This window comes from Pseudoxanthomonas daejeonensis, from assembly GCF_010093205.1.
GTDB lineage: Bacteria > Pseudomonadota > Gammaproteobacteria > Xanthomonadales > Xanthomonadaceae > Pseudoxanthomonas > Pseudoxanthomonas daejeonensis.
Genome location: NZ_PDWN01000008.1, coordinates 1 through 57,671, shown reverse-complemented (window position 1 = coordinate 57,671; position 57,671 = coordinate 1). Strand labels below are relative to the sequence as shown.

Genomic DNA, 57,671 nt, shown 5'->3' with positions numbered 1-57,671 from the left:
GCGGCCTGCACGCTGGACCGCAACGGCCTGCGTCCGTCGCGCTGGCTGCTGACCTCCGACCGCCACTTCATCGTCGCCAGCGAAGCCGGCGTCTGGGAAGTGCCGACGGAACGCATCGTGCGCAAGGGCAAGCTTGGCCCCGGCGAGATGATCGCGATCGACCTCAAGCGCGGCGACCTGCTCGACTCCGAGGCGGTGGACCGGATCAACCGCGGCCGCGCGCCGTACAAGCAGTGGCTGCACCAGGGCGTCACCTACCTGCAGACCGAGCTGATCGATCCGTCGCTGGCCGAAGAACCCTTCGACGAGAAGACGCTGCGCAGCTACCACAAGCTGTTCCAGCTCAGCACCGAGGAAGTGGAACTGGTGCTGCGGCCGATGGCCGAGACCGAGCAGGAAGCGACCGGCTCGATGGGCGACGACACGCCGATGGCGGTGCTGAGCCAACGCAACCGGCCGCTGTACGACTACTTCCGCCAGGCGTTCGCGCAGGTCACCAACCCGCCGATCGATCCGCTGCGCGAAGACTGCGTGATGTCGCTGGCCACCCAGCTGGGCCGGGAGACCAACATCTTCCACGCCGGCCCGGAGACGGTGAACCACATCATCCTCAACTCGCCGGTGCTCAGCCAACGCAAGCTGCGCCAGCTGATGGTGATGCCGCAGTACAAGGACAAGAACCGGCTGATCGACCTGTCGTACGGGCTCGAAGAAGGCCTCAAGGCGGGCATCGAGAGGATCTGCCGCGAAGCCGAGCAGGCCGTGCGCGACGGCATCGTGCTGCTGCTGCTGTCCGACCGCTACCCGGTACCGGAGCGTCCGATGGTGCACGCTTTGCTGGCCACCGGCGCCGTCCACCACCACCTGTGCAAGGTCGGCCTGCGCTGCGACGCCAACCTGGTCATCGAGACCGGCACCGCGCGCGATGCGCACCACATGGCCTGCCTGCTCGGCAACGGCGCCACTGCGGTGTATCCGTACCTGTCGTACCAGACCCTGTTCGACATGGGCCGGCGCGGCATCCTGCAGCTGAAGAAGGGCGGCGAGACCGCCCAGGTCGGCCGCAGCTACCGCAAGGGCGTCTACAAGGGCCTGTCCAAGATCATCTCGAAGATGGGGATCGCGACGATCGCCAGCTATCGCGGCGCGCAGCTGTTCGAGATCGTCGGCCTGGAGGACGAGGTCGTCGAGCTGTGCTTCGGCGGCACGCCGTCGCGCGTGGGCGGCGCCGGCTTCGAGCGCCTGGACCGCGATGCCCGCGAGCTGCAGGCGGCGGCCTGGAACGACCTGAAGAAGCCCGAGGTCGGGGGGCTGATCAAGTACGTCCACGGCGGCGAGTACCACATGTACAACCCGGACGTGGTCATGACCCTGCAGCGCGCCACGCGCACGGGCGAGACCTCCGACTGGAACGCCTATGCGGACGCGGTGCATGCGCGCCCGCCGTCGGCGCTGCGCGACCTGCTGCAGCTGCGCAAGGCGGACACGCCGACGCCGCTCGAGGAGGTCGCCCCGGCATCGGACCTGCTGCGTCGCTTCGACACCGCCGCGATTTCGCTGGGCGCGCTTTCGCCGGAAGCCCACGAGGCGCTGGCCATCGCCATGAACCGGCTGGGCGGGCGTAGCAACTCCGGTGAAGGTGGCGAAGATCCAATCCGCTACGGCACCGAGAAGCGCTCGAAGATCAAGCAGGTCGCCTCCGGCCGGTTCGGCGTGACGCCCGAGTACCTGGTCAACGCCGAAGTGCTGCAGATCAAGGTCGCGCAGGGCGCCAAGCCGGGCGAGGGCGGGCAGCTGCCCGGGCACAAGGTCAACGAACTGATCGCGCGCCTGCGTTACGCGCGGCCGGGCATCGGCCTGATCAGCCCGCCGCCGCACCACGACATCTATTCGATCGAAGACCTGGCCCAGCTGATCTACGACCTCAAGCAGGTCAATCCGCAGGCGCTGGTGTCGGTGAAGCTGGTCTCGCATGCGGGCGTGGGCACCATTGCCGCGGGCGTGGTCAAGGCCGGCGCCGACCTGATCACCGTGTCCGGCCACGACGGCGGCACCGGCGCCAGCCCGATCAGCTCGATCCGCTACGCGGGCGGTCCGTGGGAACTGGGCGTGGCCGAGTCGCACCAGGCACTGGTCGCCAACGACCTGCGCGACCGCACCATCCTGCAGACCGACGGCGGCCTCAAGACCGGCCTGGACGTGGTCAAGGCGGCCCTGCTCGGTGCCGACAGCTTCGGCTTCGGCACCGGCCCGATGATCGTGCTGGGCTGCAAGTACCTGCGCATCTGCCACCTCAACAACTGCGCCACCGGCGTGGCCACGCAGGACGAGCGCCTGCGCGCCGAGCACTTCACCGGCCTGCCCGAGCGCGTGGAGAACTTCTTCCGCCTGCTGTCGGAGGAAGTGCGGCAGTGGCTGTCGTACCTGGGCGTGCGCTCGCTGGACGAGATCGTCGGCCGCACCGACCTGCTGCGGCAGATCGATGTCGCGCCGCGCGAAGGCGTGCGCGTGGACCTGTCGCGGCTGCTGCATCCGGCGCCGCGCGACGAGGACCGCTGTACCGCCGCGCGCCTGTACGAATCGCCGGACAGCCTGGCGACCCAGCTCGACATCCAGCTGGCCGACGCGATCGCCCACAAGACCGGCGGCGAGCACCGCTACCTGATCCACAACACCGATCGCAGCATCGGCTCGCGCCTGTCGGGCGCGATCGCCAAGGCGCACGGCAACCACGGCATGGACGCTTCGCCGATCACCCTGCACTTCCGCGGCACGTCCGGGCAGAGCTTCGGCGCATTCAACGCCGGCGGCCTACACCTGGAGCTGGAGGGCGAAGCCAACGACTACGTCGGCAAGGGCATGGCCGGCGGCCGCCTGGTGGTGCGCCCGCCGCGCGCGGCGCGCTACGAGGCGCGCAGCACGCCGATCCTCGGCAACACCTGCCTGTACGGCGCCACCGGTGGGGAACTCTATGCGGCCGGCCGCGCCGGCGAGCGCTTCGCGGTGCGCAATTCCGGCGCGCTGGCGGTGATCGAAGGCGCCGGCGACCACTGCTGCGAGTACATGACCGGCGGCGTGGTGCTGGTGCTGGGCCGCGTGGGCCTCAACTTCGGTGCCGGCTTCACCGGTGGCCTGGCCTACGTGCTCGACCAGGACCGCGATTTCGTCGACCGCTACAACCACGAGCTGATCGACATCCACCGGATCAGCCCGGAGGGTTTCGAGAACTACCGCCAGCACCTGCACCGCCTGGTCAGCCGCCACCGCGAACTGACCGGTAGCATCTGGGCGCAGCAGGTCCTGGACGAGTTCCGCGATTACGTCGGCAAGTTCTGGCTGGTGAAGCCCAAGGCCGCCAGCATCGAATCGCTGGCCGACACGCTGCGGAGAGCGGCATGACGGGCGCCGCTTCCATGCTCCGCATAGAAGCTCCCGCAGTTTGCGTCGCAAACTGCGGGCCCCACTTCGCTCTTCCGATCCCCGCCCCTTCGGGGCGCCCCCTTACCAAGGCGGCTTTCCTCCAGTCGGGTCTACGAATTATCAGGTCGCTCCCGCGCAGGCGGGAGCCTAGTGACTTCAGCCGCCACGCACGAAAACACGTGGCCTCCTGAAGCCAACGACAAGCCAAGTCACTGGGTGCCCGCCTACGCGGGGACGACGAGCGAGATTCCCATGAGCCGCAAGCAAGTTTTCCAGTTCCTCGACCTGCCGCGCGAGATGCCGCGCAGGATCCCGCTCGAGTTGCGCACGTCCGGCGACTGGGGGGAGCTGTACGGCAAGTTCGGCCTGGCCGAAGCGCAGCACCAGTCGGGACGCTGCCTGGATTGCGGCAACCCGTACTGCAGCTGGAAGTGCCCGGTGCACAACGCCATCCCGCAGTGGCTGCAGCTGGTCCAGGAGAACCGCATCCTCGAGGCGGCCGAGCTGTGCCACTCGACCAACCCGCTGCCGGAAGTGTGTGGCCGCGTCTGCCCGCAGGACCGCCTGTGCGAAGGCAGCTGCACGCTCAACGACGGCTTCGGCGCGGTCACCATCGGCGCGGTCGAGAAGTACATCGTCGACACCGCCTTCGCCCAGGGCTGGCGCCCGGACCTGTCCGAGGTCGTGCCGACCGGCAGGCGCGTGGCGGTGATCGGCGCCGGTCCGGCCGGGATCGGCTGCGCCGACAGGCTCGCGCGGGCCGGCATCCAGGCGGTGGTCTACGACCGTTATGAACAGATCGGCGGCCTGCTCCAGTTCGGGATTCCCACCTTCAAGCTGGACAAGGCGGTGATCGCCAAGCGCCGCGAGGTGCTGGAGGGCATGGGCATCGAGTTCCGCCTTGGCGTTGAGATCGGGCGCGACGTGAGCATCGAGCAGCTGCTGGAGGAATACGACGCGGTGTTCCTCGGGACCGGCGCATACCGCTATACCGACGGCGGCCTGCCCGGACAGGACGGCGAAGGCGTGCTGCCGGCGCTGCCGTTCCTGGTGCAGAACGGGCGCATCGTCGCCGGCAATGATCCGTGGGGCCGGCCGATCGCCGGCTGGGAAGACAAGATCCAGCTACCCGACCTGGCCGGCAAGCGCGTGGTCGTGCTTGGTGGCGGCGATACCGGCATGGACTGCGTGCGCAGCGCGATCCGCCTGGGTGCAGGCAAGGTCACCTGCGCCTACCGTCGCGACGAGGCGTCGATGCCCGGCTCGGCGCGCGAAGTCGGCAACGCGCGCGAGGAAGGCGTGCGCTTCCTGTTCAACCGCCAGCCGCTGGCGGTGGAGACCGACGCGGACAACCGCGTCACCGGCGTGCGCATGGTCGAGACCCGGCTGGGCGAACCGGATGCGCGCGGCCGCCGCAACGCGGTCGCGATCGAGGGTAGCGAGTCGGTGATCGCCGCCGACGTGGTCGTCATCGCGTTCGGCTTCTCGCCGGAAGTGCCCGAGTGGATGTCGACGCTGGGCATCGAGGGCACGCCGAACGGGCGGATCGTGGCAGGCGGCAGCGATCGCCTGCCGTACCAGACCAGCCATCCGCGCGTGTTCGCCGGCGGCGATGCGGTGCGCGGCGCCGACCTGGTGGTCACTGCGGTAGCCGAGGGGCGCGATGCGGCGCAGGCCATCGTCGAGTTGCTGGCCCAGGTGGCCACGCCTGCCGGACCGGTCGCGGCCTGAGCGGTTGCGGGGCGCGGAGTCCGACGAGGCCGCGGAAACCGCGGCCTTTCTTTTGCGCTTTCCGGCGTCCGGGACGACGTCCCGCCGCTCCGGACGCCGGAGGAGACAGGTATGCCTGAGTGGGGAGAAACTCCGGTCAGGCCGCCATGTCCAGGACGATGCGGCCTTCGATCTCGCCCCGGTGCATGCGAGCGAAAATTTCGTTGATGTTCTCCAGCCGGTCGGCGGCCACGGTCGCGGCGACCTTGCCCTGCGCGGCGAACTCCAGCGACTCCTGCAGGTCCAGGCGGGTGCCGACGATCGAGCCACGCACCGTGATCCCGTTGAGCACCATGCCGAAGATGTCGAGCGGGAAGCTGCCCGGTGGCAGCCCGACCAGCGACACCGTGCCGCCGCGGCGCATCATTCCCATGGCCTGCTCGAAGGCCCTGGGCGACACCGCGGTGACCAGCGCCCCATGCGCACCGCCGATCTCCTTTTTCAGGAACGCCGCCGGATCGGTGGTGCGCGCGTTGACCACCGCGGTCGCGCCCAGCCGTCGTGCCAGCGCGAGCTTGTCGTCGTCCACATCCACGGCGGCCACGTTCAGGCCCATGGCCCTGGCGTACTGCACGGCCATGTGGCCCAGGCCGCCGATGCCGGAGATGACCACCCACTCGCCGGGGCGTGCGTCGGTCATCTTCAGGCCCTTGTAGACGGTGACGCCCGCGCACAGTACCGGCGCGATCTCGAGGAAACCGACTTCGGCGGGCAGGTGGCCCACGTAGCCGGCATTGGCCAGTGCGTACTGGGCGAAGCCGCCGTTGACCGAGTAACCCGTGTTCTGCTGCGTCTCGCACAGCGTTTCCCAGCCGCCGAGGCAGTGCTCGCAGTGGCCACAGGCCGAGTAAAGCCAGGGAATGCCGACCCGGTCGCCTTCGCGCACGTGGCTGACGCCCGCGCCGACCGCGACCACGTGGCCCACGCCTTCGTGGCCGGGGATGAACGGCGGATTCGGCTTGACCGGCCAGTCGCCCTCGGCGGCGTGCAGGTCGGTATGGCACACACCGCAGGCGGCGATCTCCACCAGCACTTCGCCCGGACCCGGGCGCGGCACGACGACTTCCTCGATCACCAGCGGCTGGCCGAAGCCGCGCACCACGGCGGCCTTCATCGTCCTGTCCATGCGCGATCCTCGCGGGAGGTTGTGGGGGATTCCACCCTATACCTGCGGGGTTACCGTTGCGTTGATCAGGCTCAAGCCGGCTGCCAGCGCGGCCCCGGTGCCGCAGGACAACTCTGCTACGATCCAGGCGCATCCACCCGAGCGGGAGTTCTGCGATGGACCATACGTTCCTCTGGGGCGTCATCGCCCTGGCTTGCGGCACGGTAATGATCGTCTACGGCTCCACCATGTTCCGGGTGGTACTTGCCTTCGCCGGCTTCTACATCGGCTTTGGCGTGGTGTCGGCCGTGCTCGGCACGATCGGCGGCGGACCCACTCCGGCGATCCAGACCATCATCGCGATCATCCTGGGCGCGGCGCTGGGTGGCGTGCTGTATTCGTTCGCCTCCCTGGCCATCTATGCCGCCGGCGCGATCCTCGGCCTGGTCGTGGCGTTGTTCTTCGCTTCGCTGGTCGGCATCGGCGGCAGCTGGCTGCTGACCGTGCTCGCGCTGGCCGGCGTGGGTGCAGGCGCATTCGGCGGCCGCTACCTCGGCCAATGGCTCACGATCCTGTCGTCGGCGGTCGCGGGCGCCTACTTCAGCGTCACCGGCCTGGCCCTGATCTTCGGCGCGCAGGCCGCCAACGGGATGATGCCGGTGAACTCGCGCACGCTGGTGGTGTTCGCGCTGCTGGCGGTGATCAGCTTCCTGGCCCAGGCGCGCACCCGTAACCTGCGTCGCAGCGGCGCGTTCATCCGCTGACGGCAGGCCCGGTCGCATGCCGGGCCGATCGCAGCCCCCACGCGTGCATGCCGCCACGCACGCGGCTGGTTCCGCGCGTCGCGCGCGCACGCCACAATCGCGGCAATGAGCGAATCCACCCTCCGTCGCCTGCTGCGCGACCAGTCCCTGTCCGCCATCGCCGCGGGTTTCGTGACCGTACTGGTGGGCTTCGCCAGCTCGGTGGCGATCGTGTTCCAGGCGGCGCAATCGCTGGGTGCCACGCCCGCGCAGACCGCCTCGTGGATGTGGGCGCTGGGCATCGGCATGGGCCTGAGCTGCGTGCTCCTGTCGCTGCGCTGGAAGATGCCGGTGGTCACCGCCTGGTCGACGCCCGGCGCGGCGATGCTGGTGGCGAGCGCATCGGGCGTGCCGATGGAACAGGCGGTCGCCGGCTTCCTGCTCGCCGCGCTGCTGGTCGTGATAGCGGGCTTCTCCGGGATCTTCGAACGCATGCTCGGCCGGATCCCGCTGTCGCTGGCCTCCGGGATGCTCGCCGGCGTACTGCTGCGCTTCGGCCTGGATGCGTTCGGCGCGATCCAAGGCCAACCTCTGCTGGTGCTGGCGATGCTGGCCACCTGGCTCGCGGCGCGGCGCTGGTGGCCGCGTTACGCGGTGATCCTAACCTTGCTGGTCGGCGTGGCCATCGCCTGGGGATCGGGCCTGATGCAGGACGGCAGGCTCGCACTGGAACTGGCGCGACCGGTATGGACTACGCCGCATTTCAGCGCGGCCGCGGTATTGAGCGTGGCGCTGCCGCTGTTCGTGGTGACCATGGCCTCGCAGAACGTGCCCGGCATCGCCGTGATCCGTGCCTCTGGCTATGCGGTGCCGGTTTCGTCGGCGATCGGCTGGACCGGAGTGGCGACGCTGGTGCTGGCACCATTCGGTGCGTTCTCGCTGAACCTGGCGGCGATCACCGCGGCGATCTGCATGGGCCCGGAAGCGCACCCGGACCCGGCGCGCCGGTACATGGCCGCGGTCTGGGCCGGCCTGTTCTACCTGCTCATCGGCGTGTTCGGTGCGACCGTCGCCGCGTTGCTTGCCGCGTTCCCGTACGAGCTGGTGGTGGCGATCGCCGGCATCGCGCTGCTGGGCACGCTCGGTGGCAGCCTCGCCACCGCGTTGCGCGAGGACGACGAGCGCGAGGCGGCGCTGGTCACCTTCCTTGTTACCGCATCGGGCCTGGCCATGCTCGGCATCGGCGCCGCGTTCTGGGGGCTGGTGGCCGGCGTGATCGTGCGCCTGGGGCTGAAGCGCGGCCCGTCCCGGAGCTGACACGCGCGGCGCGGCGGCGCAGGTCATCGCATCGTCCTGCGTGGCGGGCATGGCGAAGTGCGATGGACGATGACGCGGCCGGGTGCGCCTGCTGGCCCCGCGCAGCACCCGGTTAGACTGGCTCTCCCCACCTCACTCGGAACGCCGTCCATGCGCCTGGGCCTCGCCGCCAACCGCCTGCACCACGCCACCGAGGACGCCGCGCTGTTCCGCTGGCTGCGCGCCAGCGCGGCTGGCATCCGCGAGCTGGACATCGAGCTGCATGCGGTGGGCCGCACCCACGACGCGATTGCCGCCGCCGGCATGCTCGCCGGGCATGGCGGGCTGAAGCGCTATCCCTATGGACGCGAAGGCGGGCTGATGAAGCTGGTCGCCGAAGTCGTGGGCATGGAGGGCGATGCGCGCACGCTGGATGGCGCGATCTACCTGATCGATCCGGTCGATCCATCCTCGATCTTCCCCGAAGCGGTGGCGCTCAAGCGCCAGTGCGTGATCCACGGCAAGCCCTTCATCTCCACCGTGGCCAGCGCGCGCGACTGGATCGAGAACGAACGTATCCATGCCGGCCTGGTGCCGGATCCCGGCGCCGAACGCTTCCATGCCTTCGAGTCGCAGACGCTGGCGCTGATCGCCCACGATGCGATGAAGCCGCAGATGCTGGCGTTTGCGTCGGAAAACTACGACGTACTGTCACGCTTCGCCCGGCGCGTGGCCACCGGCACCACCGGCCAGCGCCTCAATGAAATGGCCTGGAGCCGCGGCTGGCCGCAGGACACGCCCTGGGTGCACCGCTTCCTCAGCGGTCCCATGGGTGGCGACGCACAGATCGCCGACCTGGTCCTGGCGCACCAGTGCCAGCGCGCGGTGTTCTTCGAGGATCCACACGTCGCGCGCCAGCACGAGGCCGACATCCAGTTGCTCGAGCGCGCCGTGACCACGGTGACCGACGAGGCGGTGTGCATCACCTCGCCCGCGGTCGCCGCGCGCTGGGTCGCCGCCGCACGCACGCACGCTTCGCGCGCCGCCTGAAGCCGCTGCCATGTGCGTGGTCGCCTTCGCCATCGACGCCCATCCGCGCTGGCGCCTGGTGCTGGCCGGCAACCGCGACGAATTCCATGCGCGGCCGACGGCGGCACTGGCGCGCTGGGACGACGGATCCGGGATCGTCGCGGGCCGCGATCTGGAAGCCGGCGGCACCTGGCTGGGCGTGGATGCCCGCGGCCGCTGTGCACTGGTGACCAACGTGCGCGATTTCCGCCAGCCGCAGACCGGACTTTCGCGCGGCCTGCTGGCCAGCGACTACCTGCGCGGCCGCGGCGATGCGCGCGACCACGCGCAGGCATTGCTCGGCGATGCTGGCCGCTACCGGCCATTCAACCTGCTGCTGGTCGATCCACGCGGATGCGCGTGGGTGGGCAACCGGCCGCGGGTGCGTACGACCGCGCCCTCCAGCGGCGTGCACGTGCTTTCCAATGCCGAACTGGACACGCCGTGGCCCAAGGCGACGGCGCTGGGCCAGCGCCTGCGCGCCTGGCTGGACGAAGGCGGCGACACGGACTTCGCGACGCTGTTCGATGCACTCGCCGATGACACGACCCATGCCGACGCACAGCTGCCCGATACCGGCATCGGCCTGGAACGCGAGCGCTGGCTGTCGGCCGCCTTCATCCACGGCGAGGACTACGGCACCCGCGCGAGCACGGTGGTTGCGCTCGACCACGACGGCAACGGAACGATCATCGAACGCCGCTGGGGGCCGATGGGTGTGGCCTTGGGCGAGACGCGGCTGGCGGTAGGTCCCGCGGCCGGCTGAGTCTGGCGATGCACGCAGGTCTGGCACCCGCGATTTCGCGCGTGGATGCGACGTTCACCGCGCTGAACCGCAACCGCGCGTGCGTCGCCGCATTCACTTCCAGGTGAAGTCGCACGCGGCAAGGTGGCGTCCCGACACGATCAGGAGAGCCATCGATGAAGCTTCGTTCCCTTTCCCTCGCGCTGCTTGCCACGTTCGTTGCCGCCCCCGCGTTCGCCGCCGACAAGGCGACCGCGCTGGCCGAGCCGCAGGTCCGCGAACTGCTCACGAAACAGGGCTACACCCGCATCGACGACCTGGAGTTCGAGGACGGCATGTGGGAGACCGACGCCACCAGCGCCGACGGCAACCGCGTCGACGTGCGCGTGGATCCGGCCAGCGGCAAGATCTTCGCCGAAGACGTGGTCGCCACTTTCAGCGAGGAAGACATCAAGGCGAAGGTCACCGCGGCCGGGTACTCCAAGGTGCACGACGTCGACTACGACGACGGTGTCTGGAAGGCCGATGCCGAGCGCGAAGACGGCAAGAACGTCGAAGTGCGCGTGGATGCCAAGGACGGCCGCATCCTGGCCGTCGAGAACGACTGACCGTCAGTGACCCGGGCCACCGGTGGCTGCGCCTTCGTGCGTGGCCGCCGGTGCCGGGCGCGCATAGCGCCAGCCCACGACCCACGCGCCGGCCAGCAGCAGCGCCGCCAGGAACCACGGCGCCCCCGGAAGCTGCGCCGGTGCGCTGGCACTGACGAACAGCGCGAACACGTTGGCGAACAACAGTGGCCCGATGATGCCGGCCAGGCTGGTCAGGCTCATCAGCGCGCCCTGGATGCGGCCCTGCACTTCGGGTCCGACCTGGCGGGTGATCAACGCCTGCGTTGCCGGCGAGGCCAGCGCCCATAGCGCACTCACCGGCAGACCGACCATGAACAGCCAGCCGCTGTCGGCCAGCCCGTAGATGAAGAAGCCGGCGACACCGCAGGCCAGCCCGAACAGCAGCGTGCGGCGTTCGCCCAGCGCTTTCACCGTCCGTCCCACCAGGCCGACGTTGACCACGATGCTGAACACGCCCACCAGCGCCAGCATCCAGCTCACTTCGCGCGGACCCCACTGGAAGCGGTAGTCGGCGAACAGCACGAAGATGCTCGGGTACACGTAGTGGGCCAGATTGGCCAGGAACACCACCGCGGCCAGGCCGAACACCTGCGGGTAGCTGCGCAGCAGCGCCAGCGCACCGAACGGATTGGCATGCGAGGCATCGAAGCGCGGCGCGCGGCGCTCGGGCGGCAGCGACTCGGGCAGCACGAACCAGCCGTACAGGAAATTCAGCAGGGCCAGTCCGGCGGCGAACCAGAACGGCAGGCGCAGGTCGATTCCGCCCAGCCAGCCGCCGATCAGCGGACCGATGACGAAGCCCAGGCCGAACGCCGCGCCGATCATGCCGAAGCTCTTCGCCCGCTTCTCCGGCGCGGTGACGTCGGCGATGTAGGCGTTGGCGGTGGTGAAGCTGGCCGAGGCGACCCCCGAGATGATCCGGCCGACCAGCAGCATGGGCAGCGACGTGGCCAGCGCCATGAACACGAAATCCAGGCCCAGTCCCAGGCAGGAGAACAGGATCACCGGGCGCCGACCGAAACGGTCCGAAAGCGCGCCCTGCACCGGCGTGGACACGAACTGCACCGCGGCGAAGACCATGCCGAACACGCCGACCCAGCGCGCGGCGCTGACGATGTCGCCGCCGGTGAATTCCTCCACCAGGTGCGGCAGCACCGGGATGATCACGCCGAACGACAGCACGTCGATCAGCACCGTGATGAAGATGAAGACCAGCGCCGCGCGCCGCGCGCCGGGCCTGTGCTGCAAAGGATGATCCACGCACGCGCCTCGGGAATGGGAGCCCGGGACTGCCGGCCGTACGCTGTTTCAGCGCGTGCCGGCGATGCAACCGGAAGGGGCGCAGTTTAGCGGGTGCGACGGCGACGGGCTGCGCGGATCGGGAATGGCGGCTGCGCGCGCCCTGTCGGGGCGGTCACGAAGGCGGCGCGGGCGCCGCAATCACGGAGGACTTGGCCGAGGGCGTCGGTGTCGCGGTCGTGCCCGCTCCTACAACAGCGGTGCGACCGAAATCGTCTGCACCAGCGTATGCGTCGCGCCCGGCGCCAGCTCGACCACGTCAGGGCCGGCGTTGCCCGCCTCCAGGCACACGAACTGGCGCCAGTGCGGCCCGACGTCGGCCATGCGCGCGGCGCCGGCCTCGCCCGGGTTCCACACGATCGCGGTGCGGCCGTCGCTCACTTGCAGGTCGATGCGCCGGCGCAGGCCCGGGTCGAACAGCCGGTAGCTGCCACCCGCTCCCGGGAACAGGCGGTCGGCACGGCCCGGGTCACGCGGATCGTGCAGGTTCCATTCGCCCTGCTGGACGTGGCGGTTGCCACCATCGTTCTTGTCCAGGAAGGGCTGGCCCTCGAGGCCTTCGATGCGCACCTGCTCCACGTCGGCGACGCGGAAGTAATTGTGCAGGGCCTCGGTGAAGCGCACGGGCTGGCCACTGGTGTTCTGCGTCACCAGACGCTGCTCCAGGGTGCGACCGATGCGCAGCTGCATGCGCAGGCGCAGCGACAGGTCCTGCAGCGGGGGGGGTTCCAGTTCCAGTTCCAGGGTGCCATCGGCTTCGCGACGCGCGGCCACAAGCTGCCAGGACAGGGTGCGGACGAAGCCGTGCGCCGGCACGTCGTTGGCCTGGCCCTGGCGGCTGAAGTAGGGCCAGCACACGGGGGTGCCGCCACGGATCGGCGTAGGCAGCGCGGCGCGCAGCGGCGACAGCCAGAACACGTCCTCCTGGCCGCTCGGCACGAACGACACCACCTGCCCGCCGAACAGCGACACCGCCGCCTTCGCCAGCGGCGTATCCACCAGCAAAGCATCCAGTCCCTGGAACTTGCCCAGGGCCAGGCCGGGAACCTCGTGCATTTTCTTCAGCGCCTTGCGGGTGGTGGGTGAGGGCGAATGCAGCAATGCAGGATACGCGGCGGGCAACGCGAACGCCGTGCTCGCCGGCAGTGGCGCCGGCCCGGCAGCCGCGCGCAATGCGTCGAGGATGCGTTGTCCGGCGCGGCCGTCGACCGGTTGCATGCCCAGCCGCTGCTGCTCGACCGCGATCGCCTGGCGGGTGGCGATGCCGACCATGCCGTCGGCCTGGCCGATGGGGTGGCCGCGCGCGAGCAGCAGGGACTGCAGATCCTTGCGCTGCGCGCGCGACAGGCCCGGATCGGCCGTCGGCCACGCGGTAACAATCCCGCTGCCGCCGCGCAGGCGGTCAGCAAGGGTCGCGATCGCCAGCGCGTAGCTCTCGGCCGCGTTGTAGGCGTAGATCGCGTCGTAGTTGCCGAAGACCAGGAACGCCGGTCCTTCTCGACCGGCCGGCAGCAGCAGGGCCGAAGGCGTCGACGAGGAGGCCAGTGCGGTGCCATCGACCCGGGTGACGCCGCGCGCGATCCAGTCTGCCAGCGGTCGGCGCTGGGTGCGGCCGGCCAGCGACGCATCGACGCCGGCGGGCAGCTTCACTTCGTAGCCCCACGGCTGGTCGGCGGTCCAGCCGGCGCGCACGAGGTAGTTCGCGGTCGACGCCAGCGCATCGGGAATGCTCGCGACCAGGTCGCGACGTCCATCGCCGTCGCCATCGACGGCGATGCGCGCATAGGTGGTCGGAATGAACTGGGTCTGCCCGAACGCGCCGGCCCACGAGCCGGTGAGTTGCGGATCGGCGAGGTCGCCCGCCTGCAGCAGCGACAGCAGGGCCAGGAACTCGCCGCGGAAGAATGCCTGGCGCCGGCCCTCGCAGGCCAGCGTGGCCAGCGATACGCGCAGCGGACGCTTGCCGGTGACCCGGCCGTAGTCGCTTTCCACGCCCCACACCGCCACTACGGTGGCCGGATCGACGCCGTACTCGCCCTGCAGCCGCGCCAGCAGGTCGCGGTGGGTCGCCAGCATGGCGCGGCCGTCGGCCACGCGCTGGTCGTCGACCAGCCCGGCGAGGTAGTCCCAGATCGGCGTGGTGAACTCCGGCTGCGCGTCGAGCAGCGGCAATACGGTCGGGTCGGGCTGCAGGTCGGCGGTGTAGCGGGCGAAGCTGGCCGCATCGATCCCGCGCGCGGCGGCCTGCGGCTGCATCGCCGCCAGGCAACGCTGGAAGGCGGCGTCCTGCGCCCACGCCGGGAACGGCAGCGCCAGCAGCAGCGCAAGCACCGGGGCGGGAACGCGTATTGGAAGAGTGGGGGCGTGCACGGCTGCCGTCTCCATGGCCTGCCATCGCATTCTAGGGCGCGCGGCGTGGCCCGCGTTCACGACGCTCGCCACGACGCGCGCCGCACTCAGTCCGCGCCGGGAGTTGCTTCCACTTTCGCCGGCACCTGCAGCAGCTCCTGCGCCAGCACCAGGGCGGTGTCCTGCACCTGCGCACGGCCACTGATGGAGTTGGCCATCACTGCCACCGCCAGCCCCTGTTCGGGCACCAGCAGCAGGAAGGCGGCGGCGCCGGCCTGGGTGCCGCCGTGGTGGACCACCTGCAACGGCCGGCCGTCGACGAACAGCCGCGTCGACTGGTCCACCCGCCAGCCCAGCGCGTAGTTCTGCGGGTTGGCGCTGCCATCGGCCAGCGGCTGCGCGGTCCACATCGCCCGGATGCCTTCGGCCGACAGCAGCCGGCCGTCCTGCAAGGCCACGCCCAGGCGCGCCAGGTCGGCGGGCGTGGAGACCATGCCGCCGCCGGCGATGCGGAAGCTCGAATCGACCGGTCGCGCGGCGGTATAGCGGCCGCCCTCGCCCACGTAGAAGGCGACCCGGTCGGGCATCGCGTCGGGCGTGTCGACCGCGGTCCCGGTCATCCCGGCCGGCGCGAACACCTGCGCGGCCAGCAGTTCCGGGAACGGGCGTCCGGACGCGCCCTCCAGCAGCCTCGACAGCAGCGAATAGCCGAAAGTGGAGTACTGGAAGCCGGTGCCGGGCGCGAAACGCAGGCGGTCGTCGGCGAACATCGCCAGCCCGGCCTCCACGCTGGGGTAGTGCCGCTGCGAGTTGGCCTCGAACCAGCCCGGCCACAGCCAGCCGTAGGGCATGGGCGAGTAGTGGCGCACGCCGGCGGTGTGCGAGGCCAGCTGCCGCGCGGTCAGCGGCGCCAGCCCCGGGGGCAGGCCGGCGACCGCATCCGCGCCGGGTGCATCCAGGTCGAGCGCGCCGGCTTCGGCAAGGCGCATCATCGCCACCGCGGTGATCGGCTTGGCGATGCTGCCGGTGCGGTAGCGCGAAGCCACGCCCGCGGCCTGGCCGCGATCGATGTCGGCCCAGCCGCTGGCGCCGGCCCAGTCCAGTCCGTCGGTGCGCGCCACCGCCGCCGACAGCGACGGCAGGCCGGACGTGGCACGGGCGTCGCGCACGATCGCCATCAACCGCGCGGCCAGTTCCGGATCCATGCCCGCCGCAGCGCGCTGCTGTTCCTGCGCCGTCCCCACCGCCGGCACGACGGCGCGCGGCCAGCTCCAGCGGGCGTGGTAGGCCAGCGTCGGCGCGGCCAGCACCAGCAGCACCAGCGCCGTCCAGCCCAGGCTGCGCAACAGGCGACGCAACAGGCCAGGCGGCCTGCGAGGCGGCGGGGATACGGGCGGGGCGGGGCTGTTCATGCCGGTCTTCCTCATGGGTGCCGCGCCACTCTAAGCGGGCGCGGAGCCGGGGTGACCTGCCGGAAGTCAACCGGCGCGGCGGCTCAGCCCAGGTCACCGTCGCGGTAATACCAGCGTCCGTCGATGCGTTCGAAGCGGCTGCGTTCGGCCAGGCGCTGGGCACGGCCTCCGCCGACCCGGAAGCGGGCGACGAACTCGACCTCGGCGGTGTCCGCCCCGGTCGGCCGGTGCGATTTCACTTCCAGCCCCAGCCATGCGGTGCGCGCGCCGGGCGCGTCTTCCAGGCCCAGTTCGTCCGCCGGTGGCCGCGTGGCCGGATGCCAGGTGGCGAGCAGGTAGTCGCGCAGCTTCAGCACGTAGGCGCTGTAACGCGAGCGCATCAGCATCGCGGCATCCGGCGCCGGCTCGCCGTCGTGCCAGCGACCGCAGCACTGCCGATACGCCAGGCCGCTGCCGCAGGGACAGGCCTGCACCGCCATCGCCGGGCTCAGCGCCGGCCGCTTTCGATGAAGCGCAGGAACTCGGCGCGGGTACGCGCGTCTTCGCGGAAGCTGCCGAGCATTTTCGAGGTGACCATGCTGACCCCGCGCTTGTGGATGCCGCGGGTGGTCATGCACTCGTGCACGCCCTCCACCACGATGCCCACGCCCAGCGGATGCAGCACGTCCTGGATGCAATGGGCGATCTGCGCGGTCATCTTCTCCTGCACCTGGAAGCGGCGCGCGTAGGTCTCGACCACCCGCGCCAGCTTGCTGATGCCGACCACCTTGCCGTCGGGCAGGTAGCCGACATGGACGCGTCCGATGATCGGCGCCATGTGGTGCTCGCAGTGGCTTTCGTACTCGATGTCGCGCAGCACGATCATCTCGTCGTAGCCGGCGACCTCCTCGAAGGTGCGCTCCAGGTAGGCGCGCGGATCCTCGCGGTAGCCGCTGAACCAGTCGCCATAGGCTTCGGCCACGCGCTTGGGCGTGTCCAGCAGGCCTTCGCGGGAAGGATCTTCACCCGCCCAGCGCAGCAGGGTGCGCACGGCCTCTTCGGCCTGGTCCTGGGTGACGGGAGCGGACGTGTCCTGGTCGGTCATGGTCGGGGCACCGATGGCGGGGCGTGCATCGTACCCGAGTCGCGCCGGCTGGCCCGGTTTGGCCGGGTGCGGCCTCACGCGGGCGCGCAGGGCCGGGGGCGCCGGCTTGATCTCCACCCTAGGCGCCCGCAGGCGAACGGCCGGGCGCCCGGGGCCGTGTCCGTGCCGCCGGCAACGCCCGACCGCATCGCCCGCCGGAGCGGCGGAGGGGTCGGAGCATGACCATCCGCATGGTCCATGGCCGGCGGTTGGGCGCAGAATCGGCTGTCCCTTCACCCGAGAGTCCGCCGTGCGCCCAGTCTCCGTCCTGCCCCCCCTCGCCATCGCCCTGTCGCTGGCCCTGCTCCTGCCGGCGTGCTCCAAACCGGCCGGCGACTCCGCTGCCACTTCCAGCGCCACCGCGACCGCCGCGCCGACCGCCGAACAGGTCAAGGCCGAGTCCGAGCGCCTCAACGCCTGGTTCGACACCAAGTACGAGGAGCAGCTGCAGTTCAGCCCGATCCAGCTGTCGTTCCAGGGCCGCAAGGAACTCAACGACCAGATCGACGACATGTCCGAAGCCGGCGTGCGCAAGCAGCTCGCCTGGCTGGAAGCGTCGGTCAAGGAAATGGAATCGACCTTTGACTACGCCAGGCTCGACCCGGAAACCCGCCTGTCCTGGGACCTGTGGAAACGCCAGTACGAGAACGCGCGCGACGGCATGCCGTTCCTCGCCGACGGCTATCCGTTCGACCAGATGAGCGGCATGCAGAACCTGGTGCCGACCTTCCTGATCAACTTCCACAAGGTCGACGACGAGAAGGACTACCTGGCCTACGTCTCGCGCCTGCAGAAGGTGCCGGTGGCGTTCGACCAGCTGCTCGGGCGCACCGCCGCCTCGACCGCGCAGGGCATCCGTCCGCCGAAGTTCGCCTACGAGGGCGTGATCGACCAGTCGAAGAAGGTCGTTGCCGGCGCGCCGTTCACCGCCGGCCCCGACAGCGCGCTGTGGACCGACGCCCAGGCCAAGGCCGACGCGCTGGCCAAGGACGGCAAGGTCACCGCCGAACGCGCCGCCGAGCTGAAGGAACTGGCGCGCAAGGCGCTGCTGGAGAACGTGGCGCCGGGCTACGCGAAGGTGATCGCCTTCGCCGAGGAGGAACTGTCCAAGGCCCCGGTCAACGCCACCGGCGTGGGCACCACCCATCCCAACGGCAAGGCCTACTACGAATACCAGCTCAAGCAGAACACCACCACCGACATGACCGCCGAGCAGATCCACGAGCTCGGCCTGGCCGAAGTGGCGCGCCTGCGCGGCGAGCTCGAGGCGCTGCAGAAGAAGATGGGCGTGGAAGGCGACCTGCAGTCGTTCTTCGAACACGTGCGCAACGACCCGGCCCGCGTCTACCCGAACACCGACGCCGGCCGCCAGGCCTACATCGACCAGGCCACCGCCGACATCGCCAACATCAAGAAGCACCTGCCGGAGTACTTCGGCCTGATGCCGAAGGCCGACCTGGTGGTCAAGCGCGTGGAAGCGTTCCGTGAGCAGCCGGGTGCCGCCCAGCACTACTACCCGAGCACTCCCGATGGCTCGCGTCCGGGCGTGTACTACGCGCACCTGTCGGACATGAACGCGATGCCGAAGACCGAACTGGAGGTCATCGCCTACCACGAGGGCCTGCCGGGCCACCACATGCAGATCGCGATCGCCCAGGAGCTGACCGGCATCCCGAAGTTCCGCACCCAGTACAACACCACCGCCTACGCCGAAGGCTGGGGGCTGTACTCGGAGTGGCTGGCCAAGGAGATCCCGGATACCTACAAGACCGATTACGCCGAGTTCGGCCGCCTGATGTCGGAGATGTGGCGCGCGATCCGACTGGTGGTGGACACCGGCCTGCACGCAAAGGGCTGGACCGAGCAGCAGGCCATCGACTACTTCACCGCCAACAGCTCGGTCCCGGCGGCGGCGATCAAGTCCGAGGTGCAGCGCTACCTGGTCAATCCCGGCCAGGCCACCGCGTACAAGATCGGCATGATCAAGATCCAGCAGCTGCGCAAGAAGGCCGAGGCCGAACTGGGCGACAAGTTCGACATCCGCGGCTTCCACGACGTCATCCTCGGCGGCGGCGCGATGCCGCTGGACCTGCTGGAGCGCCGCGTGGACACCTGGATCGCGGAGAAGAAGTCGGCGGCCTGATCCGCTGCCCGGCTTCGATGATATGGAAAGGCCCGGCGCAAACCGGGCCTTTTTTTCGCACGACCGGTTCGCCGGGAACTCAGCGGTCTTCGCGCGTGCGCGAGGCCACCGTGTCCACGTCGTCCGGCTCGCGGAACGGCAGCAGGTACATGCGCCACACCGGCGGCTGCCGCGGCCCGATCCCGGTCTGCGCGACCGGGCCTTCGCTGTAGGTGCCGAACAGCCGGTCCCACCCGATCGCCGCGCAGGCGTAGTTGCTGTTGCTGTCCTCGAATACCGCCGAGTGGTGGCGCCGGTGCTGGTGGCTGGCAGTGAAGAGCAGGCTGAACACCGGCGTGGCCATCGCCAGGTTGGAATGGGCCAGCATCGAATTGAACAGCAGCAGCACGCCCGCGGCGCCGACCGCATCGCCCGGCGCGCCGGTCAGCGCGGCCAGCAGCACCAGCGGCAGCACCACCAGCACCAGCTCGAACGGATGGTTGGAGCCGGCGTTGAGCGCGTGCAGGTTCCGGAAGCCATGATGGAAACCGTGCCCGGTCAGGCGCCACAGCAGCGCCGAGGCGTGGATGGCGCGATGCACCCAGTAGTAGATGAGGTCGGAAGCGAAGTAGAGCACCAGTGCCTGCAGCAGCCACGGCCATGACTGCGGCCACAGCACCGCGCCCACGCGCGTGCGCAGCGGTTCCAGCGCCGCCGGCAGGAACGATTCGTAGGTGGCCAGCAGCGCGGCCGAGACTGCCAGGCCGAACAGGTACACGCCCAGCAGGCGTAGCCTGGCAGCAATACCCAGCCGCCATGCGGGCAGCGCCGGCACCAGCCGCTCGAGCAGTTCCATCAGCAGCAGCATCGTCGCCAGGGTCGCCAGCAGCGCGATCCCGTCCTGGCCCAGCATCCACCACAAGGCCAGCGCGCCGGCCAGCAGCAGCGGATGCCCCGCTACGCGCAACAGACGCGCTACGCCGCCACGCAGGCGGCCAGCGGGAGTGGTGGTGTCCTGGAAGGGAGGCATCCGCAGAGGGTACGGCATGGGGCGAGGGACAGGCGCGCGCACCTGCCGGGCCAGGGCAACGGCGCCATGCCACCCGGGCATGACTGACATGCCGGCACGGTCGCCCGCTAGATTCGCCGCGAACGCCGCAGGAATGCCGATGACCACGCGCAGGGACCTCTTCAAGACCATGGCCGCCGGTGCGCTGGCCGCACCGCTGGCCGCGCTTGCCGGTGGCGGCGACAAGGCCGCTCCAGCCGGACCGTGCGTACCGGCGCCGCCGCGCTGGCGCCGGGGCGTGGAAAACCAGCGTCGTGCCGACCTGGGCGACGGCACCTATCTCAATCCGATCGTGGCAGGCGACCGCCCGGACCCGACCATCCTCAAGGATGGCGACGACTACTACATGACGTTCTCCTCATTCCGCGACGTGCCCGGGATCGTCATCTGGCACTCGACCGACCTGCTGAACTGGGCACCGCTGGGTCCGGCGCTGCGCCAGCCGCTGGGCGACGTGTGGGCGATGGACCTGTGCAGGCACGGCGATCGCTACTACATCTACCTGCCGGCCAATCCGGGCGACAAGGGCTGGCGGATCTTCGTGATCTGGACAGACGACATCCGCGGCGGCCGCTGGAGCGATCCGGTCGACCTGGGCATCGAGCACTTCATCGACCCGGGCCACGTGGTCGGCGAGGACGGCAAGCGCTACCTGTTCGTCAACGGCATCCGCAAGATCCGGCTCACCGATGATGGCCTGGCCACCGACGGCATGCTGGAGATGGCCTACGAGCCGTGGCGCTATCCGGAAGAGTGGATCACCGAGAACTTCGCGCCGGAAGGTCCCAAGCTGTTCTGGCGCGACGGCTGGCTGTACCTGGTCACCGCGGTGGGCGGCACCGCCGGGCCGGTCACCGGGCACATGGTCATCGCCGCGCGTTCGCGTTCGGTGCACGGCCCATGGGAACACTGCCCGCACAATCCGCTGGTGCGCACGCTGTCGATCGACGAGCCGTGGTGGTCGCGTGGCCACGCCACCGTGGTCGAAGGCCCGGCGGGCGATGCATGGATGGTCTACCACGGCTACGAGAACGGCTTTCGCACGCTGGGGCGGCAGGCCCTGATGGAACCAGTCGAATGGGGCGATGACGGCTGGTTCCGCGCCAAGGGAGGCGATCTTTCGCGTCCGTTGCGCAAGCCGCTGCCGTCATCCAGGCCAAGCGCGGGTACGGCTTTGTCCGACGATTTTTCCGGCGACCGGCTCGGCACGCAGTGGTGCCTGTTCCAGCCGGGCGCGGACGGCCTGGCACGGATCAGCCGCTCGGGCGGCGCACTCGCACTGTCCGGATCAGGCTCCTCGCCGGCCGACAGTGCGCCGCTGCTGTGCACGATGGTCGATCGCAGTTACGAGATCGAAGTGACCGTAGAGGTCCCCGACGGGGGCGAAGGTGGGCTGCTGCTGTTCTACAACCACAAGGCCTTCGTCGGCCTGGGCGTTACGCCCGAAGTGGTGAAGACCTTCCAGTACGCGGAGGAACATCCCTGGGCACGCGTGCCTCGCCAAGGGAGCGGCGCGGTCCGCGTGCGGCTCACGAATGACGCGCACGTGCTGACCTGGCGCTACTCGTACGACGGGGGCCGCACCTGGCGGCTGCACGGCACCCGCATGGAAGTGTCGGGCATCCACCACAACGTGTTCGGCGGCTTCCTCAGCCTGCGTGCTGGCCTGTACAGCGCAGGCCATGCCCCGGTGCGCTTTCGCGATTTCCGCTATCGCGCGCTGCCGGACCCGACCCACCCCCGAGCAGCCGCGCCGGCAGCATCAGCAGCGCAGCCAGGAACGCGAACAGCGCGGTGAAAGTGATGCCGACCAGCCGGAACGGCAGCGACATCAGCCAGACCAGCGGCCACAGCACCAGCGCCAGGATCGCCAGCGGCCAGCACAGCACCAGCAGCAGGCACCAGGCCAGCAGGGCGATCAGGGTTTTCATCGGCGACTCTCCGTGGATGGGTCAGGGTGAGGTGGATGGCGATGCCGCCGCGGCCTGCGCCTGCAGCCTCGCCATCATTGCGCGGGCCTGGCGCTCGGACGCGAACAGGGCCCCGTTGGGCGCGTTGCGCGCGGCCGCGCTGGCGGCCAGGTAGATGCTGCCGAACTCCACCTCCAGCGACGGCTTGCCGTAGCGGGTGCTGAAGGCCTGGAGGAGTTCGGTCTTCCGCTGCGCAGGAAACAGGATCCAGACCAGGTCCAGGCGGTAGTCCTGGAATACCAGTTCAACCGTGCGCGGCCGGTCGGCATGGACGAAGCCGGCGCAGTCGACCGGGTGGCGGCTGATGCGGGCCAGCGGCGCGGTCGGCGGCGTAAGCACCCGGATCTCCAGCGACGTGCACAGCGGTGCCGGGCGCTGTTGCGCCTGCGCCACGGAACTGCCGAAGGCGAAGGGTCCGGGCCGAGCGATGTCCACGGACGCGCCCGGCAGCAGGGACAACAGGATCGCGCAGAGTCGGAACATCGCAGGCACTCCTTCGTTCCGCATGCGGACGCCCCTCGTGGACACCCGCGGCCGCCTCCATTGGCGACAGGGCGCCACAGTGCAGGCGGCCCGTGGCAGCCACAACCGGCATGCGACGAGTCGTGCTGTCGGCCGACGAAACCGGGTGGGCGACGATGGAGCCGGTCCGCCCGGGGCAGGTGCGCGCGCCACTGCGCTGGACCACAATGGCCGCGACACCCAGGGGATGGCCGATGAACGAACGCTTCCGCGCACTCGTATACGGCACCGTGTTTACGGTGCTGCTGGGCTGGATGCTGTACATCGGCCGCGACATCCTGGTGCCGATCGTGTTCAGCGTGATGGCGGTGTACGTCATCCTCGGCGCCACGCGGCTGCTGGCCCGGATCCCGGTGATCGGACCGGCGCTGCCGGTGCAGGCGCTGTACGCACTGGCCACGCTGGTGATGCTCGCTGCGCTGGCGTTGCTGGGCTGGCTTGCGATGGACAGCGTGGACCAGCTGCTGGCGCAGGTTCCGCATTACCAGGCGCAGCTGGTGTCGATGGTGCAGCAGGGCGCGGCGCTGCTGGGCGTCGAGTCGGCTCCCAGCTGGGAAGGCATCCGCACCGCGGTGCTGGCCCAGGTCAACCTGCAAAGGCTGGCCGGCTCGACCCTGGGCTGGGTCGCCTCGATGATCGGCGGCCTGACCGTGGTCGGCCTGTACGTGGCGTTCCTGATGATCGAACGCCGCCACTTCGACGCCAAGCTCGACGCGCTCTCGCCCGATCCGCAGCGCGGCGCCCGCGTGCGACGGATCGTCGGCGACATCAACCGCCGCATCGGCACCTACCTGGCGTTGAAGACCCTGCTGAGCATCCTGCTCGGCTTCGTAAGCTGGATCGTGCTGGCCGCGATGGGCGTGGAGCTGGCGCCGTTCTGGGCGCTGGTCATCGGCCTGCTCAACTACGTGCCCTACATCGGCTCGGTGCTGGGCGTGGCGCTGCCGGTGCTGTTCGCGCTCCTGCAGTTCGGCGACCTCAAGGCCGCCCTGGTGCTGGCCGGTGCGTTGTCGGTGGTGCAATTCCTCAACGGCAACCTGCTCGACCCTTACCTCATGGGCAGCTCGCTCAACCTCAGCCCGTTCGTGATCCTGGTCTGCCTGACCGTGTGGACCGCGCTATGGGGCGTGCCCGGCGCGTTCCTGGCCGTGCCGGTGACGGCGAGCCTGGTGATGGTGCTTGCCGAATTCCAGGGCAGCCGGCCGATCGCGGTGCTGCTGTCGAAGAAGGGCGAGGTCTGAGCGGCGCGATACCCGACCCCGTGGCGTAAGTACTTCCGCCAGCGCAACAAGGAAGGGGCCGCTTTCGCGGCCCCTTCGTCGTTACCAGATCCGCACCCGGTCTTCCGGGGCGACGTACAGCGGATCGCCTTCCTTGACGTCGAAGGCGCTGTACCAGGCGTCGATGTTCCGCAGCGGGGCGAAGGCGCGGATGTGGCCCGGCGAATGGGTGCCGTTGACCAGCTGCTGGCGCAGGGCGTCGTCGCGCCACAGGGTGCGCCACACCTGCGCCCAGCCCAGGAACAGGCGCTGCTCGCCGCTGAAGCCGTCGATCACCGGCGCCGGCTTGCCGCCCAGCGAGCGGCGGTAGGCCTCCAGGGCGATGGTCAGGCCGCCGAGGTCGCCGATGTTCTCGCCCATCGCGGTGCGGCCATTGATGTGCATGTCCGGCAGTTGCGGGAACTTGAAGGCCTCGTACTGCGCGCCCAGCTTCGCGGCCTGCGCCTCGAACTTGGCCGCGTCCTCGGCCGTCCACCAGTCGCGCAGCACGCCGGCGCCGTCGGACTTGCGGCCCTGGTCGTCGAAGCCGTGGATGATCTCGTGGCCGATCACGCCGCCGATGCCGCCGTAGTTCACCGCCGGGTCGGCCTTGGGATCGAAGAACGGCGGCTGCAGGATCGCGGCCGGGAACACGATCTCGTTCTTGACCGAGTTGTAGTAGGCGTTGACGGTCTGCGGGGTCATGCCCCACTCGGCCTTGTCGACCTGCTTGCCCAGGCGGGCGCGGCGGTAATCCCACTCGAACTGGCGCGAACGCAGCGCATTGCCGACCACGTCGCCGTTGGCGACCTGCAGGCTGCTGTAGTCGCGCCACTTCTCAGGATGGCCGATCTTCAGGCCGAAGCCCGCCAGCTTGGCGTGGGCCTCGGCCTTGGTCGCCGGACTCATCCACTCCAAGGTGTCCAGGCGCGCGCCCATGGCCGCCTTCACGTTGGCCACCAGCGCGTCCATCTTGGCCTTGGCGTCGGCCGGGAAGTACAGCTTCACGTACTCGCGGCCGATCGCCTCGCCGAGGCTGCCTTCGACCAGGGCGACGCCGCGCTTCCAGCGCTCGCGCTGCTCGAGCTGACCGGACAGGAACTTGTCGCGGAACTCGAAATGGGCGTTGGCGAACGGGCTGGACAGCAGCGGCGCGGCCTCGTCGATGGCGTGGAAGGCCTGCCAGGCCTGCAGCGTGGCCACGTCGGCGCTGGCGAAGATCTTCGCCAGCTTCGGGATCGCGGTGCTCTGGCGCACCACCGCGCGGTCGCCGTCGCCGACGCCGGCGGCGGCGAAGTAGGTCGCCCACGGGAAGCCCGGGGCGTAGGACTCGATGCGGTCGAACGGCACCGGGTTGTAGGTCTTGTCGCGGTCGCGGCTTTCGGCGCGGGTCCAGTGCGCTTCGGCAATGCGGGTCTCCAGCGCCAGCACCGCCGCCGCGCTGCCCTTCGGGTCGTTCCAGCCGCCCAGCTCCAGCAGCTGCGCGATGTAGGCCAGGTAGCGCTCGCGCTGCGGCGCGAAGTTGTCGCGCAGGTACATCTCGCGGTCGCCCAGGCCCAGGCCGGACTGGCTCATATACAGGGTGTAGCGGTCCGGGTCGCGCTGGTCGTCGGAAACGCCCAGGCCGAACAGGGTCACGTTGAAGGTGTCGCGCGCGCCCATCAGCGCGGCCAGCGCGGCGTGGCTGTCGGCCTGGCGGATGCGCGCCAGCATCGGCTGCAGCGGCGCGGCGCCGAGCTGTTCGATCGCCGCATCGTCCATGAAGCCGCGGTAGACGGCGGCGATCTTCGCGCCATCGCCGCCGCTGGCCGGATCGCCGAGCGCATGGCCCTCCACCAGCGCGCGCACGCGCGCCTCGGAAAGGTCGCGCAGCACCCGGAACGAGCCGTAGCTGGACTGGTCGGACGGGATCGGGGTGTTCTCCGCCCAGGTGCCGTTGACGTAGCCGAAGAAGTCGGCGCCCGGCGCGGTGGCCCGATCCATGCCGGCGGTGTCGATGCCCCAGCTGCCATAGCGGGTCGCGACGGTGGTGTTGCCGCCAGCGCTGTCGCCGGCGCCCTCGTACAGCCATTGCAGCGAGCAGGCCTCGTCGGCGCAGGCGTGGGTGTCGTGGGCGCTCGCCTGGGCGGCGAAGCCAAGGGCCAGCAGGGTCGCGGCGGTCAGCAGGGTCTTCTTCAAGGGATCTCCGTGGTCGGTGGCGGTCGTGCCAGGCGGCCCCTCAGGGTAGTTGCATGCGACATCAGGCACGGGTGCCGGAAGTCGGGGGTCGGGGGCCGGAGGAGCGCGCGCGGACGCGGGCGTCGGCGCGGCGACGGGCAGCAGCCGGGTAGGGCCTGGGCTTGTGGCGGGCGGCGCCGCGCCGCCTATTCAGCCGGTTCCGGCGCGCAGAGGGAGTTGCTGTACATGCCGGAGCGGTCGAAGCAGCAGGCGCGCCGTTGGCCCTTTGCGAGCTTGTCGCAAGCCACCGCGATACGTTTGACCCGGGTCTCGGCCTTCTTGCCCGAGGTGACCCACAGGATCCAGTCGCGGCGCGCGACCGCGCTGATGTCGTCCCAGGTCGCGCGTGCTGGCGGCTGCGCGGCCAGCGCCGCTTCCAGGTCGGCCGGCACCTTCGGCTGCGGCTCCTCGGCCACGGGCGCCACCTGCACCGCGACCGTCGCCCCGGCTGCAACGCCGGCAGCCTGCGCCAGTTCCGCTTCGACCTTCATCCAGTGGCCGCCCTTGCCGTCCGGATCCAGCGTGGCCTGGAACGGCTGACCCTCCAGGGTGCCGTCGACGCTCGCCTGGCTGCGGGTGGGGAGCGCATCGCTTGCCTGCTGCGGCAGCACGAAGAACAGCCAGTCGGCGTCCGCCGGCTTTGCCGGGCGCAGCAGGCGGGCCTTGAACCTCGTGGGAGCAGTGGCCTTGGGCATGCGCGGACGATACACCGCAGCGGCGGATGGCCGGTACCGGCAGGGATTTCCTGCGGCTAGGGATTTGCGATCTTGTGGTAAGCGAAGGTCCCCGACACGCCCTGCCAGAAGAAGTAGCCGAAGATGATCGCCATCGGGACGCCGGTGACCCCTACCTGCATGGCCAGCAGGATCTTGGACGCGATGAAGTAGCAGAACATGACGACGGCGCAGGTGCGGCTCTTCCTGTAGATGCCGAACGCGAGGCCGAAGATCAGGGCGACATCGATCAGCTCCCATGCCGAGAAGCCCAGGACGTCGGTGCCCGACATGGCGACCAGCGTGGCCGCGAGCGTGATGCCGCCGGAGAAGATCGCCGCCACCCAGGCGTGCCTGATCTTCTTCAGGACTTCGTCCGGGACGTCCGCGTTCGACCCGCCGATGTGGGCCGCGGGTGCGGAGTATGGATTTTCCATTGCGATTCCCCTGTGGTGGTTGATGGCTGCCCCGGTCGGGACGCGCGGATCCGACTGGCCGGTTCCTGCTGCCGCTCCCGCACAAGTCCTGCAGATGCCGAGTCGCTACCGCGCGTGCAGCGGGTTGTCCGCGCCCTCAGTTGCACCACTGCTGCTCGCAGGGCACCCCGTCGTTGTCGCCATCCATCTTCGTCCCGGGGCAGTGGCGGATGAAGTACGTCGCCTCCGTGCAGGAGCGCATCTGCGAGCAGTGGGTGCGTCCATCGCAGGTGAAGCGCTGCGCTTCGGGCGCACGGGCCGGCGCAGGCGCGTCCGCGGCCGGCTGCGCGCGACGGGCCAGGTCGGCTACCTGCGCTTCGGGCCCGGGACTGCGTTCCTTGAACTTGCCGTAGCCGTACCAGGCGAGTGTGCCCAAGAACAGCAGGACGATGAGGTTCCTCACGGCTCGACTCCCGGCAGGGGACCGGACGAAGCACCTTCCACGAGCTCCAGGCGCTGTCCGGTTTCCTCGTCCTGCAGCACCGCCCGGTCGACCACCCACTGGCCGAAACTCTTCGTGGCCTTCATGTAGACGGTGCCTTCGCCCCTGGGTCCTTCTGCACTGAACGACAGATTGGCTTCACCGTCTGGACCGGAGGTCTGGATGCCGCCCATCGGGATGCCGGTGGAAATCGGCTGGCCCAGCAAGTCCACGGCGGCGGGGTTGGCCTCCAGCGCCTGGACGGTGAGCCGGTAGGGCTCGGAATGTTTCAGCGTGGCGAAGACCGCCGCGAAGATGCCGACCAGCAGCAACACGAACAGCAGCAGCGCGGCCAGTCCCCACCACGCCCACTTGCGCTGCGCGGCCTTGAACGCCTCGACGCTTTCCCAGCGTTTGTTGCGCCACGCCCAGGCGCTGCCGCGGGCGCCCAGCACGAACGGCATCACCATGTTGGCGAACGGCACGAACATGAGCAGCGCGATGAAGGTGTTGTTGCACACTCCCCAGATCCAGGTGAGCACGAATGCTCCCCAGTTCCAGCGATCGATCTCCGGCGGCACCACTGCGGCGTCGCCGCCCCCCGACGTGTTCTCCATGTCGCCCCTGCCGCGCTCGACGCGGAACCGTTCCCCTCCCCAGGGGATGTGCGCTGGATACTCCGGCTGCAAGGGACCAGCGTCAATGGACGCCCGGGGCTGCAGCAGGGGTGCGGGTGCGGGAGCCGGAGCCGAAGCGAGGGCAACTGCGCCAGCTCCGCGAATGGTCCGCTTTTTTAACCGTTCATGAGGTTCGCCGCGATTTCGCCCATGATTTGACCGGGGCCTGTGGACACCGCGTGGCCACGTGGGCAGATTTTTCGGAAAGCAGGGGGCGCCGGACAGGTATGGAAGTGGAACCGGGAAGGGTCGGTGATGCCGCGACGACACGGACCGTGGGTGCCGACCTGCTGGCCCTGGGCGCGCTCGTCACCGGGATGGAATGCGTGCTGGCCGCCGAGGTCACCCCCTCGGCATGGCGCGCGGTGGCGGTGCACGGCCAGTGCAGGCTGGGGGTCCGGGCAGGCAGCGCGCTGGACCCGGCACTGACGTTCTGCAACGAGGTGCGTGCCCGCGGCGAGCCGGTGTACTTCGGCAACGCCGGGCTGGAAGCGCGTTTCCGCGACAGCCCGCTGGTGCGCGAACACGGCATCCACAGCCATGTCGCGGTGCCGTTGCGAACCCGCGACGGCCGCCTGTTCGGCACGCTGTGCGCGTTCGATGCGCAACCGCGCCCGGTCAGCGCCGCGATGGTCGAGGGCATGCAGCGCCTGGCCCGCCTGTTCGGCGCGCTGCTCGACGACACCAGCGACCGCCTCTCCGCCAGCGTCGAACTGACCGACAGCGCGTTGCGACTCACCCAGTCCCGACTGGCGCTTGCGGAATCCAGGCAGGAACTGTTCGACGCGCAGGCCGTGGCCAAGCTGCGCGAGGAGTTCATCGCGGTACTGGCCCATGACCTGCGAAATCCCCTGCAGGCCATCCGCATGGCCACCGAGATGTTCGGGATGGCCGCGCTCCCGGCGGCACAGGAGCGCCTGGTCTCGCACCTTCATCGCAGCGCCGAGCGGATGAGCGAGCTGATCGAAACGACCATGGATTTCGCGCGCGGACGCCTGGCCGGGGGCATCGCCCTGGACGTGCGGCCCTGCGCCACGCTGCAGGCGCACCTGGCGGGAGTGGTCGATGAAGTCCGGCAGGGCCATCCGGGACGGCGGGTGCTGGCCGTGCTGGACATCGACCACGCGGTGGAGTGCGACGAGTCGCGGCTGGGACAGATGCTCAGCAACCTGCTGATCAACGCGCTGGTGCATGGCAGCACCGAAACCACGATCCAGGTGATGGCGGTGACCACCGACACGACGCTGCGGATCAGCGTGGCCAACCGCGGCGTCATCCCGGTCGACGAGGTCGGACGCATCTTCGAACCGTTCGAGCGGCCCGCCGACCGTCGGCTGGCACCTGGGCTCGGCCTGGGCCTGTACATCGCCTCGCAGATCGCCGTGGCCCACGGCGGGGAGCTGCGCGTGTTTTCCTCCGAAGCGGCGGACACGCTGTTCGAGTTCTCCTTGCCGCTGAAGGCCGGCGCGCACTGAGCGACGCAACGGTGGCGGTGCGATCACCTGCCTGCCGGACGCGCTGACACGGGTCGCGATACCGGCGTGCACGAGCCGGCATGGGGAACACGATCGCCTACGTGGAACCCGAGGCGCCTCGCAGCCGCGCGGCCAATCCCGACACGCGGCTGGCGTGCCGGGCCAGCGCCGCTTCCAGGATCGGGCCGCTGGCTGCCAGATGCAGTTCGCGGCGGGCGCGGGTAAGGCCCGTGTAGACCAGTTCGCGCGAGAGCACGCGGCTGTCGTTGCCCGGCAGCTGCAGCCAGACCTCGTCGAACTCCGAGCCCTGCGCCTTGTGCACGGTCATGGCGAAGGCGCTTTCGTGCGCGGGCAGGGTCGCCGGATGGAACGCGCGCGGCTCGTCGGCGCTTTCGCCGGGGAACCACGCCATCAGCTGGCCGGCGGCGTCGCGCAGGCAGATGCCGGTGTCGCCGTTGAACAGGCGGTGGCGGTAGCTGTTCTCGGTGACGAGCAGCAGGCGTCCGTGGAAGAAGGCGGCGTCGCCGCGCGCGGGATGGGCATTGCCGCGCGCCGGCGCGGCGGCGAGGCGACCCGTGAGCAGCGCTTCGATCCGCGTGTTGAGACTGCGCGCGCCCTGTGGACCGTCGCGCACGGCGGTGAGCATGCGCAGCTCGCCGGCCCGGGCCAGTGCGGTGGCCGGATCGGGTGCGTTGGCCAGTGCGCCCCAGTGCGCGAGCAGGCGTTCGCGCTGGGGGGCTTCGGCGAGTGGATCGGCCAGCGTGGGGTGGTAGTGCACGCCGTCGAGCTGCCCGGCGCGCAGCAGGCGCAGCGCTTCGCCGGTGTCGCCTTCGCGCACGGCCGCGGCCAGCGGCGCCAGGTCGAGCGCGGCGGACTGGCGCCAGCCGCGCAACAGGTGCACGTGACGGGCGGGGAAGGCGCTGCGCGCGTCGCCGGCATCGATGGCCGATGCATCGATGCCGCCCAGCAGCGGGTGCAGCGCGGTCGCGTCTTCGGCCGCAAGGCGCAGGCCATCGCCGGCGGCGGCGAGGATGCCGCTGAGCACGTCGCCGGCTTCCACCGACGGCAGCTGGTCGGGATCGCCGAGCAGGACCAGGCGCGCGCCGTCCGGCACCGCTTCGACCAGCTTGGCCATCAGCGGCAGGTCGATCATCGAGGCTTCGTCGACCACCACCAGGTCCACTTCCAGCGGGTTGCCGGCGTGGTGGCGGAACTCGGGTGCGTCCGGGCGCGTGCCGAGCAGGCGGTGCAGGGTGGATCCGGTGGTGGCCAGCGGCGCCAGCAGTTCCGTCTCGATGCCGTCGGCGGCGAGCAGCTGCGCGGCCTTGCGCAGGCTTTCGGCCATGCGTTCGGCGGCGCGGCCGGTGGGCGCGGCCAGGGCGATGCACGGCGCGGCCTGCCCCGCAGCGGCGGCGCGCGCGGCCAGCAGGACCAGCAGGCGCGCGATGGTGGTGGTCTTGCCGGTACCCGGTCCGCCGGTGACCAGCAGCAGGCGCTGGCGCAGGGCCACGGCGGCGGCGCGGGCCTGGCGGTCGTCGCCGCCGCCGGCGTGCGGGAACAGGCGCGTGAACAGCGGTGCGAGCGCGGCCAGAGCGACATCGTCGCTGGAGTCGGCGCCGCCGAGCCGCTTCAGGCCGGCGGCCAGGCGGCGTTCGTACTCGCGGTAGCGGCGCAGGTAGAGCAGGCCGTGTTCCAGCACCAGCGGTGCGTCGGCGGCGGTTTCCGCATCGCCCGCCTGCGGCGTGGCGACCCAGGGCGAAGCTTCGAGCACGCGCTGCCATTCGACCGGCGCTGGCCAGTCGATCGCGGCATCGACCAGGTCGTGCGGACGCGAAAGACGGAACCCGGCATGGCCGGCGGAGACCGCCAGCGAGGCCAACGCCGCGGCGGTGGCGACTTCGTCGGGTGTATCCGGATCGAGCCGGCGCAGGCTCAGGCCCAGCGCATGGTCGACGGTACGCAGTTGGCCGCGCAGGGCGTCGAGCAGGCTCATGCCGCCGCTCCCTGCGCCAGGCCGGCGAACAGCGCGTCGACCGCGTGCACCAGTTCGGGATCGAAGCGCCAGGCCTGCACGCCGGGCGACACACCGGACGAGCAGGCGCGGCTGGCGTCGAGCCCGCGGCAGAACAGGTAGCGCACGCCGCCGAAGTCGCGCGCGTAGTCGTAGGCCGCGCCAAGGCGGAAGCGCAGCCAGCGGTGCAGTGCGACGGTGTAGACCAGCGCCTGCAGCGGGTACTCGCTGTGCTCCATGGCTTCGGCCATGGCCGGCGCGTTGTAGGCCGGCAGGCGGTTGGACTTGTAGTCGAGCACGTACCAGCGGCCGTCGTGGAGATAGGTCAGGTCGATCAGGCCGGTCATCAGGCCCTCGAGCTGGCGGCGGCCGCCGAAACCCTGGCGCGTGCGCAGCAGGCCATGCGCGTGCAGCAGGGCGAGCAGGCGGTCGACGCGCGTGGGTGCAAGCGCGAACTGGAACTCGATTTCGGGGCGGCGCTGCGCTCCGGGCAGCTCGGCCAGGCGTACGCCTTCGGGCAGGGCGACGGTGAGCGTCTGCCCGGCCAGCGTCGTGAGCACGTCGATGCCGGCTTCGACTTCGTCGGCGGCGTAGCCGCCGCGGCGCAGGGCTTCGACGACGCGTTCGTGCTCGCCGGCCGGTGCGGGATCGCCGGCACGCCAGTCGCGCCAGGCGGTGAAATCGGCGTGCTCGAACACTTCATGCAGGACCACGCCGAAACGCGCGCCGGCGAAGCGCGGGTCGAAGCCGTCGTCCGCGTTCGCCAGGGCGGCGGCGTCCTCAGCCGCGGCAGGCTCGTCGCGGCCGCCAGCGGCCGGCTGGGTGGCGGCGCTGGAAGGATCGTGGCCGGTGTCGGCATTGGCCAGCTGGGTGAAGCTGTAGACCCACCAGTCGCTGGCCAGCGAACGGGTCGGGCGACGCGCGGGCGGCACTTCGCCTTCGGCCTGCGGCGGCAGCCAGGGCAGCGACGCCGGCGCCTGCTTCGGATCGACGGCAATACTGCCGGGTGCGCGCGCGGCGAGCGCGGCGGGGTCCTGCACCATCGACCACAACGGCGACTGGGCGTGGTTGTAGAACGCGCCGGTGGCCAGCCACAGCGCGTCGCGGGCGCGGGTCAGGCCTACGTAGAGCAGGCGTGCGTCCTCGGCGCGCTGCGCACGCTTCCACGCCTCGGCCGCGTCCGCCCAACCGCTGGTCGCGGCCTGCAGCTTCCAGTGCAGCACCCGGCCATCGCCTCCATGCACCACCACGCGGCGGCCGGGTTCCGGCGACTTGCCGCCGATGCCCACGAAAGGCAGGAACACCAGCGGGTACTCCAGTCCCTTGCTCTTGTGCAGGGTCACCACCTGCACGCGGCGCGCATCCGATTCCAGGCGCAGGAGCTGCGCATCGTCGTCGGCGCTGGCGACGGCAATCGCCTGCTCCAGCCAGTCGACCAGGCCGTGCAGGCCCGGCGCGGCGCGCAGCGCTTCCTGCAGCTGCTCGGCCAGCTGCAGGTAGTTGGTCAGGCGACGCTCGCCATCGAGCAGGCCGAGCAGGCGGGTGGCGTGCTGCGCGCAAAGATCGCTGACCAGGGCCAGCGGGCCGCCGCGGTCCAGGCGCTCGCGCCAGCCGAGAGCGGCGTCCTGCCACTGGCGCAACGCCGGGCGGTCGCCCTCCAGCGTGGCCAGGCGTTGCGCGTCCTCACCGACCAGCACCGTGGCCAGCGCCGCACGCAGGCGTTGTTCGTCGCCGCCATGCAGCAGCGCTTCCAGCAGCACATGCAGTTCGTGCGCCTCGGCGGTGGCGAACAGGCTCTGCCTGCCGGCGGCCACCGCGGGGATGCCGACCCGGGCCAGGGCCTCGCGGATCATCGTGGCCTCGCTGTGCTTGCGCACCAGCACGGCGATGTCGCCCGGCTGCACCGGCCGGCCGTCGATCGCGGCGCGACCGGCGCGGGCGTCGGTGAGCACGGCGTAGATCGCGGCCACGCAGGCGCTGGTGGCGAGTTCGCGCGAACGGCCGGCGCTGTGCGCCTTCTGCTCCGGTGGCGGCGCCTGCCACAGCACCAGCGCCGGTGCGGGCGTGCCGTCGCGCAGGTAGTCGGCATCGGCGCGCTTGCCGCCGGGCTGCACCGCGTGGAATTCGATGCGCGGGTCGACGAAGGGCGGGCCCAGCTTGTCGTCGTTGCCGGCCGCGACGTCGGCCTGCGCATACAGCGCCTCGATCGCGCCGAGTACGGCGGGACGGGAGCGGAAGTTGTGCGACAGCGGCGGCGCCTGTTCGGCGGTGGCGCGCGCGGCCAGGTAGGTTTCCACGTCGCCGCCGCGGAAGCCGTAGATGGCCTGCTTGGGATCGCCGATCACGAACAGCGCCGGGTCGTCGTTGCCGGCGCCGAACACGCGGTCGAAGATCCTCCACTGGCGCGGGTCGGTGTCCTGGAACTCGTCGACCAGGGCGATGGCGTACTGCGCGCGCAACTGCCGCGCGAGCCCGTCGGCGTGCTCGCCGTCCAGCGCATCGGCGACGCGGTCGATCAGGTCGTCGTAGGTCTGCACCCGCAACTGCTGCTTCTGCGCGGCCAGGCGGCGTCGCGCGTCCTCGCGGATGCGATGAAGCAGCGTGGTGCGGCGCGCCTCCTGGTAGTCGCCCATCGCCGCCAGTGCGGCGGCGTAATCCTCCACGGCGCCGCACAGCGGCGAGTCGGGCGTGCGCCCGGCGAATTTGCCGTTGGTGCGCGCCTGCAGGGTCTGCCGGTGCAGCTGCGGCAGCTTGGCATGCTCGAATGGCCGCCGTGGATCGCCGGCCGCGCACCAGCGGCGCAGCGCGGCGAACAGGTCTTCGATCCACTCGACCTTGTAGCTGCCGCCATGCAGGACCTTGCCGTCCACCGCCGCCAGCAGCGATTCGCGGAAGCCGTCCCCATGGGTGCGCGCCGATTCCACCAGCGCTGCGGCGGCGGCGTGCAGTGCCGGCATCGGGTCGGGCAGGGGAGCAGGCAGTGGCGGCTGCAGCACCGCTTCGCGGACCAGCAATGGCAGGTCCTGCGCCAGCGCCTCGTGACCCTGCGGCCACAATGCGGCGAGGTCCTCGACGCTGTCGTCGTCGCGGGTATGCGCGCGCCACAGGTCGGCGGCGATGGCCTCGCGCAGGGCGAGGTCGTTGGCCAGCAGTTCCGGGGCGTGGAAGCCCTGGCCGCTTTCCAGCGCGTGCTCGCGCAGCACCCGTGCGCAGAAGCCATGGATGGTGAACACGGCGGCCTGGTCGATGCCGTCGGCGGCGGCGCTCAGGCGGCGCTGCACGGCCTCGCGCGGTTCGCCGCTCGCCTCCACGTGCGCTTCGATCAGCGCGGCGGTGAGCGAGGCCTCGGGACTGGCGCCGTCGTACGGCGTGCCGGCGGCGATGTCGGCGGCCAGCAGCAGGCGCCGGCGTACGCGGGCACGCAGTTCCTGGGTGGCCGCCTCGGTGAAGGTGACGGCGAGGATGCGTTCGACCGGCAGCGTGCGTTCCAGCACCAGCCGCACCACCAGGGTGGCCAGGGTGAAGGTCTTGCCGGTGCCGGCCGAGGCTTCGATCGCGCGCACGCCGGACAGCGGCAACGCGAGGTAGGCGTCCTGCGCGCTCACGCGGCGTCCTCCGCGTCCCAGGCATCGGCCAGGCCGCTGAGAGCTTCCGGATCCACGCCTGCGTAGACCTTGCCTTCGACCACCGCGGCGAACACCGCCATCGTCGTGTCGGCGAACTGCAACAGCATGGCGTCATCGGCGAACGGATCGCGCCCGCGCAGGGCGAGCCGCAGCGCCGGGTCCTCGCCTTCGGCGAAGCCCTGGCCGTTGCCGCGCCACTTCGCGCTGGCCTGCTTCACTCCGAAATCGAAGCGCTCGCTGTAGCGGTACAGCTCCCAGCTGCTGTACGGGGCGAACGGCAGCGGTTCGCGCAGGCCCTGCGCGCGCAGCTGCAGCAGCCGGCCCAGCACCTGCCTGGCCACCGCGGGCGACAGCGGCTCGCGGAGGTGCGGGCCGGGCCCATGGTCTTTCGTCTCGTGGAACTCCACCAGCGGCAGCGCCATGCCGGCGGCGGAGGCCAGCAGCCAGTCCAGGCCGTGGCGGATCGCCGAGGGCCCGTTGCGTTCGCCGAAGCGCAGGCGGGCCAGGCCGTGCGACCAGGCGTTCTCGATCCGGCCGTGCAGGCGCACGCCTTCGACCTCCATCTCAGGCAGCGCGAGCGACTGCGGCTGCGCCGCGCCGCGCCAGTCGAGGAAGGCTTCCGCGTACGGCGCCAGCTCGCCGCGCATCGCGGCCAGCACGCGTCGACCCGATGCGCCCGACGGCAGCAGGCCCCGGGCGCGCAGCAGCGCGTGGGTGGTGGCGGCGTCCTCGTCGCGCAGCAGCGCTTCGAACACGGCCTGCTGCAGGCGCGCCTTCTCCAGGCCGCCGCCGGGACCGGACAACGGTTCGATATCCTCGCCCGCGGCTTCGACCTCCGGCAGCTGCAGGCCCATGCGCCGCACCAGCGCGCGCGCCGGGTGCAACAGGAAACGTCGCAGTTCGTCGACCTGCAGCGACGCGTCGGCATCTTCCATCGTGGCCGGCAACGCTTCGCCGGCGAACCAGGGCGGCAGCGCGGTGCGCCGGGTCGCCGGTTGCGCCGCGGCGGCGCGCCAGGCTTCGCGATAGGAGAAGCGGCGCGGCTCGTCGCCGGCACCGAACGCGGCCGGCGAGAACGGCTGCAGCGGGTGGTGCACGACCAGGTCGCGCGCCGCGGCTTCCGGATCGGCGTGGTGGGCCCTGGCCACGTCGATCAGCTCGGACACCAGCACCGACGGCTCACGCTCGCTGCCGTCGCGCGGATCCTTGCCGATCCAGCTGACGTAGAACACGTCCTGCGCGGCGACCATCAGCTGCAGGAACAGGAAGCGGTCGTCGTCGCGGGTGGAACGGTCGCCTGCCCTGCGATCGGCGGTGCCCAGTTCGGCGGTGAGGCGGTTGAGGCCGGCGGCCGGATCGCGGCGCGGGAACTCGCCATCGTTCATGCCCAGCACGCAGATCGCGCGGAACGGCAGCAGGCGCATCGGCACCATGCGACCGATGCTGACGCCGCCGGTGAGCAGCGGCGCGCGGGTATCGGCTTCGGCCAGCGCGTCGGCGAAGTGCGCGCGCACCGCTTCGGCCGGCACCGGCGCGTCGTAGCCGGCGCGACCGGCGGTGGCGGCGAAGGCGTCGACCAGGCTGCGCAGGCGGTCCAGCGCGCGCTGCGTGGCCGGGCTCGATGGCGAGCGCGGCAGCAACGCGTCGAGCAGGCGAAGCAGGCGCTCGCGCCATTGCGACGGGGGCATGGCTTCGCCGAGCACGCGCGCATGCAAGGCGAGCACGCGCAGCAGCCGCACCAGGGTATCCAGCGCATCCAGCGCGCCGCCTTCGAGCAGTGGCAATGGCGCCAGCACCTGGCCGCCGGGCAGCACGATCGGCTGCTCGCTGCCGGTGGCGTGGCCGAGCAGCAACCGGTCCAGGGCGAAGGCCCAGGTATAGGCCTCGTCCGCCGGCGCCTCCAGCCGTGCGCGATGGCCGGCATCGATGCCCCAGCGCGCGCCGGCCGTTTCCAGCCAGGATTGCAGCCGTTCCAGCGCCGGTGCGTCCAGGCCGTTGGCCTCGGCCAGCGCCGGCGTGGAAAGCAGGTCGAGTACTTCATGCAGGCCGAAGCGCGAGACCGGCAGCGCCAGCAGGCGCAGGAACAGTTCCGCCAGCGGCTCGTTGGCCAGCGGGCTGGCGTCGGCCAGCGCGTAGGGAATGGCGTCGTCCTGGCCGCGACGGCCGAACACCGCGTCCAGGTACGGCAGGTACGGATCGATGTCCGGCGCCAGCACCGCGACCTCGCGCGGCTGCAGCGGCGGATCGAAGCGCGGGTCGTCGAACAGGCCGCGCAGCTGGTCGTGCAGCACCTGCAGTTCGCGCAGTCGGGTGTGGCAGGCGTGCAGCTGCAGGCTGGGATCCTTGCGGTCGATCCCGGCGCGCGCCGGTCCGCCCGGCATCGCACGGCGATGGAACAGGTCCGACTGCAGGCGACGCAGCAGGCTGCCGTGCAGCGCGCCGCCACCTTCGCCCGGATCGACGTGCACGGCGAAGTCGGCCGAGGCGTGCACCACCTCGTAGTCGCCGACCATGCGCATGAAGTCGACGCCCGCCGCGCCCCAGCGCTGCAACAGCGGGTGCTCGGCGGTGTCGTCGCGCGGTTCGCCGCGACGCAGGCGCTGCAGGTCGCCCCAGTAATCGGCCACCGGCGAGGGCACGAAGCAGTGCAGGCTGCCGACCCGCGCCTGGGTGGCGATCACCCGCAGCACGTCCGGCGAGACATTGAGCGTGGCGAACGCCGACAGCCGCGGCGGCAGTCCGGCCGGCAGCGGGCCGCCGGCCGTGCCGAAGCGTTCGAGGTACTGCTGGATGCGACGGGCGCGGTGCGCGCGGCCGCTGGCGACGCGGCGCCAGAGGATGGCCTGCGGGTCGCCGGGGTCGGCCCCGGCTTCCCAGCGCAGCAGCCAGTCACGGCGCCAGGCCTGGTATTTCTCGAACACGCCGGCCAGTTCGCCGGCCAGCGACCAGGCGCGCAGCGGATCGCCGCCACCGACGTGCGCGGCGATGCCGGCGAGCGCCGGATCCGCCAGCAGTGCCGGGTCGGTCAGCGCCGCATACAGGTGCCAGTGCAGGCTGGCCGCATCGAGTTCGTCGCGGGGCTCGTCACGCACCGCCGCCTCGCCCGGCGGCGGATTGGCCGCCAGCGCGCGGCCGACGAATTCGCCGGGGGTGAGGAATTCGAGGTTCGCGGCCACGCCGTGCGCGGCGGCGAGGGTGGCCTGCAGCCAGCGGCGCATCGCCACCTGCGGGATCAGCACGACCTCGGGCGCCAGCAGCGACTGCCCGGGCGCCGGTTCGTGCAGCACTTCGGCCAGGATGCCGGCCAGCACGTCCAATGCATTGGAGTGGTAGAGGCGGAAGTCGGTGGCCGGGCCGGTCATCGCCCCATCTTGCCGCAGCGGCATCGCAGCAGGCGAGACGCGCCGCGCCGGCGCACCCGGCCTACGCCGCAAAGGAAACCGGGTTCGCCGGGCATGAGCATTCACTCGACGCAGGACCTTGCTGCGTTCCAGTGGCGTGCTGGAATTCCTGTACTGAGGGGTTCAGTCGATAGGTTAAGATTCAGTTTCCTCGACGCATGATGCGTCGTTTGTCGCACGCGACCGCAACGCCCCCATGCCTGTCCAGACTGCCAATGCCGTCACCCTCAAGGGTGTCCGCCTCGACCGGGGTGGGCGCACGATCCTGCGCGACCTCGACCTGGTGGTCCCGGCGGGCAGCATCACCGCCGTGCTCGGCCCGTCGGGCACCGGCAAGTCGACCCTGCTGGCGGCGCTGACCGGCGAGCTGGTCCCGGCGACCGGCACGGTGCAGGTGTTCGGCGAAGCGGTGCCGCGCCGCAGCCGCGAGCTGCTGGAGATGCGCAAGGGCCTGGGCGTGCTGTTGCAGGGCAACGGCCTGCTCACCGACCTGAGCGTGGCCGAGAACGTGGCCCTGCCTTTGCGCACCCACACCCGCCTGCCCGAGCCGGTGCTGCAGCGGCTGGTGGCGATGAAGCTCAATGCGGTCGGCCTGCGCGCCGCCGCCGGCCTGTATCCGCGCGAACTGTCCGGCGGCATGGCCCGGCGCGTCGCGCTGGCCCGCGCGCTGGCGCTGGATCCGCCGCTGATGCTCTACGACGAGCCGCTGACCGGGCTGGATCCGATTGCTTCGGGCGTGATCATGAGCCTGATCCGGCGCCTGTCGCGCAGCCTGGGCCTGACCAGCATCATCGTCTCGCACCATGTGCACGAGACCCTGCCCATCGCCGACCAGGCGGTGGTGATCGCCAATGGCAGCATCGTGTTCGACGGCACCCCCGCGCAGCTGGAGGCCAGCGAGGATCCCCTGCTGCGGCAGTTCCTGCGCGGCGAACCGGATGGTCCCATTCCCTTCGAGAGCGCCCCCCTCGAACGCACCCGCGCGGAGGCAGGCTGATGGCCATCGCCGCCACCGTGCAATCGCTGGGCCGCGCCGGCCTGTTCTCGCTGTCGGTGCTGCGCGCCTCCCTGCCTACCCGCGATTTCTTCGCCGAACTCGTGCGCGAAATCTACAAGATCGGCGGCCGCTCGCTGCCGATCATCGCCGTGGGCGGCGCGTTCGTGGGCCTGGTGCTGACCCTGCAGGGCTATCGCACGCTGACCACCTTCGGGGCCGCCGATGCGTTGTCGACGCTGCTGGGCCTGTCGCTGTACCGCGAGCTGGGCCCGGTACTGACCGCTCTGCTGTTCATCGGCCGCGCAGGCAGTTCGATCGCGGCGGAGCTGGGGCTGATGCGCGCGACCGACCAGATCAAGGCGCTGGAGCTGATGGCCATCGATCCGATCGCCAAGGTGGTCGCGCCGCGCTTCTGGGCCGCGGTGCTGTGCGTGCCTTTGCTGACGGTGTTCTTCTGCTCGCTGGCGATCAGCGCCAGCTGGTTCCAGGCCGTGCAGGTGCTGGGCCTGGACAACGGCACGTTCTGGTCGGCGTTGCAGGGCAGCGTCGACTTCTGGGACGACTTCGGCGTGGCGCTGCTGAAGTCGGCCGTGTTCGGCGGTACCGCGGCGCTGGTCGCCTCGTACGTGGGTTTCCACGCCGAGCCGACCATCGAAGGCACCTCGGTGGCGACCACGCGCGCGGTGGTCAACGCCTCGCTGCTGGTGCTGATGCTGAACTTCGTGATGTCGGCGCTGCTGTTCCGCTAGTGCGAGTCCTCGCAATGCCCGCACATCCATGTGCGGACACTGAATGAAACCCCGGGCTCCCGCCCTCAAGTTGTCACTCCGTTCAAACCGGCTCGTATAGGTAATCCCCATGGCAATCCGTGGTCCAAGACTCGAATTCGCGGTCGGCGCCTTCCTCGTGCTGGCGCTGGCCTCCTTGCTGGTGCTGGCGTTCGCCTCGACCAACCGCCAGTTCGGCTTTGGCGGCGGCAGCTATCCGCTGGTCGCGCGCTTCGCCAACCTCGGCCAGCTGCGCCTGCAGGCGCCGGTGAAGATCGGCGGCGTGGTCGTGGGCCGGGTCGAGAAGATCGACCTGGATCCGGTGAAGTTCGATTCGGTGGTCACCCTGGCCATCAACGATCGTTACAAGGACCTGCCGGCCGACACCTCCGCCGGCATCCTCACCAGCGGCCTGCTCGGCGAAAGCTTCATCGGCCTGCAGCCGGGCGGTGATCCCGAGCCGCTGCAGCCGGGCGACGAGATCGCCTACACCCAGCCGGCGATCGACCTGATCCAGCTGGTCGGCAAGTACATGTTCGGTGGTGCCGGTGCAGGTGCGCCGCCTCCGCCAACGTCCCAAGACCCGTCCCCCACGGAAGCGACACCGCAATGAACCGAGCCCTGATCCTGTCCCTCGTCCTGGCCCTGCCACTGCTCGCGGTCGCGCCGGTCGCCGTCCACGCCCAGCAGGCTGCCACGCCGGCCGCCACGCCGGCCGCCACGCCCGGCAAGCAGGTCGTCGACAACGGCACCCGCATCCTGACCACGCTGCAGGCGCGCCGGGCCGAGTTCCAGAAGAACCCGACCGCGCTGCGCACCTTCATCGACAGCGAACTGCGCAGCGTGTTCGACCGCGAATACGCCGCCAAGCTGGTGCTGGGCCCGCATGGCCGTGGCGCCAGCGACGCCGACGTGAAGCTGTTCGCCGACGCGATGACCGACAACCTGATGCAACGCTACGGCGCGGCGCTGGTGACCATCGAAGGCAAGCCGCGGATCCGCCTGAAATCCGAAACCCCGCTGCCGGGTGGCCGCGGCGTCAAGGTTTCCACCGAGGTGCTGCGCGAAGGCGGCAATCCGATCCCGGTCGACTACCTGATGCGCGACAACGGCGGCTGGAAGATCTTCGACGTGATGGTCGAAGGCGTGTCCTACGTGCAGACCTTCCGCAGCCAGTTCGATGCGCCGCTGCGGCAGAAGTCGATCGCGCAGGTCGCCGCGGACCTGCGCGCCGGCACCCTCCAGCCGCAAGCAGATGCCGATGGCGCACACTGATCCGGGCCACGGCCTGTCGCTGCATCGCGACGGGTCGGTCCTGCGCCTGGGCGGTCTCCTCGACCGCGCCGCGGCCACCGGGGCGTGGCCAGCGCTGCTGCCGCAGCTGGAAGGTGTGCGCACCGTGGACCTGTCCGGCGTGCAGCGCCTGGACAGCGCCGGGTTGGCGCTACTCGCCGAAGCCCTCGAGCGCCTCGACGCGCCGGTGATCGTCGGCACCCCGGACGGACTGGCCGAACTGCGTGCCGCCTACCGGCTGGACGCGGCGCTCGGCTTCGCGGATCCGGCGCCATGATCCTTGCGTCCAGGCTCCTCGCGCCCGCACTGCTGCTGATGCTGGCCGCGTGCGCCAGTGCACCCAAGCCCGCTGCTGACGCCGCGGCGCCACTGGCCACGCCCGTGGCCGGGACGACGGTGCCTGCGGACGCCGCGCGGGCGCCCGACCCGTCGCTGGAGGAAACGGCCGAAGGCGGTGTGCTCGCGCAGACCGCTGCGACGCCGGCACAAGAGGCCAGCCTGGCACCCGGGGTGGACGCGGCGGCCACCGCTGCACCGACCGCGGCCGAGGACGACTACGCGGCGCTGTACGGCGAGGCACCGGCGGCCACCCCGCAGGATGCGGACGCCGCGGATCCGGCGACAGCCGCGCGCTCGTCCTACGATCCGTGGGAGCCGATGAACCGCAAGATCCACGCGTTCAACAATGCGGTCGACCGCGCGGTCGCGCGGCCGCTGGCCCAGGCCTACGTGGCGGTGGTCCCGCAGCCGCTGCGGCTGGGCGTGACCAACTTCTTCGACAACCTCGGCTCGCCGCTGACCTTCGTCAACCAGGTGCTGCAGGGCCGGCCGCGCGACGCGGTGCAGACCCTGGGGCGCTTCGTGGTCAATTCGACCCTGGGCATCGGCGGCGTGTTCGATCCGGCCAGCGACCTGAAGATGAAGCGCCGCAGCGAGGACTTCGGCCAGACCCTGGGCATGTGGGGCTGGCGCAGCTCGCGGTTCGTGGAGCTTCCGCTGTTCGGTCCGCGCACCCTGCGCGACGTGTTCGGCCTGGCCGGCGACATGCCGCTGTCGGTCGTGCGCCGGGTCGAGGAGGACAAGATCCGGGTCACGCTGCAGGGCCTGCAACTGGTCGACACGCGCGCACAGCTGCTGTCGCTGGATGCGATGCGCGCGGATGCCGCCGACGACTACGCGCTGGTGCGCGATGCCTGGCTGCAGCGCCGCACCTTCCAGATCGAGGGCGACCGCCGCAACCGGGCCACCCAGCAAGGCGACCTGCCGGACTACCTGCGCGAAGAGGAAGAGCGCAATCCGATCGTGCCGGCCGACGCGATGCCGTTGCCGCTGCCCGGCGGCTGACCGGGCACCCCGCAGCACGCAGGAGCACGCACGCAGGAGCACGAAGGCCCGGGATCACTCCCGGGCCTTCCTTCTTTCCGGTACCACTCAGGCGGACAGGGCGGCGTCGATGGCCGCGCGCAGGCGCGGATCTTCGGCAGTGACGTCCGGCGAGAACCTGGCTGCGACCTTGCCGTCGCGCCCGACGAGGAACTTCTCGAAGTTCCACAGCACGCCCGGTGCCGGGTTGGCGGCGATGCCGAAGCCGGCCAGCTTGTCGCGCATCGGGCCTTCGCCAGTCGCGTCGGGCCGGGCCGCCACCAGCGCGCGGTACAGCGGATGGACGCCGTCGCCGGTCACCGCGATCTTGGCGAACATCGGGAAGGTCACGTCGAAGTTGACCGAGCAGAAGCTGGCGATCTCCGCCTCGCTGCCCGGCTCCTGGCCCATGAAGTCGTTGGCCGGGAACCCCAGCACTTCCAGGCCCGCGTCCTTCTTCTCGCGATAGAGCTGCTCCAGGCCTTCGTATTGCGGGGTCAGCCCGCACTTGGAGGCGACGTTGACCAGCAGCCGCACCTTGCCGCTCCAGTCGCCGAGGGTGGCGGGCCGGCCGTCGATGGTGGCCAGCGGAATCGTGTCGAGCGTTTCGGTCATGGCGGCAGGTCCAGGTGGCGGGCCCTGGATTATGCGCCGCCCGCGAAGCTCACTCCTGCACGTCCCCGTCGCCCGCCGCGGGCGCGGCCAGCTGCTGGATCGTGTCCGGCTGCAGCTCGGCCGGCAGCGCGCGCCTGGCCTTGCTGCCGAGCTCGGCGAGCTTGCGCGCACGGTTGAACGCGGATTGCGGCGAATCGACCAGCCGGTTGCGCGCACGGCTGAAGGCCTGGCTGGCGTCATCGAGCCGCTTGCCCGCGGTGTCGAACTCGGCAAGGAAGGCGGTGAGCGCATCAAGCACGCGACCCCCGACCTCGCTGATCTCCAGCGCCTGCTTCTGCACCTTGTCGCGGGTCCACAACCGCTCGGTCACGCGCAACAGCGCCATGAGCGTGTTCGGCGAGGCGAACACCACGCGCCGATCGAACGCGTATCCCTGCAGGTCCGCGTCGGCGCCCAGCGCGGCCGACAGCGCACCCTCGATCGGCACGAAAGCGATGGTGATGTCGAGCGCCTCGCCACCGACGGCCTTGGGATAGTTCTTGTCGCCCAGGTCCTTGACGTGCTGGCGCAGGCCGATCGCGTGCCGGCGCAGCGCCTCGTCGTGCTGCTCGGGCGTGGTCGCGTTCATCGCTTCCTGCCAGGCGACCAGGTTGACCTTGCTGTCGACCACCACCTGGCGCTGGTCCGGGAAGTGCACGACCACGTCCGGGCGCAGCCGCGCGCCTTCGTCGTCGACGGCATGCTGCTGGCGCCGGTAGTGCACGCCCTCCTCCAGGCCGGAACCGCGCAGCACGTTGTCCAGCATCAGCTCGCCCCAGTCGCCGCGCACCTTCGCGCTGCCCTTGAGCGCGCTGGTCAGGGCGGCGGCCTGCATCGCCATGTCCTGGTTGAGCGTCTTCAGTTCGCCGACCGCACCGAGCAGGCTGGCGCGCTCGCGCGCCTCGTCGCCGTAGACGGTGTCCACCCGCTGGCGGAATTCGCCCAGCTTGTCGGAGAACGGCTTGAGCAGGCCTTCCATGTCCGTGCGCGATTGCAGGGTGGCCTGGCGCACGTTCTTCTCGAACTGCTGGCCGCGCTCGTCGAACACCTTGCCGGCCAGCTCGGCGAACGCGCCCGAAAGCTTTTCCTGCGCGGTGTCCAGGTAGGCGCGCAGCTCCTGTTGCGCCTGCCGCGAATGCTGGAGGTCCGCACTCGCGCGGGCGTGCTCGCCATGGAGCTGCCGGTAGGCACCGCGTTGCGCGTCCAGCTCGCCCTCGAGCATCCCGATGCGTTCCTGCGCGCGCGCCAGGGCGGCGTCGCGCTCGGCCAGGCGCGTCTCGCGTTCGGCCAGCAGCGTGGTCTCGCGCTCGATCCTCTGCCGTGCCGCATCCAGCGCCTGAAGCTGCGCGGCGGCGCGTTGCCGCTCGTTCTCCAGCTCCAGCTGCACGGATTCGAGGCGACCCCGCAGCTGCCCGGATTCCACCGCGGCGGCCTGTGCGGCGGCGCGCGCGCTGTCGAGCTCACCTACCGCGCCCTCGGAACGGCCGGGCGAACGGCCCCACAGCAGCAGGGCCAGCAGCACCAGCGCCGCGAGCAGGAGGACGACGATCACATAGGGCAGGACGGCTGGGTTCATGCCGAAAGTGTAGCGGCCATGGTCGCAGGGGACGCGACGCGTGGCGCCCATCCTCGCCTGCACCCGGTCGCCAGGCCGGGGCCTTCACTCCCGCCTTCCCGCCCCGCTCCCAGACTGCGGGCACTTCCGGATGCCCCGCCATGGCCAGCCGCACCCGCCACCCCATCCATCTCAAGCGCGCCTACGAGGAGCCGGAAGCCGGCGACGGCCAGCGCCTGCTGGTCGACGGACTGTGGCCACGCGGGCTGCGCAAGGAAACGCTGCAGGCCGAAGCCTGGCTCAAGGCGCTGGCGCCCAGCACCGCGCTGCGCAAGTGGTTCGGCCATGATCCGGCGCGCTGGGACGGCTTCCGCACGCGCTATTTCGCTGAGCTGGAAGCCAATCCCGAGGCCCTGGCCCGGTTGCGTGGCTACCTGGTCCGTGGACCGGTGACCCTGCTCTACGCCGCCCACGACGAAGAGCACAACAACGCGGTGGCCCTGCGCGACTACCTGCTGCACGGCAGCGGCAACGCCGGCGCCTAGGGCGGAACGCACCCCGGCCCGCGGCGGTCGATGGCTTTGCTGCGTTGCGTTGCGCCACACTCCGCGCTTCGCATCCGTCCTGGACATCCATGAGCTGGCACCGCCGCAAGTCGCTCGACACCATCACCCAGCACGAGGAAGGTCGCCGCCTGGTCCCGACCCTGGGCTGGCCGCACCTGGTCGCGCTGGGCATCGGCGCCATCGTCGGCACCGGCATCTACACCCTGATCGGGGTCGGCGCCGACAAGGCGGGTCCGGCGGTGCTGCTTTCGTTCGTGATCGCCGGCGTGGTCTGCGCATGCGCCGCACTGGCCTATGCCGAAATGGCGACGATGATGCCGGCGGCCGGCAGTGCCTATACTTACAGTTACGCCGCCCTGGGCGAGACCCTGGCCTGGATCGTGGGCTGGAGCCTGATCCTGGAGTATTCGCTGGTAGTCAGCACCGTCGCGGTGGGCTGGTCGGGCTACTTCGTCGGCTTCATGCAATGGGTCGGCGTCACCATCCCGCCCGCGCTGGCAGCCGGGCCGCACGCCGGCGGCATCATCAACCTGCCGGCGATCCTGATCACCTTCGCCGTGGCGGGGCTGTTGATGGCCGGCACCCGCGAGAGCGCCACGCTCAACGCGGTGCTGGTGGTGGTCAAGCTGGTCGCGCTGGCGGTGTTCATCGCCATCGCCCTGCCGGCGTTCAACGCCGAGAACCTGCAGCCGTTCATGCCTTACGGCTTCCCCAAGTCGATGGGTGCCGACGGCGTGGAACGCGGGGTCATGGCAGCGGCAGCGATCATCTTCTTCGCCTTCTACGGTTTCGACGCGATTTCCACCGCCGCCGAAGAGACCAAGGATCCCAGCCGCAACCTGTCGATCGGCATCATCGGTTCGATGGTCGGCTGCACCATCATCTACGTGCTGGTGGCGCTGGCCGCGGTCGGTGCACTGAGCTACACCGTGTTCGGCCAGAGCGCCGAGCCGCTGGCGCTGATCCTGCGCGAGCTGGGCCACGGCCCGGCGGCCGCGGCGATCGGCGTCGCCGCGGTGGTCGCTTTGCCGACCGTGCTGCTGGCGTTCTTCTATGGCCAGAGCCGGATCTTCTTCGTGATGTCGCGCGACGGCCTGCTGCCGCGCTCTTTGTCCAAGGTCAATGCGAAGACCGGCACGCCGGTGACGATCACCGTGTTCACCGCGATCCTGGTCGCCGCGCTGGCCGGCGTGGCCCGCCTGGACGAGATCGCCGCGCTGGCCAATGCCGGCACCCTGGTCGCGTTCATCGCCGTGTCGGTATGCCTGCTGGTGCTGCGCAAGCGCGAGCCCGATCGTGCGCGTGGCTTCCGCACACCGCTGGCGTGGGTGATCGCGCCGCTGGCCATTGCCGGTTGCGCCTACCTGTTCTGGAGCCTGCCGCAGCGGACCCAGCTGTATTTCCTGGCCTGGAACGTGTTCGGCTTCGTCCTGTACCTGGTGTACGCGCGCCGCAACAGCCAGCTGGCGCGCGCCTGAGCGGGGCATCGCCGGCGGAAACCTTCCGCCGGCGGCTGGCTCAGTCGAGTACGCGGCAGAACACCGCCTTGAGGTAGCGCGACTCGGGCACGTTGGCCAGGAACGGGTGGTCGGCGCCGGCGCCGGCCACCTTCAGCACCTGCACCGTGCGCCCGGCGTAGAACGCGGCGCGGCGCAGCATGTCCAGGAACTGGTCCTCGGCCACCAGGCCGGTGCAGGAGAACGTGGCGAACAGGCCACCGGGCTTGACCACGCCCAGCGCCAGCTTGTTCATGTCCAGGTACTTCTTCAGCGCGGGGATGACCTGGTCGCGGTCGCGGGTCATCTTGGCCGGATCCAGGATCACCGCGTCGTAGCGGTCGCCGCGATTGGCCGCGTCGCGCAGCCACGGGAAGATGTCGGCCTGCACGAAGCGCGGCTTGACCCCGTTGAGGCGCGCGTTGCCCTTGGCGATTTCGATCACCGCCTCGTCGATGTCGATGCCGGTGACCTCGGCCGCGCCGCGCGCCGCGGCGTAGACCGCGAATCCGCCGGTGTTGCAGCACAGGTCGAGCACGGTCTTGCCGGCCACCTGCTGCGAGAACCACTGCCGGTTCTCGCGCTGGTCGGCGAAGAAGCCGGTCTTGTGCGCGCCGGCCGGATCGGCGCGGAAGCGGATCCCGTATTCGGTGATCACTGCCGGCTCGGGCGAACCGCCGCCGCTGTAGACCGGGCGGTAGTCGAAGCTCTCCTGCTTCTGCACGTGCTCGTCGGCGAAGCTGTAGATGCGCGCGCCCGGGAAATGTTCGCGCAGCGCGGCATAGATCCATTCGCGATGGCGGTACATGCCGGCGCTGAAGAACTCGACCACCAGCAGGTCCGCGTAGCGGTCCACCACCAGCCCGGACAGGCCATCGCCCTCGGAATGCACGACGCGCCAGGCGTCGGAGACCTCGTCGAGCTTCAACACGTCGCGGCGCAGCGAGATCGCCTCGCCGATCCTGCGGGTGAACCAGCCGGCATCCACGGCCACCGCCGGGTCGTTCTCGAGGATGCGCAGCGCGATGCGCGAGTGGCCGTTGTAGAAGCCGCGGCCGATGAACTGGCCCTCGACGTCGAACGCGTCGACGATTTCGCCCGGCTTGGGCTTCTGCGCGGGCTTGTCGACCAGTTTCTGGAAGATCCAGGGATGGCTGGAACGCCAGGCGTTCTTCAGCCGTACGGTGGGGTAGTGGGTATCCATGCGCGCATTGTAAAGGCCGCTTCCCGGGCACGCTGGCACCGGGAGTGCGCGGGCGGCAGGCGTAGCGGAGGGTGGCCACGCATCCCGGACTTCGGCCGCCCACGGGGACCGGATATCCGCGGCGGCGGCACCTGGCAGAAGGGATGGCCGGGTGCCTGCACGCTGTCCGGGACAGTCCCGCGCGCCATACCGCGCAGCACGGGCACACGGGGCCGCATTGCGCGCGCCGACCGCCAAAACACGCGACAATACGGGGGTTTCGCCGCCGCCGGACGGCATCGGGCCATGCGCCCGCCGCGCCCCGGCCGTCCCTGTTCTGTCAGTCGATCCGAAGAGAGCCCCCGCAGACCATGTCGAACACGCCGAAGATCATCTACACGCTCACCGATGAAGCCCCGTTCCTGGCGACCCAGTCGCTGCTGCCGATCGTCCAGGCGTTCGCCGGCACCGCCGGGATTGCCGTGGAGACCCGCGACATCTCGCTGGCCGGCCGCATCCTGTCCCAGTTCCCGGACTACCTCGGCGACGCGCAGAAGATCGGCGACCACCTGGCCGAACTGGGTGAGCTGGCGACCCGTCCGGAAGCCAACATCATCAAGCTGCCCAACATCAGCGCCTCGGTGCCGCAGCTGAAGGCCGCGATCAAGGAGCTGCAGGACCAGGGCTACCCGCTGCCCGACTACCCGGACGCGCCGAAGGACGACAAGGAAAAGGACATCCAGGCCCGCTACGACCGGACCAAGGGCAGCGCGGTCAACCCGGTGCTGCGCGAGGGCAATTCCGACCGCCGCGCGCCGGCCTCGGTGAAGAGCTACGCGCGCAAGCATCCGCACCGGATGGGTCCGTGGAGCAAGGATTCGAAGACGCACGTGGCGCACATGGACGGCGGCGACTTCTACGGCAGCGAGCTGTCGGCCACGATCGCCACCGCTGGCGGCCTGAAGATCGAGCTGGTCCAGGCGGACGGCAAGACCGTGGTGCTGAAGGAAAAGGTCGCGGTCAAGGCCGGCGAGATCGTCGACGCGTCGACGATGGGCCGCAAGGCGCTGGCGGGCTTCATCGCCGCGCAGGTCGCCGAGGCCAAGGCGCAGGGCGTGCTGTTCTCGCTGCACCTGAAGGCGACCATGATGAAGGTCTCCGACCCGATCATGTTCGGCGTGGCGGTCTCGGAGTTCTACAAGGATGCGCTGGCCAAGCACGCCGACGCGCTGAAGTCGGTCGGCTTCTCGCCCGACAACGGCATCGGCGACCTGTATGCGCGCATCGCCCCGCTGCCGGAAGACCAGCAGGCCGCGATCAAGGCCGACGTCGAGGCCGTGTACGCGGCCGGCCATGCGCTGGCGATGGTCAACTCCGACAAGGGCATCACCAACCTGCACGTGCCCAGCGACGTGATCGTCGACGCCTCGATGCCGGCGATGATCCGCGACTCCGGAAAGATGTGGAACGCCGAAGGCAAGCTGCAGGACACCAAGGCGGTGATCCCGGACCGCTGCTACGCCGGCGTGTACCAGGTGGTGATCGAGGACTGCAAGGCGCACGGCGCGTTCGACCCGACCACCATGGGCAGCGTGCCCAACGTCGGCCTGATGGCGCAGAAGGCCGAGGAGTACGGCAGCCACGACAAGACCTTCCGCATCCCGGCCGACGGCACTGTGCGCGTCACCGACGACGCCGGCAAGGTCGTGTTCGAGCACAAGGTGGAAGCGGGTGACATCTGGCGCATGTGCCAGACCAAGGACGCGCCGATCCAGGACTGGGTCAAGCTCGCCGTGAACCGCGCCCGCCTCAGCGGCACCCCGGCCGTGTTCTGGCTGGACACTGCGCGCGCGCACGACCGCCAGGTGATCGCCAAGGTCGAGGCGTACCTCAAGGACCATGACACGGCCGGGCTGGATATCCGCGTGCTGTCGCCGGTCGATGCGACGAAGTTCTCGCTCGAGCGCATCCGCCAGGGCAAGGACACCATCTCGGTGACCGGCAATGTCCTGCGCGATTACCTGACCGACCTGTTCCCGATCCTGGAGCTGGGCACCAGCGCCAAGATGCTGTCGATCGTGCCGCTGATGGCCGGTGGCGGTCTGTTCGAGACCGGTGCCGGCGGCTCGGCACCCAAGCATGTGCAGCAGTTCGTGGAAGAGGACTACCTGCGCTGGGATTCGCTGGGCGAGTTCCTGGCGCTGGCCGCCTCGCTGGAACACCTGGCCGAGCAGACCGGCAATGCCTCCGCCGGCGTGCTGGCGACCGCGCTCGACCAGGCCAACGGCCTGATCCTGGACAACAACCGTTCGCCGGCGCGCAAGGTCGGCGAGCTGGACAACCGCGGCAGCCACTACTACCTGGCCCTGTACTGGGCGCAGGCGCTGGCCGCGCAGGACCAGGACGCGGGCCTGAAGGCCAGGTTCGCACCGCTGGCCAAGGCGCTGGCCGAGGGCGAGGCCACGATCATCGGCGAGCTCAACGGCGCACAGGGCAAGCCGGTCGACATCGGCGGCTACTACCATCCGGACCTGGCCAAGGCCGGTGCGGCGATGCGGCCGTCGGCGACGTTCAACGCCGCGCTCGCCACCCTGGGTTGAGTCGGCGCGGCGAAAGCCGCGTCACCGCAATGCCCTCCAGACGCCCGGCTCCGGCCGGGCGTCGTCGTTTGCGCGCGCTGCGCGGCGGGCGACCACCGTCAGCGGAACAGCGAAAACGCGATGCCCGCGCGCAGCCGGCGTGCGTCGAGGCGTATCCGGGCACGCGGGTGCCGATGCCCGGCCCGTGCGCCTTCGAGCACCTGCCCGGCGCCGTCGCGATCCTCCCCGGCGGCGGCGGGGGGGTCGACGATATGGCCGTCGAGGAACAACAGTCCCTGGTACATCGCCGCCAGTTGCCGCCACCACCCGTTGTTCGTGCTATCCATGACACCGCTCCGTTGCCGGCACTCCGGCTTGAACGGCTGCCAAGATAGGTCCACGATTGCCGAGCAAAAAGCGAAACATCTGCGCATCAGGGTTGAGGTGAATTCAAGATGAGCCGGCTCCCGCTGGACCAGGTCGAAGCCTTCGTCACCGCCGCCCGGCTCGGCAACCTGACCCGCGCGGCCGAGCGCATGAACCTCACCGTGAGCGCGCTGAGCCATCGCATGCGCCTGCTCGAACAACGCCTGGGCCATCGCCTGCTGGCCCGCGGTCCGCGCGGGGTCGAACCCACTCCCGAGGGCCAGCGCCTGTTCGACGCGATCGCCGGACCGCTGGCCACCATCGAGCACGCCCTGCGGCATGCCAGCGTGCGCAGCGACAACACGGTGACGCTGAGCCTGATCCCGTCGATGGCCACCGCCTGGCTGGTGCCGCGGCTGCCGGCGTTCCTGGCTGGGCATCCCGAGCTCGCGTTGAACCTGCAGTCGAGCACGCACGTGGTGGACTTCGAACGCGAGCCGGTGGACCTGGCCTTGCGCCTGGGCGCAGGCCACTGGCCGGGCGTGCGCGCCGAGCTGCTGTTCCACGAATCGATCGTGCCGGTCGCCAGTCCCGCGCTGGTCGAGCGCCACGGCGAGCCGGCGCTGGATCGACTGGCGGAACTCCCGCTGCTGGGCGATCCGGCTGATCGCTGGAAGGACTGGTTCGCGCGCTTCGGCGGGCAAGCGCCCGAGCGCTACGTCGCCCGCTTCGACGACACCGAGACCCTGCACCAGGCCGCGGTGCAGGGCATGGGCGTGGCCCTGGCGCGCTGGACGCTGGCCGAGCCCCTGGTCCGCGCCAGGCGCCTGGTCCCGCTGGCGCGCGAGCACCTGCCGGCCGGATTCGGCCACTACCTCGTGTATCCGGAGCGCAGCGTGTCGCATCCCGGTTTCGCGATCATGCGCGAATGGTTGCTGGAGCAGGCCGCCGGGCCGAGCGCCTGAGCGGACACGCGCATTCATGGTCCGCCGGTGCGGATGCGCATAATCGGGATGCCGATGCCAGGCGCCCACGACCGGGACGGCATTCCCCAAGGAGTAGATGCGATGAAGAGGATCGTCTTCGCTTTCGCGTTGTCCCTTTCCGTGCTTTCCCTTTCCCTCCCGGCAACCGCCCAGTTCACCGGCCCCAGCGCGTCGCCGCAGGCGTCCACCGTCGCGGCGGTCGGCAATGCCCGGGTGGGCAGCGACGTCACCCTGACCGGCAATGTCGTTGGCCACCTGCGCGACGAGTACTTCACCTTCCGCGACGAGACCGGCGAGATCCGGGTCGAGATCGAGAACAAGACCTGGCAGGGCCGCAAGGTCGGGCCGGAAGACAAGGTGCGGATCACCGGCGAGATCGAACGCGGCTTCGGCGGTCGCTACATCGATGTGCAGACATTGGAAGTGCTGGCTCCGTAGCCCCGGGCCTGTCCCGCTGCTGTAGGCGGCCCATCGGAGCAAGCAGCGGGGCAAGCCCCGCTCCAGCGCGTGCTTTGCGCCAGACGTGCCGTGGCGGCGGGGCCGAATCCCGCCCTACCATGCGCGCATGACCCAGGCCGACGCCATCGCCGCGCAGATCCGCGACGCCTTCGACGACTACCACGCGCGTTTCGCGGCGATCAGCCGGCGCGCGCAGCGGCGCTTCGAAACGCGCGACTGGCCCGGCGCGCGCGAGGACGCGGCCGAACGCCTGGGCCTGTACGACACCTGCATCGACGCGTGCGGCCGCCGCCTGGCCGCGCTGCTGGGCATGCAGGCCCACGACCGCCCGCTGTGGGGCGCCGCGCGCGGCGCCTATTCGGGCCTGATCGACGGACTGATCGACGTCGAGCTGTACAAGACCTTCTACAACACGCTGACCCGGCGCTTCTTCCGCAGCCGCGGCGTGGATCCGGCGATCGAGTTCGTCGCCCTGGACATCGAGCCGACCGATGCGATCACCCTGCCGGTGGCACGGCACAGCTACGCCGTCTCCGAGACGCGGCCGACCGACACCTTCATGCGGGTACTGGAGAACTACCGCTTCGCCGTGCCGTACGCGCACCGCACCCGCTGCGCGGCGGCAATAGCCATCCGCCTGCAGGACGACCTGGCGCACTGGGGCGAGCATCCGGTGCGCGGCATCGAGCTGCTGGACACGGTGTTCTATCGCGAACGCCGGGCGTACCTGGTCGGCCGCGTATACGGCGAACACCGCTTCTCGCCCTGCGTGATCGCGCTGGTGCACGGCGAGGACGGCATCCGCGCCGAAGCGGTACTGACCCGGCGCGCCGACGTGGCCCAGCTGTTCGGCGTCTCGCGCAGCTACTTCCAGGCCGACCTGCCGACCGTGGGCGACGCGGTGGTGTTCCTGCGCTCGGTGCTGCCGCACAAGCCCATCGACGAGCTGTACACCGTGCTCGGCCGCGCCAAGCAGGGCAAGACCGAGCGCTATCGCAGCTTCTTCCGCTATTTCCACGCGCATCCGGCCGAACGGCTGGTCCGTGCCGAGGGCACGCCGGGCATGGTGATGGCGGTGTTCACCCTGCCCGGGCAGCCGCTGGTGTTCAAGGTGATCCGCGACCGCTTCGAATGGCCCAAGCGGACGACGCCGGTCGAAGTGCAGGCGCAGTACGAACGCGTGTTCCGCCTGGACCGGGTCGGCCGGCTGCTCGACGCGCAGCCGTTCCGGCACCTGCGCTTCCCACGCGCGCGCTTCGATCCGGCATTGCTGGAAGAACTGCGCGCGACCTGCGCCGGCAGCCTGGAAGAGGAGGGCGACGATGTCGTGCTGCGGTTGTGCTACGTGCAGCGCCGGCTGCGTCCGCTGGACCTGTACCTGCGCGAACAGACCGCCGATGGCGCACGCCAGGCCGCGCTGGACTACGGCCAGGCGATCGTCGACCTGGCGCGCAACGACATCTTCCCCGGCGACATGCTGCTGAAGAACTTCGGCGTGTCGCGCCATCGCCGCGTGGTGTTCTACGACTACGACGAGATCGGCGCGGTCAGCGAGTGCCATTTCCGCGAGTGGCCCAAGCCCACCAGCTACGAGGAGCAGATCGCCAGCGAGCCGTGGTTCCACGTGGCCGCGGGCGACGTGTTCCCCGAACGCTTCGCGATGTTCATGGCCCTGCCCGCACCGCTGGCCGCGGCGCTGAAGGCGGTGCATGGGCAACTGTTCGATCCGCAGTGGTGGCAGCTGCTGCAGGCGCAGCTGCGCCGCGGCGAATGGCCGGACACGCCGCCGTATCCGGAAGCCTTGAAGCTGGCCTGAGCCACCGGGTCGTGCGGGCAGCGGCACAGGCCCGGCGAACGACAGCTTCCGTTCCGCGGCGGGCGACCTCGTCCCGCTGCGCTGCGGCTATGACCTCATGCCGGCGCCGCGATGCGCACGATCCGCTTGCCGAAGTTGTCGCCGCGGAGCATGCCGATCAGGCCCTGCGGCGCGTTCTCCAGTCCATCGACGAAATCTTCCCGGTAGCGCATGCGGCCATCGCGCAGCCATGCGCCCATCTCGCGCACGAACTCCGGGTACAGGTGCATGAAGTCGGACTGGATGAAGCCGCGCAGCGTGATCCGGCGCTGCAGCACCAGGGTGAGCAGCCAGGGCACGCGATCGGGACCCTCGGGCAGGGCGGTGGCGTTGTAGTGCGCGACGACGCCGCAGACCGGAACCCGCGCGAAATCGTTGAGCAATGGCAGCACCGCATCGAACACCTTGCCGCCGACGTTCTCGAAGTACACATCGATGCCACCCGGCGCGGCGGCACGCAGTTGTTCGGCGAAGTCCGGCGCGCGATGGTCGATGGCCGCGTCGAAGCCGAGTTCGTCGCGCAGCCAGGCGACCTTGTCCGGCCCTCCGGCGATACCGACCACGCGCGCGCCCTGCAGCCTGGCGATCTGGCCGACGGTGGCGCCGACCGGTCCGGCGGCCGCGGCCACCACCACCGTTTCGCCTGGCTGCGGCTTGCCGATCTCGCGCAGACCCGCGTATGCGGTGAAACCGGGCATGCCGTACACGCCCAGCGCGGTGGTCAGCGGCGCGGTGGCCGGATCGAGGCGACGGCGCAGCTGGCTGCCCTCGACCAGGGCGTGCGTCTGCCAGCCACCGTGGGCAAGCACGAGGTCGCCCGCATGCCAGTCCGGATGTTGCGACTCCACCACCTGCGACACGGTGCCGCCATCCATGACGCCATCGATGGCGATCGGCGGCACGTAGGACCGGCCGGCATTCATGCGACCACGCATGTACGGGTCCAGCGACAGGTAGAGGTTGCGCAGCAGGACCTGGCCTGGACCGGTCACCGGTATCGTGGCTTGTTCGAGGCGGAAGTTGGCGGGTTGGGGCTCGCCCGTGGGCCGCGAGGCCAGGACGATTCGCGTATTGGTCGTCATGCGTGCTGCTCCCGTGCCGTGGCATCGATGGCCCGGAGGATACGCCGTGCATCCGGTCGTCGATGTGCATGCGCACCCTGGTTCCAGCACCCGCATGGACGTCGCCTTAAGGACCCCGTGCTAGGCTCGCGCAACTTCTGAACCGGAGCGTCGCGATGTCACGTATTCCGCTTTCCCGTGCCTGCCTGCTGGGCCTGTCCCTCGCGATCGCCGCGCCGATGGCGCAGGCCGTCAAACCGGCCGACACGGCCACGCTGCCCGCGCCCGATGCCGCGCTGCAGGCTGCCATCGACGGCAAGTGGCGCGATCCGGCCAACACGCCGCGCGACGCCTATCGCCATCCCGGACAAACCCTCGCCTTCTTCGGCATCAAGCCCGACCAGACCGTCGTGGAGATCACCCCCGGTGGTGGCTGGTATGCGGAGATCCTCGCGCCTTACCTGCGCGAAGACGGCAAGTACGTCGCCGCGATCGTGGATCCGGCCGCGTACGAGGCCGGCCGCCAGCGCGACTACTACCAGAAGGGCAAGGACGGCCTGGCCAAGAAATTCGCCGGTGCCGCGGCGCAGTTCGACAAGGCCGCGGTCGTGGCCTATGACCCGAAGTCGCCGTCGTTCGGCGCGCCGGGCTCGGCCGACCTGGTGCTGACCTTCCGCAACGTGCACAACTGGCGCAGCGCCGGCCAGGCCGAGGGCATGTTCAAGGGCTTCTACGACGTGCTCAAGCCCGGCGGCGTGCTCGGCGTGGTCGAGCACCGCGCCAAGGGCGACGTGCCGGCCGACGACAAGAGCGGCTACGTGGGCCAGGACCAGGTCATCGCGTTGGCTAAGGCGGCCGGCTTCGAGCTGGCCGGCAGCAGCGAGGTCAACGCCAACCCGCGCGACACCAAGGACCATCCGAACGGCGTGTGGACGCTGCCGCCTTCGAACAACCATCCGGAGGCCGACCGCGCGAAGTACCAGGCGATCGGCGAGAGCGACCGGATGACCCTGCGCTTCGTGAAGAAGGCGGGCCAGGAGTAAGACAGGAGGCGAGGGGCGGTCGCGCCGCGCGCGCGACCCCTTCCCGCAACGTCGCCGCGATCCATTGGCCACCCGTGGACCGGCGCGGATTCATTCGGTGCTGGCACGGCGCGTCGATCCCGGCCCTGCCTGTCGCGAACGGAGCGCCCATGTACGGACTGATCGGAAGGATTCGCGCCATCGCGGGGCAACGCGCGGCACTGGCCGATGTCCTGCTCGAAGGAACGGCCGCGATGCCCGGCTGCCTGAGCTACGTCATCGCCGAGGACCCGGCCGATGACGACGCGCTGTGGATCACCGAAGTCTGGGACAGCGCGGCCAGCCACCAGGGTTCGCTGGCACTGCCCGCGGTGAAGGACGCCATCGCGCGCGGACGGCCGCTGATCGCCGGCTTCGATTCACGCAGCGAAACCCGGCCGCTGGGTGGCCACGGCCTGCACCTGGCCTGAGTCCAGCCCCTTCCGATGCTGGTCGCGTTCAACAAGCCCTTTGGCGTCCTGTGCCAGTTCACGGATCGCAGCACGCCACCGC

Annotated in this window: 46 protein-coding genes and 1 pseudogene (1 of these 47 running past the window's edge); 25 read left to right on the top strand and 22 right to left on the bottom strand. The window is 70.4% G+C overall.

From position 1 onward, the window contains the following. Together gltB and CSC65_RS09320 are read left to right on the top strand one after the other, a co-directional pair. Positions 1-3,399: the 3' portion of a glutamate synthase large subunit gene (gene gltB / locus CSC65_RS09325; RefSeq protein ID WP_162410301.1), read on the top strand. It extends 1,098 nt beyond the left edge of the window; only the last 3,399 of its 4,497 coding nucleotides appear in the window; its start codon lies off the left edge, out of view; it ends in the stop codon at positions 3,397-3,399. A gap of 273 nt (positions 3,400-3,672) precedes the next feature. Continuing rightward, positions 3,673-5,151, top strand: coding sequence for an FAD-dependent oxidoreductase (locus tag CSC65_RS09320; RefSeq protein WP_162410300.1), 1,479 nt, complete (start codon positions 3,673-3,675; stop codon positions 5,149-5,151). Positions 5,152-5,287: 136 nt separating this feature from the next. Here CSC65_RS09320 and adhP read toward each other — a convergent pair whose 3' ends face one another. Continuing rightward, the gene (gene adhP / locus CSC65_RS09315) at positions 5,288-6,316 is read right to left on the bottom strand and encodes an alcohol dehydrogenase AdhP (protein WP_162410299.1); all 1,029 of its coding nucleotides are present in this window, start codon (positions 6,314-6,316) and stop codon (positions 5,288-5,290) included. Between the two features lie 155 nt (positions 6,317-6,471). On the opposite strand from adhP, the gene CSC65_RS09310 reads away from it, so the two are divergent. The 5 genes from CSC65_RS09310 (at position 6,472) to CSC65_RS09290 (ending at position 10,755) form a co-directional block, all read left to right on the top strand. Then, positions 6,472-7,059: a TM7S3/TM198-like domain-containing protein gene (locus tag CSC65_RS09310; protein WP_162410298.1), complete on the top strand. Its 588-nt coding sequence runs from the start codon at positions 6,472-6,474 to the stop codon at positions 7,057-7,059. A gap of 105 nt (positions 7,060-7,164) precedes the next feature. Beyond that, positions 7,165-8,355: a benzoate/H(+) symporter BenE family transporter gene (locus tag CSC65_RS09305; RefSeq protein ID WP_162410297.1), complete on the top strand. Its 1,191-nt coding sequence runs from the start codon at positions 7,165-7,167 to the stop codon at positions 8,353-8,355. 150 nt (positions 8,356-8,505) lie between these two features. After that, positions 8,506-9,384, top strand: a complete 879-nt coding sequence (locus CSC65_RS09300) for a methylglyoxal synthase (protein WP_162410296.1) — start codon at positions 8,506-8,508, stop codon at positions 9,382-9,384. 10 nt (positions 9,385-9,394) lie between these two features. After that, positions 9,395-10,168: an NRDE family protein gene (locus tag CSC65_RS09295; protein WP_162410295.1), complete on the top strand. Its 774-nt coding sequence runs from the start codon at positions 9,395-9,397 to the stop codon at positions 10,166-10,168. A 155-nt stretch (positions 10,169-10,323) separates the two neighbouring features. Next, complete coding sequence (locus CSC65_RS09290) at positions 10,324-10,755, top strand: PepSY domain-containing protein (protein ID WP_162410294.1); 432 nt, start codon at positions 10,324-10,326, stop codon at positions 10,753-10,755. A 3-nt stretch (positions 10,756-10,758) separates the two neighbouring features. On the opposite strand, the gene CSC65_RS09285 is transcribed toward CSC65_RS09290, so the two are convergent. From CSC65_RS09285 to folE, 5 genes are all read right to left on the bottom strand, one after another. Further along, complete coding sequence (locus CSC65_RS09285) at positions 10,759-12,024, bottom strand: TCR/Tet family MFS transporter (protein ID WP_162410293.1); 1,266 nt, start codon at positions 12,022-12,024, stop codon at positions 10,759-10,761. A 240-nt stretch (positions 12,025-12,264) separates the two neighbouring features. Then, a complete protein-coding gene (locus CSC65_RS09280; protein WP_425501342.1) occupies positions 12,265-14,424 on the bottom strand; it encodes a lytic murein transglycosylase in 2,160 nt (719 codons plus the stop codon). A 107-nt stretch (positions 14,425-14,531) separates the two neighbouring features. Beyond that, positions 14,532-15,836, bottom strand: coding sequence for a serine hydrolase domain-containing protein (locus tag CSC65_RS09275; protein WP_162410291.1), 1,305 nt, complete (start codon positions 15,834-15,836; stop codon positions 14,532-14,534). 83 nt (positions 15,837-15,919) lie between these two features. Beyond that, on the bottom strand, positions 15,920-16,315 hold the full coding sequence (locus tag CSC65_RS09270) for a YchJ family protein (protein ID WP_162410290.1): 396 nt from the start codon (positions 16,313-16,315) through the stop codon (positions 15,920-15,922). Between the two features lie 8 nt (positions 16,316-16,323). Further along, positions 16,324-16,920: a GTP cyclohydrolase I FolE gene (folE, locus tag CSC65_RS09265; protein ID WP_162410289.1), complete on the bottom strand. Its 597-nt coding sequence runs from the start codon at positions 16,918-16,920 to the stop codon at positions 16,324-16,326. Between the two features lie 289 nt (positions 16,921-17,209). On the opposite strand from folE, the gene CSC65_RS09260 reads away from it, so the two are divergent. Continuing rightward, complete coding sequence (locus tag CSC65_RS09260) at positions 17,210-19,102, top strand: DUF885 domain-containing protein (protein ID WP_238390339.1); 1,893 nt, start codon at positions 17,210-17,212, stop codon at positions 19,100-19,102. A gap of 79 nt (positions 19,103-19,181) precedes the next feature. On the opposite strand, the gene CSC65_RS09255 is transcribed toward CSC65_RS09260, so the two are convergent. After that, on the bottom strand, positions 19,182-20,111 hold the full coding sequence (locus tag CSC65_RS09255; protein ID WP_162410288.1) for a sterol desaturase family protein: 930 nt from the start codon (positions 20,109-20,111) through the stop codon (positions 19,182-19,184). Between the two features lie 133 nt (positions 20,112-20,244). Here CSC65_RS09255 and CSC65_RS09250 point away from each other — a divergent pair, with 133 nt between their 5' ends. Continuing rightward, positions 20,245-21,948, top strand: coding sequence for a family 43 glycosylhydrolase (locus CSC65_RS09250; protein ID WP_162410287.1), 1,704 nt, complete (start codon positions 20,245-20,247; stop codon positions 21,946-21,948). On the opposite strand, the pseudogene CSC65_RS16205 reads toward CSC65_RS09250, so the two are convergent. Continuing rightward, a pseudogene (locus tag CSC65_RS16205) lies at positions 21,884-22,081 on the bottom strand (hypothetical protein); the annotation flags it as partial. The gene CSC65_RS09250 and the pseudogene CSC65_RS16205 sit on opposite strands and share 65 nt — an antisense overlap. 21 nt (positions 22,082-22,102) lie before the next feature. Further along, entirely contained in the window at positions 22,103-22,603 is a 501-nt protein-coding gene (locus CSC65_RS09240) for a hypothetical protein (protein ID WP_162410286.1), read from the bottom strand. Between the two features lie 233 nt (positions 22,604-22,836). On the opposite strand from CSC65_RS09240, the gene CSC65_RS09235 reads away from it, so the two are divergent. Next, a complete protein-coding gene (locus CSC65_RS09235; protein WP_162410285.1) occupies positions 22,837-23,883 on the top strand; it encodes an AI-2E family transporter in 1,047 nt (348 codons plus the stop codon). An 81-nt stretch (positions 23,884-23,964) separates the two neighbouring features. Here CSC65_RS09235 and CSC65_RS09230 read toward each other — a convergent pair whose 3' ends face one another. From CSC65_RS09230 to CSC65_RS09210, 5 genes are all read right to left on the bottom strand, one after another. Continuing rightward, on the bottom strand, positions 23,965-26,079 hold the full coding sequence (locus tag CSC65_RS09230; protein WP_162410284.1) for a M13 family metallopeptidase: 2,115 nt from the start codon (positions 26,077-26,079) through the stop codon (positions 23,965-23,967). Between the two features lie 185 nt (positions 26,080-26,264). After that, positions 26,265-26,813: a YdeI/OmpD-associated family protein gene (locus tag CSC65_RS09225; protein ID WP_162410283.1), complete on the bottom strand. Its 549-nt coding sequence runs from the start codon at positions 26,811-26,813 to the stop codon at positions 26,265-26,267. A gap of 56 nt (positions 26,814-26,869) precedes the next feature. Continuing rightward, positions 26,870-27,268: a hypothetical protein gene (locus tag CSC65_RS09220; RefSeq protein ID WP_162410282.1), complete on the bottom strand. Its 399-nt coding sequence runs from the start codon at positions 27,266-27,268 to the stop codon at positions 26,870-26,872. 136 nt (positions 27,269-27,404) lie between these two features. Beyond that, positions 27,405-27,710: an excalibur calcium-binding domain-containing protein gene (locus CSC65_RS16200; RefSeq protein ID WP_238390338.1), complete on the bottom strand. Its 306-nt coding sequence runs from the start codon at positions 27,708-27,710 to the stop codon at positions 27,405-27,407. Continuing rightward, positions 27,707-28,345, bottom strand: coding sequence for a cytochrome c oxidase assembly factor Coa1 family protein (locus CSC65_RS09210; protein WP_162410281.1), 639 nt, complete (start codon positions 28,343-28,345; stop codon positions 27,707-27,709). Before CSC65_RS09210 ends, CSC65_RS16200 begins: the two co-directional genes overlap by 4 nt. Before the next feature lie 287 nt (positions 28,346-28,632). Between CSC65_RS09210 and CSC65_RS09205 the strand changes: the two genes are divergently transcribed. Then, positions 28,633-29,880, top strand: coding sequence for a GAF domain-containing sensor histidine kinase (locus CSC65_RS09205; protein ID WP_162410280.1), 1,248 nt, complete (start codon positions 28,633-28,635; stop codon positions 29,878-29,880). Positions 29,881-29,977: 97 nt separating this feature from the next. Here CSC65_RS09205 and recD read toward each other — a convergent pair whose 3' ends face one another. The 3 genes from recD to recC are packed head-to-tail and all read right to left on the bottom strand — an operon-like array spanning position 29,978 to position 38,879. Beyond that, positions 29,978-31,873, bottom strand: coding sequence for an exodeoxyribonuclease V subunit alpha (gene recD / locus CSC65_RS09200; protein WP_162410279.1), 1,896 nt, complete (start codon positions 31,871-31,873; stop codon positions 29,978-29,980). After that, the gene (locus CSC65_RS09195) at positions 31,870-35,496 is read right to left on the bottom strand and encodes a UvrD-helicase domain-containing protein (protein WP_162410278.1); all 3,627 of its coding nucleotides are present in this window, start codon (positions 35,494-35,496) and stop codon (positions 31,870-31,872) included. Before CSC65_RS09195 ends, recD begins: the two co-directional genes overlap by 4 nt. Beyond that, complete coding sequence (gene recC, locus CSC65_RS09190; protein WP_162410277.1) at positions 35,493-38,879, bottom strand: exodeoxyribonuclease V subunit gamma; 3,387 nt, start codon at positions 38,877-38,879, stop codon at positions 35,493-35,495. Before recC ends, CSC65_RS09195 begins: the two co-directional genes overlap by 4 nt. Before the next feature lie 235 nt (positions 38,880-39,114). Here recC and CSC65_RS09185 point away from each other — a divergent pair, with 235 nt between their 5' ends. The 6 genes from CSC65_RS09185 to CSC65_RS09160 all read left to right on the top strand — a co-directional run bounded on the left by CSC65_RS09185 (position 39,115) and on the right by CSC65_RS09160 (position 43,319). Continuing rightward, complete coding sequence (locus CSC65_RS09185) at positions 39,115-39,915, top strand: ABC transporter ATP-binding protein (RefSeq protein ID WP_162410276.1); 801 nt, start codon at positions 39,115-39,117, stop codon at positions 39,913-39,915. Continuing rightward, positions 39,915-40,664 (top strand): MlaE family lipid ABC transporter permease subunit, encoded by a 750-nt coding sequence (locus CSC65_RS09180; protein ID WP_162410275.1) that lies wholly within the window; start codon positions 39,915-39,917, stop codon positions 40,662-40,664. The genes CSC65_RS09185 and CSC65_RS09180 overlap by 1 nt, the downstream gene beginning before the upstream one ends. Before the next feature lie 109 nt (positions 40,665-40,773). Beyond that, a complete protein-coding gene (mlaD, locus tag CSC65_RS09175) occupies positions 40,774-41,295 on the top strand; it encodes an outer membrane lipid asymmetry maintenance protein MlaD (protein ID WP_162410274.1) in 522 nt (173 codons plus the stop codon). Further along, positions 41,292-41,957, top strand: a complete 666-nt coding sequence (locus tag CSC65_RS09170; protein WP_162410273.1) for an MlaC/ttg2D family ABC transporter substrate-binding protein — start codon at positions 41,292-41,294, stop codon at positions 41,955-41,957. Before mlaD ends, CSC65_RS09170 begins: the two co-directional genes overlap by 4 nt. Next, positions 41,944-42,252: an STAS domain-containing protein gene (locus CSC65_RS09165; RefSeq protein ID WP_162410272.1), complete on the top strand. Its 309-nt coding sequence runs from the start codon at positions 41,944-41,946 to the stop codon at positions 42,250-42,252. The genes CSC65_RS09170 and CSC65_RS09165 overlap by 14 nt, the downstream gene beginning before the upstream one ends. Beyond that, the gene (locus CSC65_RS09160; RefSeq protein ID WP_202922861.1) at positions 42,249-43,319 is read left to right on the top strand and encodes an MlaA family lipoprotein; all 1,071 of its coding nucleotides are present in this window, start codon (positions 42,249-42,251) and stop codon (positions 43,317-43,319) included. The genes CSC65_RS09165 and CSC65_RS09160 overlap by 4 nt, the downstream gene beginning before the upstream one ends. A gap of 87 nt (positions 43,320-43,406) precedes the next feature. Here the strand turns inward: CSC65_RS09160 and CSC65_RS09155 are convergent, their stop codons facing one another. Both CSC65_RS09155 and CSC65_RS09150 read right to left on the bottom strand, forming a co-directional pair. Continuing rightward, positions 43,407-43,952 carry a glutathione peroxidase gene (locus CSC65_RS09155; protein WP_162410271.1) on the bottom strand — a complete coding sequence of 182 codons (546 nt, stop codon included), beginning with the start codon at positions 43,950-43,952 and terminating at the stop codon, positions 43,407-43,409. A 49-nt stretch (positions 43,953-44,001) separates the two neighbouring features. Further along, positions 44,002-45,567, bottom strand: a complete 1,566-nt coding sequence (locus CSC65_RS09150) for a DNA recombination protein RmuC (protein ID WP_162410270.1) — start codon at positions 45,565-45,567, stop codon at positions 44,002-44,004. Between the two features lie 140 nt (positions 45,568-45,707). Between CSC65_RS09150 and CSC65_RS09145 the strand changes: the two genes are divergently transcribed. Beyond that, positions 45,708-46,091, top strand: coding sequence for a DUF488 domain-containing protein (locus tag CSC65_RS09145; RefSeq protein WP_162410269.1), 384 nt, complete (start codon positions 45,708-45,710; stop codon positions 46,089-46,091). A gap of 89 nt (positions 46,092-46,180) precedes the next feature. After that, positions 46,181-47,590, top strand: coding sequence for an amino acid permease (locus tag CSC65_RS09140; protein WP_162410268.1), 1,410 nt, complete (start codon positions 46,181-46,183; stop codon positions 47,588-47,590). A gap of 40 nt (positions 47,591-47,630) precedes the next feature. Here CSC65_RS09140 and CSC65_RS09135 read toward each other — a convergent pair whose 3' ends face one another. Further along, entirely contained in the window at positions 47,631-48,812 is a 1,182-nt protein-coding gene (locus CSC65_RS09135; RefSeq protein ID WP_162410267.1) for a class I SAM-dependent rRNA methyltransferase, read from the bottom strand. 350 nt (positions 48,813-49,162) lie between these two features. Between CSC65_RS09135 and CSC65_RS09130 the strand changes: the two genes are divergently transcribed. Then, positions 49,163-51,391, top strand: a complete 2,229-nt coding sequence (locus tag CSC65_RS09130; RefSeq protein ID WP_162410266.1) for an NADP-dependent isocitrate dehydrogenase — start codon at positions 49,163-49,165, stop codon at positions 51,389-51,391. 98 nt (positions 51,392-51,489) lie between these two features. Here CSC65_RS09130 and CSC65_RS09125 read toward each other — a convergent pair whose 3' ends face one another. Beyond that, entirely contained in the window at positions 51,490-51,717 is a 228-nt protein-coding gene (locus tag CSC65_RS09125) for a hypothetical protein (protein WP_162410265.1), read from the bottom strand. A gap of 108 nt (positions 51,718-51,825) precedes the next feature. Here CSC65_RS09125 and CSC65_RS09120 point away from each other — a divergent pair, with 108 nt between their 5' ends. From CSC65_RS09120 to aceK, 3 genes are all read left to right on the top strand, one after another. Next, complete coding sequence (locus CSC65_RS09120) at positions 51,826-52,701, top strand: LysR substrate-binding domain-containing protein (protein WP_162410264.1); 876 nt, start codon at positions 51,826-51,828, stop codon at positions 52,699-52,701. Positions 52,702-52,803: 102 nt separating this feature from the next. Then, entirely contained in the window at positions 52,804-53,160 is a 357-nt protein-coding gene (locus tag CSC65_RS09115) for a YgiW/YdeI family stress tolerance OB fold protein (RefSeq protein WP_162410263.1), read from the top strand. Between the two features lie 127 nt (positions 53,161-53,287). Further along, positions 53,288-54,997, top strand: coding sequence for a bifunctional isocitrate dehydrogenase kinase/phosphatase (aceK, locus tag CSC65_RS09110; protein WP_162410262.1), 1,710 nt, complete (start codon positions 53,288-53,290; stop codon positions 54,995-54,997). Positions 54,998-55,092: 95 nt separating this feature from the next. Here the strand turns inward: aceK and CSC65_RS09105 are convergent, their stop codons facing one another. Next, positions 55,093-56,118, bottom strand: a complete 1,026-nt coding sequence (locus CSC65_RS09105) for an NADP-dependent oxidoreductase (RefSeq protein ID WP_162410261.1) — start codon at positions 56,116-56,118, stop codon at positions 55,093-55,095. Positions 56,119-56,273: 155 nt separating this feature from the next. Here CSC65_RS09105 and CSC65_RS09100 point away from each other — a divergent pair, with 155 nt between their 5' ends. Continuing rightward, a complete protein-coding gene (locus CSC65_RS09100; protein ID WP_162410260.1) occupies positions 56,274-57,140 on the top strand; it encodes a class I SAM-dependent methyltransferase in 867 nt (288 codons plus the stop codon). 149 nt (positions 57,141-57,289) lie between these two features. Beyond that, complete coding sequence (locus CSC65_RS09095) at positions 57,290-57,589, top strand: putative quinol monooxygenase (RefSeq protein WP_162410259.1); 300 nt, start codon at positions 57,290-57,292, stop codon at positions 57,587-57,589. Positions 57,590-57,671 lie beyond the last annotated feature (82 nt).

Coding starts and splice junctions, on each gene's coding strand:
- CSC65_RS09320 (WP_162410300.1), top strand. CDS start 3,673: ATGAGCCGCAAGCAAGTTTTCCAGTTCCTCGACCTGCCGCGCGAGATG.
- adhP (WP_162410299.1), bottom strand. CDS start 6,316: ATGGACAGGACGATGAAGGCCGCCGTGGTGCGCGGCTTCGGCCAGCCG.
- CSC65_RS09310 (WP_162410298.1), top strand. CDS start 6,472: ATGGACCATACGTTCCTCTGGGGCGTCATCGCCCTGGCTTGCGGCACG.
- CSC65_RS09305 (WP_162410297.1), top strand. CDS start 7,165: ATGAGCGAATCCACCCTCCGTCGCCTGCTGCGCGACCAGTCCCTGTCC.
- CSC65_RS09300 (WP_162410296.1), top strand. CDS start 8,506: ATGCGCCTGGGCCTCGCCGCCAACCGCCTGCACCACGCCACCGAGGAC.
- CSC65_RS09295 (WP_162410295.1), top strand. CDS start 9,395: ATGTGCGTGGTCGCCTTCGCCATCGACGCCCATCCGCGCTGGCGCCTG.
- CSC65_RS09290 (WP_162410294.1), top strand. CDS start 10,324: ATGAAGCTTCGTTCCCTTTCCCTCGCGCTGCTTGCCACGTTCGTTGCC.
- CSC65_RS09275 (WP_162410291.1), bottom strand. CDS start 15,836: ATGAACAGCCCCGCCCCGCCCGTATCCCCGCCGCCTCGCAGGCCGCCT.
- CSC65_RS09270 (WP_162410290.1), bottom strand. CDS start 16,315: ATGGCGGTGCAGGCCTGTCCCTGCGGCAGCGGCCTGGCGTATCGGCAG.
- folE (WP_162410289.1), bottom strand. CDS start 16,920: ATGACCGACCAGGACACGTCCGCTCCCGTCACCCAGGACCAGGCCGAA.
- CSC65_RS09255 (WP_162410288.1), bottom strand. CDS start 20,111: ATGCCTCCCTTCCAGGACACCACCACTCCCGCTGGCCGCCTGCGTGGC.
- CSC65_RS09250 (WP_162410287.1), top strand. CDS start 20,245: ATGCCGATGACCACGCGCAGGGACCTCTTCAAGACCATGGCCGCCGGT.
- CSC65_RS09240 (WP_162410286.1), bottom strand. CDS start 22,603: ATGTTCCGACTCTGCGCGATCCTGTTGTCCCTGCTGCCGGGCGCGTCC.
- CSC65_RS09235 (WP_162410285.1), top strand. CDS start 22,837: ATGAACGAACGCTTCCGCGCACTCGTATACGGCACCGTGTTTACGGTG.
- CSC65_RS09225 (WP_162410283.1), bottom strand. CDS start 26,813: ATGCCCAAGGCCACTGCTCCCACGAGGTTCAAGGCCCGCCTGCTGCGC.
- CSC65_RS09220 (WP_162410282.1), bottom strand. CDS start 27,268: ATGGAAAATCCATACTCCGCACCCGCGGCCCACATCGGCGGGTCGAAC.
- CSC65_RS09210 (WP_162410281.1), bottom strand. CDS start 28,345: ATGGAGAACACGTCGGGGGGCGGCGACGCCGCAGTGGTGCCGCCGGAG.
- CSC65_RS09205 (WP_162410280.1), top strand. CDS start 28,633: ATGGAAGTGGAACCGGGAAGGGTCGGTGATGCCGCGACGACACGGACC.
- recD (WP_162410279.1), bottom strand. CDS start 31,873: ATGAGCCTGCTCGACGCCCTGCGCGGCCAACTGCGTACCGTCGACCAT.
- recC (WP_162410277.1), bottom strand. CDS start 38,879: ATGACCGGCCCGGCCACCGACTTCCGCCTCTACCACTCCAATGCATTG.
- CSC65_RS09185 (WP_162410276.1), top strand. CDS start 39,115: ATGCCTGTCCAGACTGCCAATGCCGTCACCCTCAAGGGTGTCCGCCTC.
- CSC65_RS09180 (WP_162410275.1), top strand. CDS start 39,915: ATGGCCATCGCCGCCACCGTGCAATCGCTGGGCCGCGCCGGCCTGTTC.
- mlaD (WP_162410274.1), top strand. CDS start 40,774: ATGGCAATCCGTGGTCCAAGACTCGAATTCGCGGTCGGCGCCTTCCTC.
- CSC65_RS09170 (WP_162410273.1), top strand. CDS start 41,292: ATGAACCGAGCCCTGATCCTGTCCCTCGTCCTGGCCCTGCCACTGCTC.
- CSC65_RS09165 (WP_162410272.1), top strand. CDS start 41,944: ATGGCGCACACTGATCCGGGCCACGGCCTGTCGCTGCATCGCGACGGG.
- CSC65_RS09160 (WP_202922861.1), top strand. CDS start 42,249: ATGATCCTTGCGTCCAGGCTCCTCGCGCCCGCACTGCTGCTGATGCTG.
- CSC65_RS09155 (WP_162410271.1), bottom strand. CDS start 43,952: ATGACCGAAACGCTCGACACGATTCCGCTGGCCACCATCGACGGCCGG.
- CSC65_RS09150 (WP_162410270.1), bottom strand. CDS start 45,567: ATGAACCCAGCCGTCCTGCCCTATGTGATCGTCGTCCTCCTGCTCGCG.
- CSC65_RS09145 (WP_162410269.1), top strand. CDS start 45,708: ATGGCCAGCCGCACCCGCCACCCCATCCATCTCAAGCGCGCCTACGAG.
- CSC65_RS09140 (WP_162410268.1), top strand. CDS start 46,181: ATGAGCTGGCACCGCCGCAAGTCGCTCGACACCATCACCCAGCACGAG.
- CSC65_RS09135 (WP_162410267.1), bottom strand. CDS start 48,812: ATGGATACCCACTACCCCACCGTACGGCTGAAGAACGCCTGGCGTTCC.
- CSC65_RS09130 (WP_162410266.1), top strand. CDS start 49,163: ATGTCGAACACGCCGAAGATCATCTACACGCTCACCGATGAAGCCCCG.
- CSC65_RS09125 (WP_162410265.1), bottom strand. CDS start 51,717: ATGGATAGCACGAACAACGGGTGGTGGCGGCAACTGGCGGCGATGTAC.
- CSC65_RS09120 (WP_162410264.1), top strand. CDS start 51,826: ATGAGCCGGCTCCCGCTGGACCAGGTCGAAGCCTTCGTCACCGCCGCC.
- CSC65_RS09115 (WP_162410263.1), top strand. CDS start 52,804: ATGAAGAGGATCGTCTTCGCTTTCGCGTTGTCCCTTTCCGTGCTTTCC.
- aceK (WP_162410262.1), top strand. CDS start 53,288: ATGACCCAGGCCGACGCCATCGCCGCGCAGATCCGCGACGCCTTCGAC.
- CSC65_RS09105 (WP_162410261.1), bottom strand. CDS start 56,118: ATGACGACCAATACGCGAATCGTCCTGGCCTCGCGGCCCACGGGCGAG.
- CSC65_RS09100 (WP_162410260.1), top strand. CDS start 56,274: ATGTCACGTATTCCGCTTTCCCGTGCCTGCCTGCTGGGCCTGTCCCTC.
- CSC65_RS09095 (WP_162410259.1), top strand. CDS start 57,290: ATGTACGGACTGATCGGAAGGATTCGCGCCATCGCGGGGCAACGCGCG.